This is a genomic window from Burkholderia sp. KL41, from assembly GCF_057005415.2.
In genome coordinates, this window is sequence record NZ_CM174447.1 from 1,199,440 (window position 1) to 1,257,110 (window position 57,671).

Here is a 57,671-nt window from a genome sequence, read left to right on the forward strand (position 1 = left end):
GCACCGGGTGACATCACGATCGAGCAGGGTGCGTCGATTGCAACGCATACGAACGGCACGGTCAGCGACGGGGGATTCGTGCTGGTCGCTGCGCCTAACGTGACGAACGGCGGGAGCATTACGGCGAACGACGGTCAGGTCGTGCTGGCGGCAGGCGTCGGCGTGAGCCTGCGGCCGAACAGCGGTTGGCCGAAAAGCAATCCGCAAGTGTTGCTGCCCGAGTTGAGCGGCCAGATCGTCACGACGCAGAACGGTACGACGGTTGACCTCACGCCGGTGGGGACGCTGACGAACACGGGTATCGTGCAGGCGTCGCGCGGCAACGTGAACCTGCTTGGTGGCCGTGTTGCGCAGAATGGCGTGGTGGGCGTCACGACGAGCGTGAACACGCCGGGCCGGATCACGATCTCGACCGTCGACGAATACAGTTCGAACGATCCGTTCGGCAATGCGTATCCGGGGGCGTCGTTGGCGACGGCCGGAAACGGCGGCGCCGACGACGCGCATCGTTCGGGTCTGCTCACGTTCGGCCCGGGCTCGGTGACAACGGTGCTCCCGGACACCACCGGTCAAACGGCGACATCGACGCCGGGTACGGCGTTCACACCCGGTGGCATCGCGATGACGGCCGGCGCCGTTTGGTTCCAGGGCGGCTCGCTGATCGAGGCGCCTGGCTCGAACGTATCGGTGACGGCGCTTTCGCCGTCGGTGACGGCCTATACGGCCGACGTCAAGCAGAACGCGGCACCCGGGCGCATCTATCAGGATGCCGGCTCGACGATCGACGTATCCGGGCTGGCGAACGTCGAACTGCCGATCGCGCAGACGCTCGTCGCGATCGACCGGATCGGCCAGAACGAACTCGCTGATTCGCCGCTGTTGCGGGACAGCTTTCTGGCCGGGTTGAAGGGCGTCGTCGTCGACAGTACGCTGACGGGCACGCGCAGTGACGGCGTGTCATGGGTCGGTAGCCCGATCCTGAACCTGTCGGGCTATGTGAACCTGATTCCGCGCACGGTCGATCAGTTGTTGACCAATGGCGGCACGATCACGCTGTCGGGCAACGAGGTGTTGACGGTGGCCGGCTCGTCGATGAACCTGAACGGCGGGTACTTGCATGTCGACGGCGGGATGGTGAACACGACGCGGCTCGTTGACGCCAATGGCGCGATCGTTCCGATCGGGCAGGCGAGCCCGTACGAGCGCTATGTCGGCATTGCCGGGCAGTTCGTCGAGAATCACCCGCGCTGGGGCGTAACGAAATCGTGGTACAACCCGCTGCAGACGGGGGGCGTGTACCAGGGCGACTATATCGTCGGCGGCAATGCCGGCACGCTCGACCTCTTTGCGACCTCGGCGCTAGTGCTCGATGGCGACATCAGTGCGCAGTCGTTCGGCGGCGCGAAGCAGATGCAGGGCAACAGCCTGCCTTCGGGTGGGACGTTCAATCTCGGTGCCGATCCGAAGCTTACCGGCGGCACGCTCGCCGGCCTCACCTGGAACAACGCCCCGTTTGCCACGCCGTCCGGCGTGCTGGGATTGACGATCCTGCAGGACCAGGCACCGCAGCTCGACGAGCTTGCGCCGGGTTTCTCGAGCAACACGCCGATCGACAAGACGGCGCTGCAGAATGTCGCCGCCACCGATCCGCGCAACGTGCTGACCACGATGGTGGTGCCGGTCGCTGCCCTGAACGCCGGCGGTTTCTCGAACGTAAACGTGACGCAGGACAAGGACGGCGGCAAGGGCATCGTCGTCGCGCAGGGTACGCGCCTTGGCGTGCAGCCGGGCGGCTCCATCGTGCTCAACAGTCTGACCGGCCTTGCCGACGTCACTGTGGCGGGTCGGTTGTCTGCGCCGGGCGGCACGATTTCGATCACCAGCGCAGGCAATATCGTCGTCGGTCCGCAGGCCGTGCTTAGCGCGGCCGGTCAATGGGTCAACAACGACGTGCAGGCGGCACCGGGCACGACACCCGGCAATACCCAGTTCATCAATGGCGGCAGCATTTCTCTGGCGAGCAGCGAGCAAGCCAGCCGCGTCGCGGACACGACGGGATCGATTCTGCTGCGTCCCGGCAGCGTGCTGGACGTATCGAGCGGCGGCGAGCTGCTGTCGAATGGCCAGTTGCTGACGCAGAACGGTGTTCCGGTCGGGCGGGGCGGTGATGTGACGCTGCGGACCTACGAGACGTCCCAAACAAAGCAGTATGGCCACGTCAGCGACGGTGGTGCAATCCTGCCGGCCGCGCAGCCCGCGAACGGCACGATCCAGCTTGGCGGCACGATCCTTGGCGACGGTTTCTCGGGTGGCGGCACGCTGACGCTGCAGGCACTCGGCTTCCGGATCGGTGGCGACCCGAAAGCTGCTGCGCCGTGGGACGTCTATTTGCCGGAGAGTTTCTTCGCGCAGCAGGGGTTTGGCAAGTACGTGCTGAATGCGTACTACGACGCGACCGTGGCGCCGGGCGCGACGGTTGCGCTCACGCAGCGCAATCTGATTCCCGACGCACTCGCGCTTCAGCAGGCAGCCACGGGCACGAACCTGTCAACCGCGGGGCTGACGACAGCGGGGCGTCTGGATGACTATCACCGGCAGCCGACGAGCCTGGTGGTGACGGGCGGCAATTACGTGTCCTGGCTGACGGGCGAGAACAAGGTGCCGTCGTATTCGGGCGTGACGGGGGCGGTCACATTGTCGTCCGACGCGTCGATTCATGCGGACGCCGGTGCGAACATCGGCTTCGGGTCGCCGACACAGGTGACGGTACTCGGATCGATCGTTGCGCCTGGCGGGGTGATTACGCTCAGTGCTGATTCGGGCGGGACGTTCGGGCAGAAGGGGCAATACAGCATATTCACGCCGAGCGACAGCAGGTCGGTCTGGCTCGGCGCGGATGCGACGCTCGACGTCGCCGGCACCGCGCTCGCGAATCCGCTCGCCACGCCGGTCAAGATGGGTGGGGCGGCGGTTGTGCCGAACACGGGCAAGGTCCTGGCAGGTGGGGCGGTCACGCTGTCGAGCGATGCGGGTTATGTGGTCGCGCAGCCGGGCTCGCGGATCGATGTGTCCGGCACGTCGGTGGACTTCGACCGATTGCAGCCGAACGGCACTTACGCATCGCAGCCGGTTTGGAGCGACGCCGGCGCGATTACGCTGTCCGCCGCATACGGCCTTTTTGCCGATGCGACGCTCGCCGCGCACGCGGGTGCACCCCAGGCGCGTGGCGGCACGCTGACGATTCTGCCGCATCAAAACAACCGGGCAGCCGGAGCAACCGCGCTGGTCGTCCGGCAAAGCGGCGAGCTGACACCGACGGGCCTTGAGGCCGGCCAAAGTTTCGCAACGGCGATTGACCGGACCACCGGTTTGCCGATCGGCCATCCGACCGGCGTGATTCAGTTCTCGGCAGACCGTCTTGATGGATCCGGGATCGCGAACCTCGTGCTTGGGGACGCCACCCCATCGACGGCCGGCATGGAGGTGCCTCCTATCGCCTTTGCCGGCGACGTCAGGCTGGCACTGCCTGAATCGGTCACTTTGAATACCGGGCGCATTGCGGCACTCGGCATGGACCAGTTTGCGACGTTGCTTTCGAGACCTGCCACGCAATCGGATGGCACCACGAATCCGACGTCCGTCTTGCAGACGCTCCTTGCGGGACCGCCGCAACATCCGTCCGGCACGACCGTCGAAATCGACGCTCCGTATGTCGCGCTGGTTGGGCCGACACTGACGACGCAGTCCCCGGCATTTGCACCGGTTGCGACGGTGTCCGACGCTACGCTGAACGTGAACGCGTCGTTTATCGATCTGCGCAATCAGTTCCAGCTGAACAACATCGGGCAGGCGCACTTCACGAGCCACGGCGATATCCGCCTCGTTCAATCCATGGTGTCCGGCCCGGTGCCGGGAATCCTTTACACGCCCGGCAACCTGATGTTCGAGGCGGCAAGCGTGTATCCGGCCACCGGCAGCACGTTCATCATCGATGCGGCCGGTCCGACCGATCCGGCGACCGGCAACGCGACGCCGACGACAGTCACGTTCGCGTCGAACGGCGCATCGGGCACACCGTTGTCGGCAGGCGGCACGCTGCTGATCGACGCGACCGACATTGTGCAGGGGGGCACGGTGCGGGCGCCGTCGGGTACGCTCGTGTTCGGTGTCGGCGATCCGTCGAACAGCGCCACGCAGGCGCAATTCGCAGGCCTGCCGCTCGTCGCGACGCATTCGGTCACATTCGCGAACGGCAGCTTGACGTCGGTTTCGAACGGCAATGCGACCATCCCTTACGGTACGACGATCGACGGTATCGAATGGCAGTTCAACCCGCTCGTACGCACTGCGTTGCCCGTCGACCTTAACGCGCCACCAGCGAAGTACGTCGGTGTCAACGGCGCTCGCATCGCGCTCGACAAGGGCGCGACGATCGATCTGTCGGGTGGTGGCGACCTGCAAGCGGCCGAATGGGTGCCAGGCACCGGCGGTACGCGCGACGTGCTGTCGCAATACAACGTCAGCTATGCGAACAACCCGGCCGGCACGACGGTGCCTGTCAATCCGGGCGCGGCGGCAGTCTATGCGATCGTGCCGGGCAAGCAGTCCCCCGTCGCAGCCTATGACCCGGTGTTCGCGCAATCTGCCCAGCCGTCGGCCGACGGTACGACGGGCAGCACGACGGCGACGCTCGGCGTCGGTCAGGCCGGCGTGACCGATGCGGTCGGCAAGGCCGTCTACCTGTCGAGCGTGCCTGGTTTGGCCGCCGGCTATTACACGTTGCTCCCGGGCAAATACGCGACGCTGCCGGGCGCGTATCGGGTGACGGTCGCGAGTGTGCCGGGCAATATCGTGCCGGGCGCGAGCCAGGTGCTGCCGGACGGCACGGTGACGACAGCCGGCTACTTCGCCGATGCGTTGACCGGCGGCCGCAGCGCGACGCCGACGCTATTCAATGTGCAGTCGGGCCCGGTGTGGCAGCAATACTCGCAGTACACGCTGACGGGGGCGAACAGCTTCTTTGCCGCACAGGCCGCGAAGAAGGGCAACGTGACGCCGCCGTCGCCGGTGGACGGCGGCCAGCTCGTACTGGCGGCGACCAGGGCACTGACGCTCGGCGCGACGCTGAACACGGCCGCCGGAACCGGCGGCGCGCCGGCCGAAGTCGACATTGCGTCGCAGGATATCCAGATCACCGGTAACGGGAGCGCCGCATTGCCTGGCTATCTGCAGATCGGCAGCGACGCGCTCGATTCGCTCAACGCGGGCAGCCTGCTGATCGGCGGCACACGTGCGGCGACGGCGAACGGTGTGACAATCACGCCGATTGCGAACAGCGTCGTCGTGTCGAACGACGGCAACACGGCGCTCAAAGGACCGGAAATCCTGCTCGTCACGAAGACGGACGCGAGCGGTACCGATTCGAACGCAGCGAACGGCCTCCGCGTCGATGCGGGCGCGTCGATCGCCACAGCCGGCGATTATCCCGCGGCGAAGGATCAGCCGATCGCGATCGCGGGCGACGGTGCATTGCTGCGGGTGTCGAACGGCGCGACGGCGCCGCTTAAGCGTACCGGCTCGACCGGCAGCGGTTTGCTGACCGTCGGTGCAGGCGCGACGCTCGTGGGCGGGCAGGCCCTGACGCTGGATTCGTCGGGGAACCTGAAAGTCGATCCGAGCGCGGTACTGTCGGCGAATGCGATCACGGCGGACGGCTCGGCGATCACGTTTACCGGGACGAATGGTGCAGCCGCGACGGCGTTGCCCGGCTTCGTCATCGATCCGGCCGGCCTCGCCCAATTCGGCAAAGCGCAGCAAGTGACGTTGCGCAGCTATGGCGCGATCGGCTTCGTTGGCGACGTGAACGCGACGTTCGGCAACAGCGTGAACCTGAGCGCGGGCGCGTTCACGAGCGATGGCGGTCACGTGACGTTGAGCGCGCAGCAGATTGCGTTTACGAACGAAACCGGTGCGTCGAGCGGCACGTCCGGGTCGGGGAACGGCACACTGACGGTCAATGCGAAGGAGATCGATTTCGGCTCGGGTACGAAGGCGGTGAGCGGCTTCGGCTCAGCGATCATGACGGCGACGGCCGGTATCGTCGGGCAGGGAACCGGCACGTTCGATTTCGGCGCGCTGCCGGTCACGCTGAATGCGCCCGTGTATCTCGCTGATACGAGTTCGGCGTCGACCGTGAAGACGGCAGGTGTGCTGACGCTGAACGGTGCGTCGGGCACCGCGCCGGCCAGGAAACCGGTCGGCGGCGCATGGCATTTCGTCGGCGGCGCGATTGCCGACAACGGTGCGACGATCGCTGCGCCGGCGGGCAATGTGAGTCTCGAGGCGACGACCGGCAATCTGACGATCGGCAGTGGCTCGACGGTGAGCGCGGCGGGTGTATCGAAGCAGTTCTTCGACGTCGTGCAGTATGCGCCGGCCGGTGCGATCACGTTGACGGCAGATAGCGGCACGGTTGACGTTCAGACGGGTTCGACGCTGGATTTCTCTGGTGCGAATGGTGGCGGTGCAGCCGGAAGCCTGGCACTGTCGGCGCCGAAGCAGGTCGTGAATCTGAACGGGACGATCAAGGGGGGCGCGGCGAGCGGCTATGCGGGCGGTTCGTTGTCGCTCGACACGGGCGGTGCGGCCGATCTCGACGCACTCGCGAAAACGCTCGCATCGAGCGGCGTGAACCAGGCGATCGCCATCCATACGCGGTCGGGCAATCTTGCACTGTCGGCCGGCAACGCGCTGACCGCGCACGCGGTGTCATTGACGGCGGACGGCGGCGCGGGCAACGCGTCGGATTCCGCGAACGGCAATGTCAACGTGCTGGGCACGATCGACGCATCGGGCAAGGCGGGCGGCGCGATCGCGCTGTATGGGCACAGTGGCGTGGACGTCGAAGGTACGCTGCTCGCGCGCGGTTCAGATCCGAAACAGCGTGGCGGCAGGGTAGACATCGGCACGAGCGGCATGTTTGATCCGGGCGCGGCCAATCCGTACAACGCGACTTACGGCTATGAGAACATTGATCCGTCGCGCGCGGGGCTGATCCGGGTCGGCGCGAATGCGCTGATCGATGTGTCGGGCGGAACGGCGGGCGGCCTGTCGGGCGGTACGGTGAATTTCCGTGCGCCGCTGCTGTCGGACGGTACCGTGAACGTGTCGTTGCCGTCGTCAGGGTTCGAGCCGGGCAAGGGAATTTCCGGCTCGCGTGCTACGACGCTCGAGGCGTATGCGACGTGGAGTACGACGGATGCGACGACGGGCGCGAAGCACTTCGATGGCATCGTCGATCCGGCAGGATGGTATGACGCAAGCGGCCACTTGCTGGCCGGCACCTTCACTGCGCAGAGTACGTCCAGCACGCCGACGACTTTCACGTTCACGCCGGACGGCAGCGGCGGTGGAACCGTGAAGAACAATGCGACTGGCGCAACCGAGACGGTGACGCAGGCGCAATTGCAAAGCGGCAACAGCGCGATCGGCTTTGGCGGCCTGCAAAGCATGTTCTTTGCACCGGTGTCAGGTGGTTCGAATGCCGATCACCAGACGTTCTACGGGTATCGGGACGGCGATGCGACGACGGCCGCGCCCGGCACGCTGATGGGCTTCGTGCAGCATGGGCTCGATGCGTTGAAGAATCCGTTCGATGGCTCGGGAATCGCGAATGCGCGCATCGTGCCAGGCATCGAGCTGGAAAATCCGAGCCAGGCGATCAATGGTGGCAACATCGAGGTGCTGACGAACTGGAACCTCGGGGCGGGGACGTCGCCGACGAATCAGGCATTCAGGTTCAACGGGCAGGCGCCGATCGTCACACTGCGAGCCGAGAACGACGTCGAGGTCAGGGCGAGTTTGTCGGATGGCTTCTTCCAGATCGACAACCCGATCGGGAGCAGCATTGTCGCGCCGCGACCGACGCCGTCGACGTATGCTGCAACGAACTACATGTGGTCGGAAATGCCGTTCGGCACGTTCAATTACGTGCTGGCGAACTATAGTTATATGGGCCTGACCGGCCCATATAACTGGACGACGGGAAATAGCGACGAGATTGCGCAGTATTACGGCATGTACCGGGGGTACACGCAGTACCTGCAATCGCAACTGTCCAACGGTACCTGGGCATTTGTCTTTGCCGATCCGATGCATCAGAACGCGCCGAACGCCGCAGGGCAGCCGGTCCTGTCGCTTCAGGCGCCGACGGCGGCTCAGGAACAGTCGGATCCGACGTGGTATCCGCGCTATCTCGCTCAGTACCAGTCGTACGTCAACGACTTGATCAAGTGGCAAGCCGCCAATCCGGGCATCACGCCGCATGTCGACCAGGTACAGGCTCCTCCGAATGTGCTGGTGCCGGTCATCGCCGGGGACATCGTGATCAAGCCGCCCCAAACGGACAATACGCCGGCACCGGTGGCTGTTGTCGCGAACGCGCTGCCGCTGCTTTCCGCCAGCCTGAACCCGGGCAGCAGTTCGTCTTACCGGCTCGTCGCGGGGGCCGATCTTTCTAGTACCGATCCGCTCGCATTGAAGCCGGCTGACGGATTTTCGTCGTCGACGGGTGGCAACGTGGTACTTGACGGGCACTTCGAATACAACAACGCGACCAATCCGAATCTCGGCAACCCGAACGGCCTGGTTGTGATTGCACCAACGCTGATTCGGACGGGCAACGGGTCTATCGACGTATCGGCCGCCGGAAACGTGTCGCTGTTCGATCCGTCGAGACCGGCGGATTCGAACACCACGATCATCCCCGGTGCAATCTATACGGCAGGCGTGCCGTCGTCGGGCGCACCGGTTGTCCCCAACAACGCCACGATTGTGCAGGGCGGCAGCCAGACACGCGGCAACATCCTGGTCACCGCACCCGTCAGCCCGGAGGCTGCCGGCGATATTTCGATTCATGCACAGGGCAATATCACCGGTATCGAAAACGTCGTTGATGCGAATGGCGCGATCACGGGGCAGGCCGGTACACCAGTCGGCCAGTTCTGGTGGCAATGGATGCAGGTGACGGCCAAGCCGACGTGGCAGGATAGTGGAAAGTTCGTGCCGCTCGACCGGACGTCCATCGATTTCGGCGCGTTCGATCAGGGTGTTATGAGTGTCGGCGGCAACGTCTCGATCAACGCCGGCGGCACTATCGCCGATCTGGGCGTGTCGTTGCCGACGACGTGGTACAAGGACGCTAGCGGCACGCCTGTTACGGTCGGCGGTGGCAATCTGACAGTTCGGGCAGGCGGGGACATCCTGAGCGGCGACTACTTCGTCGCGAAGGGGGCGGGGGCGATTACGGCGGGAGGTCGTATCGGTTCGGACATCGTCGTGCAGCCGTGGCTTGTCGCGCAATCGCCGATGTCGCTCTCGACCTTGCTGGCGACGCAGGACGGCGTGATCGACGTCGTTGCACGGCAAGGCGTGGATATCGGGGGCGTGTTCAACCCTTCCTACCTTCAGATAGGAGGCTATCTCCTTCAGAATCAGTATGGGCAGTATGCTGACGCACAAGCTTATTCACCGGATTCGGCGGTTGGCGTCCTGGCCACGACAGGCGATGTGACGCTGAATTCCCTGTCGTCGAAACTACTGCTCAGAGGCACAGCCAACTTTAGAAATGCGGCGGATCCATCGAGCATTTTGCCTGCAACCGTGAACGCGACGGCGTTTTCCGGGGGGATCGACGTGAGGGCGGAGGGCGCGCTTTTTCCGTCCGCAACAGGCAATCTGAGTCTCATTGCCGATCAGTCGATCAATTTCGCGAATCTAGGCCAGATTGCGGACTTGCACAATGTCACGTTCGGCATGGCGGACAGCGATCCGTCGGCCATGCCTTCCGCCACGAAGCCGTTTGCGGCAATAGCGCGGCTTACCGATCCGACGATTGCTGCTCACGCCGTCGATGCGCTGCATGCCGACGATCCGGTGCCTGTGCGGATCTATAGTTTGACGGGCGACCTGGTGAACGGTGTACAGACGGACGGAAGCACGGGAGTCTACACGGGGGCGATGTCGATCGTGATCGACAAGCCGGCATTGATCCAGGCCGGGCGGGATATCGTGAACCTGTCGTTCCAGGGGCAGAATCTTCGGAAGTCGGATGTGACACGCGTCGTGGCGGGGCGAGACATTTACGACGCATCCGCCGTTTCGGGGATGAGCTCAGACTTCAGTCCGGCATTGGTACTCGGCGGCCCGGGGACGTTCGATGTCGAAGCCGGACGGAATATCGGCCCGTTGACCCGGGCTAACGGGCTCCTGACGGGCATCGATGCAATCGGCAATGTCGCCAATCCGAACTTGCCGCACGATGGCGCGAACGTGAATGTATTGTTCGGCATCGGGCCCGGTGTCGATACAGACACGTTCGTTTCGAAATACATCGACCCGGCGAGCTCGGTACCGGGCGTGCCGGGCACGGCGTCTGCGCTGATCTCGTTCGTGCAACAGTATCAGGCGGGTCTGACGATCGACACGGGGCTTGTCAAGGACCGGCCCGCGCTTGCACCGCTCGACGCGGCCCAGGCGTGGGCGACGTTCAAGACATTGCCGGCGTATATTCGACAACTCTTCGCGGAACAGGTGCTGTTCAATGTGCTGACTCGCGTTGGCGAAGACTACAACAATGCCGGCAGTCCTTATTTCCAGAAGTACGCACGCGGTTATGAGGCGATCAACACGTTGTTTCCTGCATCGTTCGGCTATACGGCGAACAACCTCGGCGGTGGCGGGAATGGTGCGAACAAACCGGTGGACACCGGCGATCTCGATATCCGCAACACGACGATCCAGACGCAGCAAGGTGGCAATATCTCGATCCTCGGACCCGGCGGGCAGGCCCTGGTGGGCAGCGCGTCCGCACCGCCGCAGATCACGGATGCCGGGGGCAAGGTGATCGCCGGCCCCGGTTCGATGGGCATCCTGACGCTGGAGAAGGGCGACGTGAACATCTTCACGGATCGTAGCGTGCTGCTTGCGCAAAGCCGGATCTTCACGGAGCAGGGCGGCGACATGACGATCTGGAGTTCGAACGGCGATATCAATGCGGGAAAAGGTGCAAAGTCGTCGGCCGATACGCCGACGCCTCAGTACGTTTGCGATCCTAACCATTACTGTACGGTCGACGCACGCGGTCTGGTGACCGGGGCAGGTATCGCGACGCTGCAGAGCACGCCGGGCGTGCCGCCGGGCACGATCAACCTGATCGCACCACGCGGCACCGTGGATGCGGGCGACGCCGGCATTCGCGCGGGCAACCTCAACGTGGCGGCGCTGCGTGTAGTGAATGCGGACAACATCCAGGTGACAGGCAAAGCATCCGGCGTTCCGCTCGTGCAGGCGGTGAATACCGGCGCATTGACGGCTGCGAGTGCGGCTGCGTCGGCCGCGACCCAGGTGGCGCAGGACGTCGCGAAGAACAACGCAACAGGCGGGGCGTCGCGTCGCTGGACGATTTCGGTGCAGGTCGAGGGGTTCGGCACCGGTGATGACGACAATCCGAAGAAGCGCCGGCAGGTCGGATACGATCCGTCGAATGCCGTGTCGGTTGTCGGATTCGGACCAGCCGGGGCGGCGCAACGCGCGGTACTGACGGCGGAAGAGCGCGAGCGTCTGGGCAAGATCTGAGGTGAGTGCAGGGAAATTTCGGGGCGCCTGGTTACCTGTCGGCGTCCGTTTTTTTGTGATCTGATTCGGTTGGATGTTTGGATAACGAAGCAGGTATGTGTGGTTGAGGAAAGCGACGGGGGGCGATCGTTCGGAAAGCCGATCAGAATGGCTGTTGAGTGAGAAAGTGCTTCCCCGATTTCTTGCTGACCCGATCTCCGGGAGATTTTTATAGCGTGAGTGCGGGCCTGACCTCGAAGCGAGACGACCGGATTCGTCTCGGCAACGTTGTGACGGACGGGTGAAATGGGGCTGAAAAATTGACGCCCCGGATTTCTCAGGGGCGCAATTTCCGCAACGTTGGCGTGTGGTTTGCCGATCGTGTTGGCGGCCGACTACTGTACCTGTACAGACGCTCGAGTTGCCGATTTCGAGGTTGAAGCCGCTCGCGTTGCTCAGGAAGTCGTTCATGATCGGTGGTGCTGTCGCCGATCGTGCCGATGGTCGGAGCGACGAGCATCGAACTGCCGCCTTGCACGTTCGACGAGGCCATCGCGGCCGCAGCACTCATGCTGGACAATGCGAGTGCGAGGAGGTGACGGAGCTTGCGACGACGAAATTCCGTGGGAGATTCCTGCTCAGGATGATATGAGTCGTGAAGCGAACACCAGCGGCGAGTCCAATATTCCGACACACTCGTGTAGCGCGGATCCGAGGCATAACCTAAAACAGCTCCCTTGGATTCCCAAGGGAGCTGTTGTTCAACAGCGGGTAATTCGTCTGTCGATCGCTTAGCGACCGACCACCGTACCCGTGCAGACGCTCGTGTTGCCGATGTCGAGATTGAAGCCCGTCGCGTTGCTCAGGAAGTCGTTCGAGATGGCAGTCTGGTAGTTCGACGGAACCGTATCGAAGCCATTGCCGTGAACGATCGACGCGAAGCTGGCGTTCGTGAAGTGGGCGTTCAGGAAGTCATGAACGGCCGTTTTGACGGTCGAGTCGGCGTAGCACTGGCTCAGGATGATCTGGCTCGTGCCGGAAACCGGATAGCCGGAAGCCGGATTGCCGGCATTCGGAACCCAATTCACCTGGTTGGAGGCCTGAACCTTGGTGGCCGGCGGCGCAATCGAACCGAGCGCCGTCGTCGCGTTCGCATACGTCGGTGCGTAGTAGACACCGTTGGTCTTGTTCACGAGGCTGGCCACCGGCAGTTGCAGCGCGCCGGCCGGCGTCACGACCGTGCTCGACGGGGCGAGGAACGTGTTCGTGTAGTCCGGGCTCAGGTAGGCGAACGCTGACGTACCGGCCGACGAGAAGCTCGCAACCGCATTACGCACGCCACCGCTGCCCGATGCTGCAACGAAGTTTGCCGGCACGACGCCACCCGGGAACGACGACGTGAACGTCAGCGAGTCGACGAACGTGACACCGGCTTGCGTGTTGGCCGTTGTACAGACGGCGGCCAGGTGACGCGTCAGCAGTTCGGTCGTACCGCTGCCGTCAGCGCGATAAACCACCTTGATCGGCGTGCTGGTCGTCGTGTAAGCCGAGCCCGTTTGCGGGTTGATGACGGGATTGGCGCCGCTCACGCCAGCCCAGTTGGTGATACGACCCGAGAAGATGCCGCACAGATCGTCGTCGTTCAGCGCGATGCTGTGCGCTTGACCCGGCGTCGTTTGCGGCGTCGTCGTGCTCGTCACGGCCGGGCCGTTGACGACCGGCACCGTGATCGGCGTGACGATGTACGGGATCTGGATCAGCGGGCCGTTGGTCGTGCCAAGGCCAGCTTTGTACGACGAGATCTGCGTGGTCGACAGTGCCGCATCGCTGTTCGCGAAGTGGACCGTGCCCGTGAGGCCCGGGCTGAGATACGTCGGCTGGTTGTTCAGGAACGCGTTCTGACCGGCGCCCGAACCCACCGAGAAATACGTGAACGAGCCTTCGGACGTGCCGAACAGGCCGATTTCGGTCGCGGCGTTGCCGATCGCGCCGATGGTCGGGGCGACGAGCGACGAACCGCCGCCTTGAACGTTCGGCGAGGCCATCGCGGCCGTGGCGCCCAGACCGGAAACAACGAGAGCGAGGACTTGACAGATCTTGCGCTTGCTGGATTTCATGAGAAATGTCCTTGGACGAAGATAAACGGGAACCCCTGCTACTGCGGTTGGAGTGCTTATGGACCGCCGGGTAAATGTAGGGGGAAATCCGAATGACGCGTGTGAATTTTTCATAACGAATGGTGCGTAACATTTTTATCGATAAACTCATTGAATAATTCGAATTGATAAAGCGTCGATTGGAACGTTATTCGTCTCAGGCTGGAGCGTCAAAATGTTGGGATTCAGCCGGAACCCGTTCGGCGGATTATGCCGGCATCAAGCATGGTGGAACCCGTCGACGTCGCGCGAATCTGCGCAGTGCTATCTCAGTTTCAAGACGGTTTTGTGGCGGATGCTACGGAACATTCCGTGCGTCGATGAATATCCACTTCTTTGGTGTATTGCTTTGGTTGGCCGTGCGAATCCGTAAATTGAAGCGAGAGGCAAGGTGTGTGTATTTAATGTGCGATCGAATGATTGATTGGATAAAAATGAAATCGTTTTTACGTTATAAGAATGGATAAGCCGGGTAATAAACCCCGCCCAAAAAGGTAGCCCAACATCCGTCACAAATTTGCGCCGGTTCGCTCCGTAGTCTTCCCCGGCGACTCCGTCCGGCATGCTGCGCGACGTCATCGAAAGCAGTCGCGCACGTGACAGGAGAGCACTGGCATGTCGGCATTCCGCTACGAAGCGATCGATCCCACCGGCCGCACGCTGAAAGGCGTGCTCGAAGCCGACAGCGCGCGCGCGGGCCGCAGCCATCTGCGCACGCAAGGTCTCACGCCGCTCGTCGTCGAACTGGCGGCACAGCGCCTGTACGGCGAGCGCCACCAGCGTCTGTCGCTCGGCCGCAAGCTGTCGCAGCGCGAGCAGGCGATCATCACGCGCCAGCTCGCGAGCCTGCTGGTCGCAGGGCTGCCGCTCGACGAATCGCTGTCGGTGCTGAGCGAGCAGGCCGAGCGTGAATACGTGCGCGAGCTGATGGCCGCGATCCGCGCGGAAGTCGTCGGCGGCCATTCGTTCGCGAATGCGCTGACCCAGCATCCGCGCGATTTCCCGGAAATCTACCGCGCGCTCGTCGCGGCCGGCGAGCACACCGGCAAGCTCGGCATCGTGCTGTCGCGCCTGGCCGACTACATCGAACAAAGCAACGCGCTGAAACAGAAGATCCTGCTCGCGTTCACGTATCCGGGCATCGTCACGCTGATCGCGTTCGGCATCGTCACGTTCCTGCTGAGCTACGTGGTGCCGCAGGTCGCGAACGTGTTCACCAGCACCAAGCAGCAACTGCCGACGCTGACGGTCGTGATGCTCGCGCTGTCGGATTTCGTGCGGCACTGGTGGTGGGCGTCGCTCGCGGCGACGGTCGCGATCGTCTATGCGATCCGCAAGGTGCTGTCGCGCGATGCGCCGCGGCTCAGGTTCGACACGTGGCTGCTGACCACGCCGCTGGCAGGCAAGCTCGTGCGCGGCTACAACACGGTGCGCTTCGCGAGCACGCTCGGCATCCTCACCGCGGCCGGCGTGCCGATCCTGCGCGCGTTGCAGGCGGCCGGCGAGACGTTGTCGAACCGTGCGATGCGCGCGAACGTCGACGACGCGATCGTCCGCGTGCGCGAGGGCTCCGCGCTGTCGCGTGCGTTGGCCCATACGAAGACGTTCCCGCCGGTACTCGTGCACCTGATCCGCTCGGGCGAGGCGACGGGCGACGTGACCACGATGCTCGATCGCGCATCCGAAGGCGAATCGCGCGAGCTGGAGCGCCGCACGATGTTCCTGACGAGCCTGCTGGAGCCGCTGTTGATCCTCGCGATGGGTGGCGTGGTGCTCGTGATCGTGCTGGCGGTGATGATGCCGATCATCGAGCTGAACAACATGGTGCAGTGATGCGCGGTTCGGCTCAGCGCACGAACGCGTTGGCCTTTTCCGCGACGGGCAACGTGATCTCGCGTTGCAGGCCGTTGCGATCGACGACGATCGAGCGTGCGCGAACCTCGGCAAGCTTCGCGGCTTCGCCGATCGCCGCGCCGAGCGACACGACGCGCGATGCGTCGCCGCCGACGCTGACGATCGCGGCGGCGCGGCGCGCATCGATGGCGAGTACGCCGAGCAGCTGGATGGCATCGCGGCCGTCGTCGGGTTTCGCGCCGAACAGCCGCGCGCCGGCCGCGACGTCGATCGGTGCTGGCGGCGGTGCAAGCGACGCGACCGGCGCATCGGCGGCGCTCAATACGCGCACGGCCCAAAGCGATACGGCAATGAGTGCCGCGGCGGCGGCGAGCGTTGCCGCAAGCGGTACGAGATCGGTGCGGGAAGGCGCAATGCGAAGCAGGTCGAAGGGTTTCATGGCGACAGGCCGATGCAATGGACAGAAGACGTTTTCCATTCTTTGCTGCGAGGGTGAATGCATGATGACGGGCTTCAACGAAACGCGGGCGTCGTACGCCGGCCAGTCGTGTGGATACATGCGTCGCCGCACGCAACGCGGCTTCACGCTGATCGAGATCATGGTGGTGGTCGCGATCCTCGGGATTCTCGCGGCGCTGATCGTGCCGAAGATCATGAGCCGCCCGGACGAGGCGCGCCGCATCGCCGCGAAGCAGGACATCGGCACGATGATGCAGTCGCTGAACCTGTACCGCCTCGACAACGGTCGTTATCCGTCGCAGGAGCAGGGGCTGACCGCGCTGGTCCAGAAGCCGGCCACCGATCCGGTGCCGAACAACTGGAAGGACGGCGGCTATCTGGAGCGGTTGCCGAAGGACCCGTGGGGCAACGCGTATCAGTACCTGAACCCGGGCGCGCACGGCGCGATCGACGTGTTCAGCTACGGCGCGGACGGCAAACCGGGTGGCGAGGGGAACGATGGGGATATCGGCTCATGGCAGTAACGGCATACCCATGAAACGCACGAACATGCGGCTGCGATTGCGTGGATATCGTCAATCGGGCTTCACGCTGCTGGAGATGCTCGTCGTGCTCGTGATCGTCGGGCTGCTGGTCGCGGTCGTGACGCTCGCGCCGTCGCGCAATCGCCGCACCGATCTGGCGGAGGAGGCGCAACGCCTGGCGAACCTGCTCGAATCGGCCGGCGACGAAGCGCAGGTGCGCTCGATGCCGATCGCATGGCAGCCGGTCGGCGGCGGCTATCGCTTCGTGCAACGCACCGAAAGCGGCGGCTGGGCGCCGATGACGGACGACCTGTACCGCGCACGCCGCTGGGGCACCGCGGTGACGGGCGTGTCGGTGCGCTACACCGGCGGCGGCGAAGTGCCGTCGCGCGTGGTGCTCGGCAGCGAAAGCATCGACGTGCCGGTGACGATCACGCTGTGGTCCGGCGACGTGCGCATGGCCGTCGTCGGCACGGGCATCGGCAACTTCGTCGTGCGCCGGCCTTGAGCGACGCGTGGCACCGGGTGCGGATACGACGCGCGAACGCGTCGCGATTGAATCATGCCCCTGCACGCTTCACCTGACTGTCACAGTGCCCGCGCACAATCTGTCGTTCGCTTGCGACGGAACCGCTCACGGGGGAGCGCGTTTCGCCGGCAGCGTGCAACTCCACTTCCGTCCAGGAATTCATGACTCGTTCACGGGCGCCGACCGGTGTCCTGGCGCTCGTCGCGGGGCTCGCGTTCGTCGTGCTGTGCATGCGCGGCGTACAGGCACAGGAGGCCGGCTCCATCGGCCGCCAGCCGGGCAGCGCGGTGCATTTCGATCTGCCCGCGCAGCCGCTCGCGAAGACCTTGCAGGACTTCGCGCGGCTCACCGAGCTGATCGTGCTGGCGCCGGCGCCGCTGCTCGACGGGCGCACGAGTGCGCCGGTGCAGGGCGACTTCGCGCCGCGCGATGCGCTCGCGCGGATGCTGGCGGGAACGGGGTTGCGTGCGGAATTCTCGCGTCCGGACGAAGCGATCATCGTCGCGCAGCCGGCCGCCGAGACGCCGCCCGCGACGGCCGACACGCCGGCGGACGCGGCGCTGCCGATCGACGGGATCGGCGATTCCGGCGAGCGGCGCACGTTCGCGGGCCTGCTGCAGGCGCATCTGATCGATGCACTGTGTGCGCAGCCGGCGGCCGTGCCGGGCAGCTATCGACTCGTCGCGCAGGTGCGCATCGACAACAGGGGGGCGGTGGTGGCGGTCAACATGGTGGCATCGAGCGGCTCGGCCGCCCGCGACGCGGCGGTGATGCGCGCGCTGCGCGCACTGAAGCTGGACGACGCGCCGCCTGCGGACCTGCCGCAGCCGGTCACGATCCTGTTGCGGCCGGCCGGCAACGGCGTGCATTTCCGTTGCCCGGCGCCGCAGCCGGCCGTGCGGGGCTAGGCCGCCATGTCCGACAGCAACCGCTCCGGGCTCCGGAATCTGCTGGCGACGCGCTACGCGTACCTGGTCAGGCGGCTCGAACGCGTGACGGGGTCGAAGGACGGCGCCGCCGATGCGCTGCACGAAACCTGGCTGCGCCTCGAGAACGCGAACGTCTCCACGCAGGTGACGAACGCGGACGCCTATATACTCGGGATGGCGAACAATGTCGCGATCGACCAGCATCGCCGCGAACGGCGGCATCTGCACGACGACGATGTCGAGACGCTGCTCGAGATGCCCGACGAGCTGGCCGATCCCGAGCGGATCGTGGCGGCGCGCCGCAAGGTCGAGACCCTGAAGGACGTGCTGCGCGGCCTGCCGCCGCGGCGCCGCGCGATCCTGCTGGCCGCCCGCGTGGACGGCCTGCTGAACCGCGAGATCGCCGAGCATTTCGGCATTTCGCTGCGGCTCGTCGAAAGCGAGCTGAGCGCGGCGATGAAGTACTGCCTGCAGCGCATGCAGGAAGACGGTGATCCGTACACGGGCACGCGAGGCGGCCCGCGTAAATTTTGAGCATCAGGACGATGACGAAAGCCCAGGCCCAACCTGCCCACGACGAACTCGACGAAGCGAGTGCGTGGCTGCTGCGTCTGCGCTCGGGAGAAGCGAGCCAGGCCGAAGCCGACGCGTTCGAGCGCTGGTGTGCCGATCGTCCGCAGGCCGCCGATCTGCTGCGCGACACCTGGAGTTCGCTGCGCACGGCGGCGACCGAGCTTGCGCACGAGGAGCGGGCGGCCGCTGCCTGGGCAAACGTTGCAAGGCGCGAGCGCACGATGCGCACCGGGCGGCGCGCATTCATCGGTTTCGCGGTCGCGGCCGGCGCGTCGTGGCTCGCGGTACGCCCGCCGATGCAGCTGTGGCCGTCGCTCGGCGATATCGCCGCCGATTACCACACGGGCACCGGCGAACAGCGCAGCGTCGCGCTGTCGTCGCGCGTGACGGTCGAGCTGAATACGCAGACGCGTCTCGACGTGCTGGCCGCGAGCGACGCCGCGCACGGCGTCGAAGTCGTCGCCGGCGAAGCGGAGATCGACGCGGTCGCACCGCCGGCCGGCCGCGCGACGCCGATCCAGCCCGTCACGGTGGTGGCGGGCGGCGGCCGCATGCAGGCGACCGTCGCGCGCTTCAACGTGCGGCGCACGGGCACGCAGGTCTGCGTGACCTGCCTGTCCGGTACGGTCGCGCTCCAGCATCCGCGCGGCGCGCGCATGTTGAACGCCGACGATCAGGTCGTCTACGACGATCGCGGCGTGCAGCCCGTGTCGCGGATCGATCCGGGCGCCGTCAGCGCATGGCGGCGCGGCATGCTGGTGTTCAACGGCGTGCCGCTGTCGGACGTCGTCGACGAGATCAACCGCTACCGGCGCGGCAAGGTCATCCTGCGCCGCGCGTCGCTCGGCGCGAACCGGATGCAGGCGCAGTTCCCGATCACGCGGCTCGACGACGTGATCGACATGGTCGGCCGCCTGTACGGCGCGCACATCACGCGCCTGCCCGGCAACATCGTGCTGTTGAGCTGAGCGGCTTCCCGCGTTTCGTTTCCTCCGTCTTCCCCCTGCGCGCGACGCGTTCGCGTCGCTTGCGGCCGTCCGCGCACTGCGGGTTACGGCCGTCCGATACGACTTGATCAATGAGGGCCGGCAAACGCCGGGCTGTCCTTGATGGCGGCCCGGTGTGACGTCGTCGGACCCGAGGCGTGGGTGGCAAGCGCCCCGGCCGCGCAGCGATGCGCGGTGCGGGGGATGTGTGTCGATGGAGCTTCGGGCGGTGGCGTGATCATGAACGAATCGCAACGGGACACGGATCCCGGCGACGCGAATACGCGCGCCGATGCGATCCGCGAGGGCGCGGTGCGCTGGCTGCTGTGGCTGCGCGCCGGCGATACGACGGAGCAGGAACACGACGCTTTCGCGCGCTGGCGCGCGCAGAGCGACGAGCATGCGCGCACGGTCCGCGAGCTGATCTGGATGTGGGCGCTGCTGGAGGCGGTCGGCCGTCAGGAGCCCGGCGGGTCGACGCGCACGCATTGACATGGCGGCGGTTCGCGCACGCACCGGTGTGGTGCGCGATCGCGTTCGCGCGATGACCCACGGGCGCCGGAAGAAAGTCTGCGGGTTATGCAGGCCCGCTTCGACCTTGTATATGAGAGAGCGAGGGGGCCGTGTAGCAGGACCGTGAGGAGGGGCGGTAAAGCGGAGACCGGGGAACGGGGGCCGGAGACGGCTCCCGGATCACCGTTCACGCATGGCGGCGGCGCGCGTGGCGAGTACGTGCCGGCCGCGTCACGACAACACGGATTCCCGATTCAGGATGGCGACCCGGGCTGCAGGCCCGCGCGTGCGCCGTTCCATGCGGCGTCGAGCGGATCGCCGGCATCGCGCAGCGGCTCGCGCAGAAAGGGAAAGCGTTCGACGAACGATGCGGATTCTTGCAGGGCCACGATATGGTTGACCATCCATTGCAGCAGTTCGCCGCCGTGCCGGACCTGTTCCGGGCGCCAGTCCGGCATTGCCGCGAAGACGGCCGAGAAGCCGCTCCAGCGCGACGGCCGGTCGTTGTCGCCGGGCCGGAAATACGTGTTCATCGCGACGTCGTCCGCATCGGTCAGCGTGCCGACGAACAACCCGTGCGGCGTCGGCACGCCGATCTGCCGCCAGCCTTCCGCGAGCGCGAGCGAGCGCATCACGCGTGCCGCGACGAATGCGATGCGCGTTTCATGTTCGACTTCCGCCAGCGACATCACGCCGTTGCGCTGCATGCAGCGCGCGACCGCGTGCGGCCGGATCACGTTCGACGCGAAGCTGCGCAGCACGAGGTCGGGCACCGTCAGCTGAAGCTGGAATTCGCGCAGCCCGTGCTCGGCGCTCATCGTCGAGAAATTGACGAACAGCCCTTCGGCCCGGCCGAGCGCACCGACGTACGGTTCGAGCCCGAGGCGCGCGAGTTTCGGCGCGATCTGGCGTTCGAGCAGCCGCAGCAGGTTGCGGCGGTTGCGCACGCCCTTGAAATCGTCGATGCCGCGCGTGACGACGTCGCTGATTTCCCAGCGGCGCTCGTCGGCGACGAGCCGCGGGGAGCCGCTCAGGTCGAACCGGGCGCGGCCGTGCGCCACGCGGGGATCTACGTACATGCCGGTGCCTCGTGCATCGATTGCGGGCGGACCGTCGCGACGGCGCGTCGTCGCGCGGATCGGGTCGCCCACGATGCTGCGGTGTCGACCGCGCGCCGTCAAGTGCGAACGCATCGCGACGCACGCGTGCGCGTGCCGTTGCGGCGGCCCGCGCGATCAACCGGACAATGTGGGGTAACCCGATGATGCGCACGATCGTGGAACGCTTTGTCGAGCAGAGCCCGATGACGATCATGGCGCGGCTCGTGCTGCAATGCGCGCTGCACGACGACTGGTTCGGCGCCGCGGCGGACGCCGGCGACGAACCCGACGGCGAGTCGATCCGCGAGGCGCTGTTTGCCCTGGCCGTCGACGCGATCGCGTCGATTGCCGCGCGCCGGCGGATGTCCGATGGCGCGGCGGCTGCTGCGCCGGGGTTGGGTACGGCCGTGACTGCGCTGCACGATTGCATGAGCCGGTGGCGGTCCGGCTGGGGGCGCGCGCTGGTAAAGGACAGCGTCGACCTGCTGCTGCCGGTCGCGTCGGTGCGCGGCGTCGACGGTGCGCGTGCAGTCGACGGGATGCGGCTGCGCGTGCTGGACGGGGCCGGCGAGGCCTGCGCGCCGCGGGCCGGCGGTTGCGACTGCGGGCGCGCGTGCGACGACCCCGCGCGCGATGCGGCGGCGGGCGGTGTGCGCGTCCTGCCGGTCTACGATCCGGATCTCGGGATGATCGTCGACCTGCTGCCGTGCGAGCGGGGTCGGTCGCACGAGCGTGCATTCGTCGGCGCGCTGCTGGAAACGGTTCGACCGGGCGAGCTGTGGATCGTCGACGGGCGCTTCGATACGGATGCGATCCTGTCCGGCTGGCCGCGTCGCGGCGGTGCGCTCGTGCTGCGCGAATACGCCTGCCCGGCGGCGTGCCGGCCGCTTGGCGACTGGCGGGAAGCGGGCGTGTTCGGCGCCGGGCGCGTGCGCGAACAATCCGTCGGGATGGCCGGCGAAGGCGGGGTGTCGGGCGCGTTTCGGCGGATCGAATGGCACGGCGCGGCGGCACCCGGCGACATCGTCACGCTGTTGACCGATCTGCCGGCCGGGCGGTTCGACGCGCCGCAGGTCGTTGCACTGTCGTGCCGGCGCTGGCGTGACGCGTTGCCGCTGGCGCTCGAGCCCGTCGCGGGCGGCGCGCCGTTCGGCGCCGTGCCCGCGCGGGCGGCGCTGCTGGCGAGCGGGATCGCCGCGATTGCCTACAACGCGTTCAGCGTGATGACGCGCGTCGTCGGCGGCACGCTCGATCTCGACGCGCGTGACGTCGAGCGCCTGCCGTCGTTGATCGCCGACGGCGTGGCGGCCACCTACGCGGGCATGATGATCGCGCTGCCGCCGGACTGGTGGCAGCGTTACGACCAGTTGCCCGCGACGGCGCTCGGCCAGATCGTGCGGATGCTTGCCGCGCACGTCGACCCGCGCAGCGAGCGGCGGCGGCGCCGTGACAACCGGCTGTCCGCGAAGTCGCAGGCGATGCTGCGGGCGGCGACGCTCGAGCGCCTGATGCACGACGACGGCGACGATCCGGCCGCGAACGTGTTCAGCCTGCGCACGATCGCAATGGCGACGCGCGACTTCAGCAGCAATCCGTCGAAGGCGCTGCGGCACGCGGGCGAGGCGCTCGTGATGGTCACCAAGTACAACCGGCCGATCGCGCTGCTCGTGTCGATCGACGACTGGAACCGGCTGCTCGGCGAAGTGCGCGAGACGAGCTTCACGCGGCTGTCGTTCGATGCGGCCGCGTCGCCGGGCCTGCGCCCGGTGACGCTGAGCGAATCGCCGTTGAATTAGCGGGCGCCGGCCGCACGTTGCCGGCCCGGCTTGCCGTTCATCGCGCCGGCGCGTGCCGCCCCCGGCTTCAGCTCGTCAGCCGCCGCACCCAGATGACCGACGTCCACGCGAAATTGCCGCTGCCGTAGCGCGCGATCAGCGTGTCGATGCGTGCGTTGATCCGCGCCGAATGCACGCGGCAGTGCACGATGAAATAGCCGCTGTTCACGCCCACGGCGGAGCCGTCCGGCAGCGTCGGGTTGCCGCCCTGCGCGGGCAACAGGTATTCGGCGATGTCGCCGGTGCTGACGAAGTAGGCGGTGGCGCGCCGGTCGACGAGCCGCCTGGCCTGGCTCGCCGACAGCGTCGGAATCGCGGCGACGAGCACGGGTTCGGCCGCGGTGTTCGCGTTGACGACGGTCAGGTCGGGCAGGATCGTGACGAACGGCGCGAGCGCTGCGACCGCATGCGCGTCGTAGCCGGGAATGCGTGCGAGATCGTCGACGGACACGAGCTGCAGCGGCCAGCCGCCCGGGCCGTTCGTGTCGCGCAGCGAGCGCAGCATGTAGTCGGCCGTCGGTTGCGCGAGCGCCGGGTCGAGCGACAGCTGCCCGAGCAGGCGCCGGTACGCCAGCACGCCTTCGCCGTTGGACTGCCACGGCTTGCCGGGCGCGGCGCGCGACACGAGGTTCGTCAGGTTGAAGCGCGCCTGCGCATCCTCGACGCTGCCCGAGATCCACGCGCGCGACAGCTCGGCGTTGACCGTTAGCGCGTCGGACGGCAACAGGTCCGAGAGCGGCACGTCGGCAACCGGTGCCGACCACGTCTGGCCGGCGAACGTGACGTTCGACGTCGCGCTTTGTGCGCGCAGCGTCGCGCGTGCCCATTCGACCGCGGCGCGCTCGATCCACATCGTCTGCGTCGCGAGCCGCTGGTTCTCGACGTCGCGCGTCGCGACCTGCTGGCGCCACAGCACGCTCGCCGCGAGCGTGGCCGCCAGCGCGACGACGAGCAGCACCGTCACGATCGCGATGCCGCGTTCGCGTCGCGCGTGCGCCGTTCTGTCTTTTCCGTATCGATGCATCCGCGTGCCCCCGCAGTGTCGGCGCGGCGCGCTCACACCTCGAACGCCAGCCATGCATGCGCGATGCTCGCATGCGCGGATGACGCGACGCCGAACAGCGCGGCCAGCCCCGCGACCCAGCATGCGAGCGTCGCGGGACGCATGCCGTCGTCGGCAAGCGGGCCGACGAGGCCGGCGATCGCGTGCGACCGCCACAGCAGCAGCACGAACAGCGCGCAGCCGACGGCCATCGAGACCGCGAACATGTGCGCCGCGACCGCCGGGCGCCGCGTGAACGGCGTGCGGTGATGGCGCTGGTTCGTCGCGACGATCGCGACCCCGTTCGCGACGGGCACGATCGCCATCGCGAGCGCCCAGAACAGCGGCTGGTCGCTCGACGGATTGATCAGCAGCAGCGTGCCGATCGTCCAGATCGGCGGCGCGAGCAGCGTGAGCGCGGACCACGACAGCAACTGCCACGCGAGCCACGGCGTGCGCCAGCGCAGCGGCGGATGCGGCGCGACATGAGCGGCGGGCGGCAGCGGCCGGCCGGGCATTCCGGCGGCGCCGGACAACCGCCCGGCGAGCCACCGTACGAGCATCGTGGCGAATGACATGGAGTGTCCTGTCGTTGACGTGTTTCGTTCTCAATAGCTAGGACGAAGCGGGCGCGCGCAAGCCGCAGGATTTCGTGCGTGCCGTTGCGTGCGTCGCGATGCGGCGATGCGCCGTAAACGGTCCCGGCGATCCCGTGCCGTGTTTCACGAGCGTTTCGTGAATATCTTCAGCGGAATGTCACAAAAACTTCCCGGTTGAAACCCGAGGATTGTCGGGCCGCACGCCGGCAAGTCGCGTTTTCGCGCGGGCCGGCCAGACGGCGACACGTTTTCCGGTCGTCCGCGCGCAATGGTGGCACGCTGACGCGCCGCAGGAGACCGGACGACGACACGTACACGAAACGGGGGCCACGCAAGGTCATGCGCTGCGTCTCGCGAGTCTTGCGCGAGGGCGCGGCTGCGCGCGCATTGCAGGCCGCTTGCGTCGACCGCCTGCCCGTGCCGGCGGACCGGTCGACGTCACGCAAAAAAACATTGCGGCAATGCGCGCTTTGTTCCGTCTAGGTAGGTGGGAGCTGCGACTCGGTGTGCCGTATGCGGCCCCGTCCGCGACCGGCGCGCGGGAACACGCGGACGCGCGCATTTTTTCTCATCAGGCGGCGTGAAGCCGACAGGTGCATGACAGTGGAACAGTTCGAGGAAACCCGGCCGGCCGGCGAGAGCGGCGCGCCGACGGACGACGTATCGGCGCGGCAGGCGGAAGCGCTGTCGCCGGTCATCAACCTGCGCGACACGGGGCGCTTCCTGCAGGTGCTCGAGGCGCTCGGGTGCTCGCTGGCCGTGAGCCGCCGCCCGTCCGGCGTGGCCGTGATCGGCGTCGACGACGGTGTGCCCACGCTGTCCGCGTGCCTGTTGCCGCGCTCGATGGGGATGGCCGTGTCGGGCAACCGGCTCGCGGTCGCGACGATGCACGAGCTGATGGTGTTCGCCAACGTGTCGACACTCGCGCCGCGCTATCCGCTCCGCCCGGATCATTACGACGCGATGTTCGTGCCGCGCATGTCGTACTACACCGGCGATCTCGACCTGCACGACATGGCGTTCGACAAGCACGTGCTGCTCGCGGTCAACACGCGCTACTCGTGCATCAGCGTGATCGACGGTTATTTCAATTTCACGCCGATCTGGCAGCCGCCGTTCGTGACGGAGACCATGCCCGACGATCGTTGCCACCTGAACGGCATGGCGTTCGCCGACGGCAAGGTGCGGTTCGTGACCGCGCTCGGCATGAGCAACGAGCCGTTCGGCTGGCGGAGCGGCATGGCCGGCAGCGGCATCGTGATGGAGGTGCCGTCCGGCCGGGTCGTCGCGTCGGGACTGTCGATGCCGCATTCGCCGCGTGTGATCGGCGGGCGGCTGCATGTGCTCGAAGGCGGTCGCGGCCACGTGCTGCAGATCGATCCGCAGTCCGGCGCGCGGCGCGTGCTCGCGAAGCTGCCGGGCTTCACGCACGGTCTCGCCGAGTACGGCGGCGTGCTGTTCGTCGGGCTGTCGAAGCTGCGCGACAAACGCGGTCCGCAGGGGTTGCCGATCGAAAGCGAACCGGATGTGCTGGTCGCGGGTGTCGCCGCGCTCGACGCGCGCACCGGCGACGTGCTCGGCATCCTGCAGTTCTTCAACGGCGTCGACGAGATCTTCGACGTGCAGGTGATCCCGAACGTGCGACGTGCCGAAATCCTCAGCCCGCATCAATGGGCCGAGACGCCGTCGATCGTGACGATGCAGGGCGGCTTCTGGCAGACGCGTCCGCGCGAGGACGATGAACCCGCGAACGCGGTGGAGTAGGCGTGATGACGATCGATCGTTGCGGGTTTCCCGGCGTCGTTTCGTCCTTATCGGTAGACGGAGCGTGCGCAGGGGGGAGAGCGTCGCCGCGGGCCGGCGGGGTGTTGTGGCTCACGGGGCTGTCGGGCGCGGGCAAGACGACGCTGGCCGATGCGGTGGCGGCGCAACTGCGCGACCGATCCGTGCATCCGGTGGTGCTCGACGGCGACCGGCTGCGGACGGGGCTGAATCGGGATCTCGGCTTTACGGTGCAGGACCGTTTCGAGAACGTGCGGCGCATCGCCGAAGTCGCGGCACTGACGAGCGAATCGGGCGCGCTTGCGATCGTCGCGGTCATTTCGCCGCTCGCGGCGATGCGCGATGCCGCGAGAGCGATCGTCGGGCCGGCATTCCGTGAAGTGTATGTGAGCACGCCGCTCGCCTGCTGCGAGGCGCGGGATCCGAAAGGGCTGTATGCGAAGGCGCGGCGCGGCGTGCTGCCGGAATTCACCGGTGTTTCGGCGCCGTACGAGCCACCGGTCGAAGCCGATCTCACGATCGACACCGGCCGCGCGTCGCTTGCGATGTGCGTCGACACGCTGATGCGGTTCGCCATCGCGCAGTTCGGTGGTGCGGCCGATGCGCAGGCGTCGCCGATGCGGCACGGCTGAGACTGGATCGATAGCCGGAAATAGTATTTCGCGATTCATGCTAAGGATGACGAATAAATCGTCATCAAAGTGAAACAGGCAACTGATAGCGGAGCGGGCGGCAGTTCGCGACGGCTTCGCTTCGATCCGGAACAACAAAGGGGAATGGCGCATGCCGCCGAGAGTAGACCGCAAGTCACGCGAACGATGGCGGCTGAACTGCCGATGCCTGGCGGGCGTCGTGCTGGCCGGAGGGGTGGGCCTCGCACCGGGCGTTCATGCGCAGGAAGCCGTGCCGGCCGCGAAGGCGGCACCGGCCGCGCCGCAGTCGTTCGACGTGAATGCCTTCGTGGTGCGTGGCAACACGACGTTGCCGACGCTCGAGATCGAGAAGGCCGTGTATCCGTTCGAAGGGCCGGGCCGCACGCTCGCCGACGTGAACGCGGCACGTGACGCGTTGCAGAAGGCATACCAGGATCGCGGCTACCAGTCGGTCGTCGTCGAGCTGCCGCAGCAGCAGGTGAAGAACGGCGTGATCCTGCTGCAGGTGACCGAGGCGAAGGTCGGGCGCCTGCGCGTGGACGGCGCGAAATACAACTCGCCGCAGAACATCCGCGACGCGGTGCCCGCGCTCGCCGAAGGCCGGGTGCCCGATTTCAACCAGGCCCAGCAGCAGCTCACCGACCTGAACCGCTCGGCGGACCGCCAGGTGATTCCGGTCCTCAAGCCGGGCGCGTTGCCGCAGACGGTCGACGTCGACCTGAAGGTCGACGATCACAGCCCGCTGCACGGCTCGCTCGAACTGAACAACGACAACAGCCCGGGCACGTCGACGCTGCGCACGACCGCGAGCCTCAGCTATTCGAATCTGTGGCAGCTCGGCCACGTGATTTCCGGCACCTACGTGATCGCGCCGCAGCATCCGAACGATGCGCGTGTCTACGCGTTCTCGTATCTCGCGCCGATCAAGGATTCGCGCTGGAGCTTCCTCGCGACCGTCGTGCATTCGGACAGCAACGTCGCGTCGGTCGGCAACACCAACGTGCTGGGCAAGGGCACCACCTACGGCTTCACCGCGATCTATTCGCTGCCGGCGACGGAGACCTACGCGCATTCGGTCAGCATCGAGATCGATCGCAAGCATTACGACGAGGACGTGTCGCTGCCGGGGCAGGGCGGCTCGACGGCGCCGCTCACCTACGTGCCGGTGACGCTGTCGTACAACGGCCAGTTGAGCCTGAAGAACTCGCAGACGTCGTTCTCCGCGTCGCTGACGACGAACATCCGCGGCCTCGGCAGCGACTGGGGCGCATGGGACAACAAGCGCTACAACGCGACGCCCGATTTCGTGTACGGCAAGTTCGACGTGAACCACACGCAGCGCTTCGCGAACGACATGCAGGCCAACGCGCACGTGAACGCCCAGATCTCGAACTCGCCGCTCGTGTCGAGCGAGCAGTTCGCCGCGGGCGGGATGAACAGCGTGCGCGGCTACATGCAGGCCGAGGACACGGCCGACAGCGGCGTGATCGCGTCGCTCGAGCTGCGCAGCCCGTCGCTCGCGAAATGGCTCGGCGGCGCGGTCGGCAGCCGCGTGAACGAGTGGCGCTTCCACGCGTTCTTCGACGCGGCGCACCTGTGGCTGCTGAGCCCGCTGCCGGAGCAGACGGCGCGCTTCAACCTGATGAGTGTCGGCGTCGGCACGCGGGTGCAGATCATGAAGTATGCGAGCGCGGATTTCGAGGCCGGCTGGCCATTGAAGGCGGGCGTCTATACGCGGCAGTACAGCCCGCGGTTCGATTTCTTCGTAAGGCTGGGGTTCTGACGGTTTTTTTGATCGTGCCGGGGCGATGCGACGAGCGCGGCGCCCGCACATTCGGGGAGTGGATCGTGAAGCGAGTCTTGGTTTTCCTGTTGGCAGTGATGCTCGGCGTGCTGCCCGGCATCGCGAACGCATGGTGGCAGAACGACTGGTCGTACCGGAAGGCGATCACGATCGACGCGAGCGCGAAAGGCGCGAACCTCGCGGAGTCGGCCGGCCGCGTGCCGCTGCTGATCCGCCTGCACTCGGGCAATTTCCAGTTCGACGGGCTGGCCGACAACGGCGCCGACATCCGCTTCGTCGCCGGTGACGACAAGACGCCGCTGAACTACCACGTCGAGCAATACGATCCGGTGCTCGGTGTCGCGCTGATCTGGGTCGACGTGCCGAAGATGCCGGCCGGCGCCGCGGAGTCGATCTGGATGTACTACGGCAACAAGAAGGCGCCCGACGGCAGCAAGCCGGCCGAGACGTTCGATGCCGACTACACGCTCGTCTACCACTTCAACGGTGCGGCGGGTACGCCGCCGAAGGACCTGACCGCATACGGCAACCACGCGCCGAACGCGTCGTTCCGCACGGTCGAGGACGGCATCGTCGGCAAGGGTGCGCGCTTCGACGGTACGGGGTCGCTGACGTTGCCGGCAAGCGCATCGCTGAATGTGGCGGCCGGCGGCAGCTTCACGTTCAGTGCGTGGGTGAAGCCGTCGGCGCTGGCGCCGAACACGCTGCTCTACAGCCGCCGCGATGGCGCGAATGCGCTGCTGGTCGGCCTCGACAACGGCGTGCCGTTCGCGGAAGTCCAGGGCGCAGCCGGCAATCCGGCACCGGTGCGCACGCCGGCCGCCTCGCCGGTCGCCGCGAACCAGTGGACCTATCTCGCGGTCACGGCCGACGGCAAGAACCTCACCGTCTACGTGAACGGCAAGCAGGCCGCGCAAGTCGCGGCGACGCTGCCCGCGTTGACCGGCGCGGCGACGGTCGCGGCGGACGCGCCGGGCGCGCCGGCCGGGTTCGCCGCGTATGCGGGCGCGCTCGACGAGCTGCGCCTGTCGAAGATCGCGCGCTCGCCGGCCGCGATCGCGGTCGACGCGCTCGCGCAGGGCTCGGAATCGAAGCTCGTCGCGTATGGCGCGGACGAGAAGCAGTCGGGCTTCGGCTTCGGCTATTTCGGCGTGATCGTGCAGTCGGTGACCGTCGACGCGTGGGTCGTCATCACGATCCTGCTCGGCATGGCGCTCGTGTCGTGGATCGTGATGTGGACCAAGGCGCGCTACGTCGGCACCGTCGACAAGGCGAACCAGTATTTCGTGCAGCGTTTCCGCGAAGTGGCGGGCCGCCACCTGGTCGGTCTCGCGCATGTCGACGAAGCGAGCGCCGACGGCCGCCGGCTGTACCAGTCGTCGCTGTACCGGCTGTACAAGGCCGGCGTGCATGAAATCCACAGCCGCGTGGACGGCAACGGCCGCACGGTGATCACGTCCGAATCGATCGAGGCGATCCGCGCGTCGATGGATGCGACGCTCGTGCGCGAAAACCAGCGGCTGTCGAAGTCGATGGTGCTGCTGACGATCGCGATCTCGGGCGGCCCGTTCCTCGGGCTGCTGGGCACGGTGGTCGGCGTGATGATCACGTTCGCGGCGATCGCGGCGGCCGGCGACGTCAACGTGAACGCGATCGCGCCGGGTATCGCGGCCGCGCTGCTCGCCACCGTCACGGGGCTGTTCGTCGCGATCCCCGCGCTGTTCGGCTACAACTACCTGCTGATCCGCAACAAGAACGTGACCGCGAACATGCAGGTGTTCGTCGACGAATTCGTCACGCGCCTCGCCGAAGCGCACCGCGCGCCCGACCACGCGGTGCTGGCCGACTGACCGCATCGCACGCAGGAGACCACCATGCAGGTTCAGGACGACGACAAGCCGTACGACGACATCAACATCACGCCGATGCTCGACCTCGCGTACGTGCTGCTGATCATCTTCATCATCATGACGACCGCGTCGGTGCAGGGCATCAAGGTCGATCTGCCGAAGGCGAGCTCGTCCGCGAGTCTCGCGAAGCCGAAGACGAAGGCGATCACGGTCGCCGATTCGGGGCAGGTGTTCCTCGACGCGTACCCGGTGACGATGGACGAGCTCGAAAGCCGGCTGCGCACCGAGAAGGCGACCAATCCGGATTTCCCGATCGTGCTGAAGGGCGACGCGGCCGTGCAGTACCAGAAGGTGATGGACGTGCTCGACCTGCTGCGCCGCCTCGACCTGTCGCAGGTCGGCCTGGTGACCGGCAAGGCGAAGCAGGGCGGCTGACGCGATGGAGATGACCTACAACGGCGGCCCGCCGGACAAGGGCCCCGGCCGCTACGTGAAGCCCGTTGCGATCGCGCTGGTGCTCGCGGGCGTGGCCGCGCTGATCTGGCATTTCGCGGGCGATACCGCGGGCGTGAAGCGCGTGAGCGCGCCGCAGGTGACGACGGTGATCCCGCTGCCGCCGCCCCCGCCGCCGCCGAAACAGAAGCCGCCGCCCGAGAAGGTGAAGGAAGAGGTCAAGACGCCGGTCGAGCGGCCGACGATCGCGCCGAAGCCGTCCGAGGCGCCGAAGCCGTCGGACAACCAGCCGAAGCAGATGACGATGAATGCCGATGCGCAGGCGGGCACCGACAACTTCGGCATCGGCGCGGGCGATGGCTCGGGGATGGTCGGCAGCGGCGGGGGCGGCGGGGCGTTTGGCAGTGACGGTTACTCGCAGTATCTCAGCAATGTTTTCCAGCGCGCGGTTCAGCAGGACAAGCGCGTGCAAGAGGCCGGCGGAAGTCGATATACGGTCCGCCTGAATCTGTGGCTGGACCCAGCCGGGCACATCACGAAGGTCGACATTACGCAATCGACCGGCGATCCGAGGCTGGATGCAGCGATCGTTGCGTCGATCGAGTCGATCGGCAAGATCGACGAACCACCGCCTCCCGGCGTGCGCTATCCGAAGTGGGTGACTCTGACCGGACGGAGCTAGATGAGGGCGGTACGGGAATCACGGGGCGGGTCCGGCGAGAGGGCTGTGCCAAGGAAAATACAGTAGATACGCGGAGAGCTGGAATGATTCGGAAGAAGAGAAGTTGTGGTGAGCGTGACGGCAACGAAGGACTGCAGACGAGGCGCTCGCGTGTCAGTGCCACCGTGGTCATGCTCGGGCTGACGTGCGCGTCCGCCGCGCACGGGCAATCGCTCGAGGCGCAGGCGGCATCGGGGAAAGCCGCGCCGACCGAGAGCGTGGTGATCAACCTGATCAACCTGCTCGTGAAGCGCGGCGTGCTCACGCAGCAGAACGCGAACCAGCTGATCAGCGAGGCACGCACGGAGGCCATGCAGGCGCGGTCGGCACGCGCGTCGGGTGCGCCGGTCGTGGCGGGCGGCGTGGTCAACCCGCCGACGCAGCCGGGCGACGTCGCGGTGCCGTACGTGCCGCAGCTCGTGCGCGACCAGATCCGCGACCAGGTGAAACAGGAAGTCGTCGCGCAGGCGAAGGCCGAGAACTGGGCGCAGCCGAACACGTTCCCCGATTGGGTGTCGCGCATCAAGCTCGACGGCGACTTGCGCGTGCGTGACGAGTATCACTTCTACGGCAGCCGCAACGCGAACAACGTGACGAACTTCGCGGCGATCAACCAGGGCAACGGGTTCGACATCAACTCGAACACCAACACGACGCAGCTGCCGACCCAGAACACCACGCAGAACCGCAACAACCTGCTGCGCTACCGCGCGCGGCTCGGCGTGACGGCAACGCTGTCCGACGAGATGATCGCCGGCCTCCAGCTCGCGAGCGGCAACGACAACGGCCCGGTTTCGACGACGGGAACGGCCGGGGGCGGCTGGGGGAAGAAGAACATCTGGCTGAACAAGGCGTTCTTCGCGTACAGGCCGACGTCGTGGCTGAACCTGACGGCCGGCCGTTTCGACAACCCGTTCTTCAAGTCGGACCTGGTGTTCTCGGACGACCTGATGATGGACGGGCTCGCCGCGAACCTGCGCCATGCGCTGCCGTGGAATCCGGACGTCACGCTGTTCGGCACGCTCGGCGTGTTCCCGATCCAGTACACGAGCGAGAACTTCCCGTCGAACAGCACCGACAAGGCCGGCAGCGACACGAAGTGGATGATCGGCGCGCAATTCGGCGCCGACTGGAAGATCGATGCGAAGAACCGGCTGCGTGGCGCCGTCGCGTATTACGACTTCCAGAACATGCGCGGCACGCTGTCGTCGCCGTGCGCGCTGTATCTCGGCGCGACGAGCTGCAGCACCGACAACGAGGCGCCGGCATTCATGCAGGGCGGCAACACGCTGATCGCGCTGCGCAACATCGTGCAGAACCCGAACCTCGCGCCGGGGATGACGCCGCAGCCGCAGCTTTTCGGTCTCGCGTACAACTACCGGCTACTCGACCTGAAGGCGCAGTGGGATACGGTCGTCGCCGACCGCTTCAAGCTGCGCCTCGACGGCGAATACGTGCGCAACCTCGCGTACAACGACAACAAGGCGTTCGCGGGGGCGTCGCTGCCGGTCAACAACTACGAGTCGACGTCGGTCAACGCGACGCGTGCCGACTACCGCAGCGGCCCGAACGGCTTCCTCGCGAAGGCGACATTCGGCGAGCCGGAGCCGCGCGAGAAGGGCCAGTGGAACTTCTCGATCGCATACAAGTACCTGCAGCCGGACGCCGTGCTCGACGCGTTCAACGATCCCGACTTCCACCTGGGCGGCACCAACGCGCGCGGTTACGTGCTCGGCGCCGCCTACGCGGTTGCACGGGACACGTGGGTGTCGGCCCGTTACCTGAGCTCGAAGGAAGTGTACGGGCCGCCGGTATCGATCGACGTGCTGCAGATCGAGCTGAATGCTCGCTTCTGACCGGAGCCGGGGATGAATACGACCACTCGCACGATGCTCGCGGCCGCCCTGGCCGGCACGCTGCTGTCCGCGGCCGGCGGCGCGCATGCGCAGAGCATCGAGGACAAGCTGCGCAGCCAGTTGCGCTCGACCGTGCAGGAGCTGCGCCAGTTGCAGGACAGCCAGGCGCAGTTGCAGAGCGACAAGGCGGCGGCCGAGAAGCAGCGCGACGACGCACTTGCGCAACTGAAGGCGATGCAGGGGCAACTGGCGGCCGCGCGCGGCGACTCGGGCGCCGAGGCCGCGGCGAAGCGCGCGCTTGCGCAGGAACGGGCGGGCCGCGAGCAGGACGCGAAGTCGCTGGCGAAATACAAATCGTCCTACGAGGACCTGCTGACCGTGTCGCGAGCCCGCGATGCGCAGCACACGCAACTGCAGAAGGACGTCGCCGCGCGTGACACGCAGCTGAAAACCTGCCAGGCACACAATGCCGAGCTGTATCGCGTGGGGCACGAGATTCTCGACGCGTACGAGCACGTCGGCATCGGCACGCTGTTCTCGTCGCGTCAGCCGTTCGCGCAGTCGGCGCGTGTGAAGTACGACGACCTCGCGCAACGCTACGGCGATGCGCTGTACGCGGGCAAGTACGATCCGGCCGCGCGGCCGGTTGCCGCCGCGCCGGCACCGGCGTCGGCGTCGGCCGCTTCGGCCGCTTCGGCGAACGCGCAGTGAGCGCGCGGCCCGCAACCGGGATTGAACCGATCGATTCGTTGAACATGGGGAAGACAGACATGCAAGACAAGCAACCGAACGCCGGCGACGAACGCGCGGCACACGACGCGCCGATCGAAGCGATCAGCGCCGACCGTCTCGCCGACGTGCTGCGCCGTGCGGGCTATCGCGTGACGGCGGCCGAGCAGAACGGCGCGGTGCAGCTGATGAGCGCGAGCCAGGGCATCGGCTTCGCGGTGCGCTTCGGCAACCCGGCTGCCGCGCTCGCGCCGCAGGGTGCCGATGCAACGCCCGCCGCGCTGCCGTACATCGATTACACGCTGTCGTGCGTGCTGCAGGTGCAGGGTGAATTGCCGGCCGAGCTCGTCGCGGACTGGAACCGGACCAAGCGCTTCGCGCGTCTCGCGAGCCACGGGCAGTTTCTCGCGCTGGAAATGGACGTGATCGTCGCGGGCGGCGTGTCCGAGCGCTACCTGCGCTCGACGATCGAGCTGTGGGACCGGCTGATCCAGGAATTCCTGCTGCACCTGCGCAACCGTCCCGCGATGGCCGGGCAGGAAGCGGCGGCGCGTGCGGCGGCCGGCGACCAGGCACGCGCATCGACCGCCGGAGCGGCCACGGCAGCAGTCGAGGCTGCCGCGCAGTGACGCGCGCCGGCAGCCGGATCGGCGCCATGCTGCGTGCGTGGTTGCCGGGCCGCGCGCGGCACCACGCGAAAGCCTCGGCCGCGGGCGATGTACCCGCCGCGTGGGGCGCGTATGCACAGCGCATCGCGCAGTGGCTGCAGGCGACGCTCGACGACGAAAGCGACGACGCGGCGGTTTGCAGCCTGCGCGCCGGCATCGAGCGCTGGGCCGGCGAACGGGCCGATGCGGGCGACGACCGTCCCGTGCTGCCGGTGCGCGCGTGGCTCGACCGGTACGGGCACGTGACGCGCATCGACAGCGGTGCGGCCGGGCAAGCGGCGCTCGACGCGGCGCTGCACGCCGCACTCGTCGGCCGGGCGGTCGGCGCGGCGCCGCCACGCGGGATGGCGCAGCCGCTCGTCCTGCGCATGACGCTGACGGACGCGCGCTGACGCGGCGTCCGCAATTCAGGAACGATCGAGAGGGCAGTCGAACGATGATGACGAAGATGAAGATGCTGGCGACGGTGGCAGGCAGTCTCGTGCTGGGCGCGCCGTTCATTGCGCACGCACAGGACGACGTGATCGCGAATGCCGCTCAGGCATCGGTCACGCAGGCCGATATCGCGGGGCTGCTGAAGTCGGTGAGCCCGGAAGGGCGCGAGCGTCTCGCGGCCGATCCCGCGGCGCTCGACCAGGTCGTGCGTTCGACGCTCGCGCAGAAGGCCGTGCTGGCCGAGGCGAAATCGAAGGGCTGGGACAAGCAGGCGCAGGTGCAGGCGGCCGTCGAACAGGCGCAGCGCGACATCGTCGTGCGCAGCTACCTGGCGTCGGCGAATGCGCCGCCGGCCGACTATCCGTCGGACGCGGAGCTGCAGTCCGCGTATGACAAGAATCGCGCCGCGTTCACCGCGCCGCGCGCGCTGCACGTCGCGCAGATCTATATCGCGGTGCCGCCGAACGCGGATGCCGCGACGCTCGACAAGGCGCGCAAGCAGGCGGCCGATCTCGCGAGCCGCGCGCGCGGCGGCGATTTCGCGGCGCTCGCGAAGGCGAATTCGCAGGACAAGGCGAGCGCCGCGAACGGCGGCGATCTCGGGTTCGTGCCCGATCAGCTGATGGTGCCGGCGCTCCGTCAGGCGGCCGACGCGTTGAAGCCGGGCCAGGTCTCCGCGCCGATCCAGACGCCGGCCGGCTTTCATGTCGTGAAGCTGATCGACGTTCGCGCGGCCGCGCCGCGCCCGCTGGCCGACGTGAAGGAGCAACTGCGCGCGATGCTGCGCGCGCAGCGCACGCAGCAGAATGCGCAGGCGTATCTCGCGAAGCTCGCCGCGAACGCACCGATCAACGAAGACGCGCTGAAGAAAGCGCTCACGTCCGCCCGGTAGGCGCGCGCATGGGAACCGTCCGTTCGACACCGCGCGTCGGCGCACCCGACGCGCGCACGCCGGGCCGCCGCCGCCCGGCCGCGGCCGCCGACCGCCCGCGCATGCCGAAAGCGAACCCGTGGCCGGGCCGGCCCGGCGAGTGGCCCACGCATTGCCCGCTGTGCTTCGGCGCGCTGGAGCCGTTGCCCGGTGCGGGCGGTTACGCGCGGCACCGGAGCGCGCGATGCTCCGCGCAGTGCGTGCTCACCACGCGCCAGTACCAGCCGGAGGACCTGACGATTCGCGGCTCGCGCGACGTGCAGGTGGCCGCCCGGCATCGCGAGCGCTTCGTGGCGCACTGGGCGCGTCATTACGCACTGATGCGGCGCGCGTGGCCCGCGCTCACGATCGGGCGCTTCATCGCGGTGATCGCCTGTGTCGACGTCGCGGATCTCTGGTCGTACCGGATGTTGCGCGACGACGATCTGGCGGCCGTGCTGCTCGTGCTGGCCGGTTTCATGCGCGTGCCGGACGCGTCGGGCGCCGATGTTTCGGGAACCGATGCGTCGGGCGCCGATGCGCCGGGCGCCGATGCGCCGGGCGTCGACGTGCGCGCGCCGACCGTGCGGTGGGTGCGATTCTGGTTCGACGCGAGCGTGCGCGACGTCGGCGATCTGTGGGCGGCCGGCAACGGCGCGCCGTCGCTGTTTCGCGTCGACTATCGCGAGCCGCTCGTCACGCCGTATCCGACCGGCGCGCAGGTGCAGGCGTGGCAGCCGGTCGACGGCATGCGCGACGCCTGGGCGCAGCGGGTCGATGCGCAAGAGCCGGCCGTCGACGACGCCGATCGCGCGGCGTTCGCGCGTTTCCTGGCGCGCGCGTCGGCGCCGGGCACGAACGTGTGACCGCCGCAGCGCGGGTGCCATGGAGTCCTTTCTGAAGGAGCGCGCATGAAGATGCGACGAAGCGCAAGCGCGACGATCGTCTGCCTGCTAGTGGCAACCGGCATGCACGCACAGGGCGGCCGCGCGGCGGCGAGCGCGGGGGCGGCCACGAAGCCGGTGTGCGTCGATGCGGAAGTCGACGGCAAGCGTGCGCTGTCCTACGACTGCCTGAGCCAGCAACTGAAGCCGAAGGCCGATCCGCAGGCGGGCGCATCGCAGACGGATGCGGAGCGACTGTCGAAGCAGCCGTCGAACCGTCTCGGCACGTTCAACCTGTCGACCGAGCGGAACCGGTTCGGCTCGAACTGGGGCCGGTCGGTAACGCCGCAGCGGCCGGATGCGCCGGTCGCGGTGCCGCCGAAGTAATGCGTGCGGCCGGGCGTGCCGCGCGCGTATCGATGAGCCGGCGGCGTTCCGGCGCGAACCGACGAGGAGCAGCGACATGAAGGCGGGCAGGCACACGAACCGGGCGGTTGTGCTGCGAGCGATGGCGGGCGGGCTGGCGCTGACCTGCGCGTGCGCCGGTGCAACGACACCGGCACCGGCCGCCGAGCGGCCGGCGCAGCCGGTTGCCGCATCGCCTGCGCCGGCCGTTACGCTGCCGAACTTCGCCGTGCTGGTGCGGCGCGTCGGCCCGGCCGTCGTCAACATCAGCGTCACGCGCGAAGTCACGCAGATGGGCATCCAGCTGCCGCCGGGCATCGCGCCCGATCATCCGCTCGCGCCGTTTCTCGCGCGGCGAGTGATCGGCAATCGCGAGGAAGTGAGCCTCGGCTCCGGCTTCATCGTCAGTGCGGACGGCGTGATCCTGACCAACCGGCACGTGGTCGGCGACGCCGTCGCGATCGACGTGAAGCTGACCGACAAGCGGCAGTTCAAGGGGCGCGTGATCGGCAGCGACCCCGTCTCCGACGTTGCCGTGATCCGCATCGACGCGCACGACCTGCCGGTCGTCGCGACCGGCGACCCGGCACGCACCGAGGTGGGCGACTGGGTGATGGCGATCGGTTCGCCGTACGGGTTCGCGAACACGGTCACGCAGGGCATCGTCAGCGCGAAATCGCGCGCGTTGCCCGGCGAGCGCGCGATTCCGTTCATCCAGACCGACGTGCCGATCAACCCCGGCAATTCGGGCGGCCCGCTGTTCGATCTCGGCGGCCGCGTGATCGCGATCAACTCGATGATTTTCTCGAAGACGGGCGGCTACCAGGGGCTCGCGTTCGCGATCCCGATCGACATCGCGCTCGACGTGAAGGACCAGCTGCTGCGCACCGGCAAGGTCACGCGCGGCCGGCTCGGCGTGGCCGTGCAGGAGGTGAGCCAGGCACTCGCGCGTTCGTTCGGCCTCGCGAGCCCGGACGGCGCGCTGATCACGATGGTCGAACCGGACGGCCCGGCCGCGCACGCGGGCCTGCAACCGGGCGACGTCGTGCTCGCCGTCGACGGCAAGCCGGTCGCCGAATCGGCGGATTTGCTCGGCACGGTCGCGCTCATGCGGGCCGGGCGGCAAGCCGACCTGCTGGTGTGGCGCGCGGGCAGGGCGAGGCACGTGATCGCGACCGTCGCCGCATTCGACAGCGGGTCGGCACCGGCAAGCGGCGAGCAAGGGCCCGCGCGGTTCGGGCTCGCGTTGCGCGCGGCGACCGAGCAGGAGCGCCAGCGGCTCGGCGTCGGCCAGGCGCTCGTCGTCGAGCAGGCGAGCGGCCAGGCCGCGCGCGCGGGATTGCAGGCCGGCGATATCGTGCTGTCGGTCAACGGCACGCCGGTCGCGAACATCGGCGCGCTGATGACCGAGATCGATGCCGCGCACGGCAATGTCGCGCTGCTCGTCCAGCGCGGCGGCACGCGTCTGTATGTGCCGATCGAGATCGGTTGAGCGGTTGAGCGGGCGATGTCACGCGGCACGACGGCTCATCGTCGAAACGGGAGGCGGGATGAAACGAAGGCAGGAATGGCGCGTATCCGGCGGGTGGCGGGCGATCGTCGTCGCGTGGGCGCTCGTGCCGGGTATCGCGCCGGCTGTTGCACCGGCCGTCGCGCAGACGGCCGACGTGCCGCAGGCATGGATGCGCTACGGACAGCTCGCCGGGCAGCAGTTCCAGACCTGGCTCGAAGCCGATGGCGATGCGGCCGATCGGCTGCACCGCTATCTCGAGGCGCGCGTGCTGAACGCGAGCGCCGCCGCGCCGCCGCCCGCGATCGTCGTGCGCGCGTGGATCGGCCCGAACGGCGCCGTCACGCGTGTCGAATTCGCGTCGCTCGGCGATCCCGATGCAGACGCGACACTGCGGCAACTGCTCACGGCCGGCCCGCTGGTGGAACCACCGCCGCCCGACATGCTGCAGCCGTTGCGCGTGCGCCTGCGGCTCGCGCCGAATCCCGATGCGGCCGCTGCCGCGCCGGCATCGGCCGCCCGCATGCCGTGACGCCCGGGCCGGAATGCGGGCGTGGCCGGATATCGTAATAACATATGACGTTATTGCGTCGGCAGGACGATGACGTCCTGCTTCTTCACGAGGAGCCACCCATGCAACTGAGCCAGTTAGGCGGGCATGTCGCCCAATCCGGTTTCGCCGAACGGCAGAAGCACGCGCAGGCGCTGATGTTCGGCATGGCCGACATCAACGAGTACGTGTCCGGCGGCGTCTGTTACGACGCCGCGGCCTATGTCCGGTATCTGCTGCGTAGCGACGCGATGATCGCGCCCGGTGCGCTGCTCGACACGATCGGCCAGCACTGGCGGACCCGCTTCAACTTCGAGACCGGCGGCGAATGGGACGGGCGCGCGAGCATTCCGGCCGGAACCGCGGTCGGCTTCTCGCGGGGCGGCACCGTTTTTCATGCCGCGATCGCCGTCGGCGGCAGCCGGATCCGGGCGATCAACGGGGGCCGTCTCGGCAGCGGCTGGATGTACGCGGTCGACCTTGCGCGGGTGCTCGAGCCGGACGCGGCCGGCGGATTCACGTATGACCGCGCGAACATCCGGGTACACCTGTCGCGCCTGTAGGCGGCGCGGCTTCGGCTGCCACGCCGGCCGCCGCGCGCCGCGCCCACGGCCGGCATCGCGTCGTTCGGCGATTTCCGCATGGCGCCGCGCTGTCCATCGCTGCTATCCTCTCGACCGTGAATGACTATTCGTGGGGCCGTGGAAGCGCATGCTGCGCCGCGGCGATTCACGCGGGTGCGAGCCCGCGTGCACGCCGGGGTCGCATGGCCGCCTGCCCACGACGATCCATGACCCGTTTCGTGATTGATTTCCTTCCGTCCATGTCCACATGGCCAAGACAACGATGAGCGACGCGCCTGAATCCGCGGCGCCCGGCGACGACGAATCGTCCGGCGGCGCATCGTCCTACCTGGTGCCGGGGCTCGAACGCGGGCTGCGGATCCTCGCAGAATTCTCCGCGCGCGAGCCCGTGCTCGGCGCGCCCGAGTTGTCGAAGCGCATCGGCATTCCGCGCACGACCACGTTCCGCCTGCTGCAGACGCTCGAAGCGCTCGGTTTCCTCGAGCGCGTGAACGGCGACCGTTATTTCCGGCTCGGCGTCGGTGTGCTGCGGCTCGGCTTCGAATACCTGAATTCGCTCGAACTGACCGATCTCGGCACGCCCGTGCTCGAGCGGCTGCGCGATACGACGGGCCTGTCGACGCATCTGCTGATCCGCGACCAGCGCGACGTCGTGTTCGTCGCGAAGGCGCAGAGCAACGCGTCGATGTTCGGTTCGGTGAAGGTGCACGTCGGCACGCGCCTGCCCGCGCATGCGACCGTGCATGGCCACGTGTTGATGGGCGACCTGACGCGCGACGCACTGCGCCAGCTCTATCCGGAGAAAAAACTCGAACAGTTCACCGAGCGCACGCCGGGCACCGTCGACGAACTGTACGAGCGTGTGCGCCATTACGCACGGCTCGGTTATGCGGTCAGCGAGGCGGCGTTCGAGAGCGGCATTTCGGCGGTCACGGCGCCCGTGCGCGATCATTCGGGCTCGATCGTCGCGGCGATCACCGCGACGGTGCCGCGCTCGGAGATCGGCGAGGCCGGCGAGAAGGAACGGCTCGTCGAAGCCGTGTGCGGCGCGGCGGTCGACCTGTCCCAGCGCCTGAACTATCGTCCGCTCGAAAGCGACCCGACGTTCGCGCACGCGCGCCACAAGGTCGCGATGTTCTGACGCCGACTTGTCGGGCGGGCCGCCGCACGCGGCACCGCAATCAAGAAAATGAGGGGCCCGCGGGCCCCTCATTTCATTTCAGGCACCGACTGCCCGGCGCCGTTCAGAACGAGTGGTGGATCCCGGTGAGCACGACCACCTGGTTCGCGGTGCTCGACACGCCGGCCGTGAAGAACGCGGCCTTTGCGCCGCCCGAACCATGCTCGTACAGCACGTTCGCATAAAGCTGCGTGCGCTTCGACAGCGAATAGATGTCGCCGAGTTCGACCTGCGTCCAGCGGCGGCCGGCCAGCGTCGTGGTTGCCGCGCCGCCCGCGATCGTGTTGAACGCGCTGCTGCGATAGTTCACACCCGCGTCGTAGCTCTGGAACGTGTCCGAATAGCCGTTCGACTGCATTTTCGTGCGCGTGTACAGGCCATGCACGAGGAAGTCGCCGAACTGGTAGGACGCGCCCGCGCCGATGTTCTCGACCTTGTTCGCGATATAGCCGTTCGCGGTGTTCTGCCCCTGGAAGGACGTGATGCCGGTCGTGCTGATCAGGATCGAGCGGTCGTGCTCGTTCGAGTACACGGCCGACGCCTTGAACGGCCCGTTCGCATAGTTCAGCGCGACGCCGACCGACTTGCCGGTCGAGAAGTTCGTCGTGTTGCCGAGCGCCATCGTCGCCGCGGCCGAGAAGCCCGCGAAGGTCGGCGAACGATACTTGACCGCGTTGTTGTACGGCACGTTGCCGGTCGCGGCGAGCCCGTCGATGTTGCCGGGGTGGAACGCATACCAGCTCATCGCGAGGTAGGCCGTGCTGAGCGGATCGAGATAGTCGAACGACAGCGGCGTCTGGCGGCCGAGCGTCAGCGTGCCGTAGCGTTCCGAGCTGAGGCCGACGAAGGCCGCGCGGTTCCAGATCGTGTTCGCGGTCGCGAACTGGCCGTTGTTCGTATAGAAGCCGTTTTCGAGCTGGAAGATCGCCGACAGGCCGTCGCCGAGGTCTTCCTTGCCCTTCAGGCCCCACCGGTCGGGCTGCGTATTGCCCTGGATCATCGCCCATTTCGCATGGCCGCCGACGTTGTTCACGTACGCGACCCCCGCATCCATGCTGCCGTACAGCACCACGCTGCTCTGCGCCCACGCGCCCGACACGGCGCCCAATCCGATCACTGTTGCTGCTACCGCATGCTTGACCATTTGATCTCCTGAATCTCCAACCTGATGAAAACGTGCCGTGGCGGCCTGCGCGGGAACGGCCTGCCGTTGCGCGTCTTCGCCATCGAGCGGGCATTTTTTATGTTCCATACAAGGAACAACGTGCCTCTGATGGAATGGAGTATAGGGGCGTCGAGCGCCGTATCAAAAATAATTTTTTCGGGACGGATGGAATTCGTGACGGTGCCCGGTTGCGGTGCACGACGCCCGAAAAAAGGCCGTAAATGCCCGCTACACAACAAAAAATTACATTTGGCAAGGCAGGCGGAAGTAACTGCCGACCCGATGGTCGGTGTTTTCCCTAGGGCGTGCAGCTTTTTGTTTTACTCGTGAAAAGTCGCTCCTATAATCACCATCCATAAACTGCTGTTCCGGATATGGAACAAATCTGAACAAACCGAGAGTCGATCAGAAGGAAGGGTGTGAGATGTCTGAACAATGGGTTTGCGCCGGGCACGCCGGCGCGCTGTCGGAAGACACGCCGATCGAGTTCAAGCGGACCGACGGCGTCGAAATCGGGATCTACCGCGTCGGCGACGACGTGTATGCGCTCGAGAACGTGTGCCCGCATGCGTACGCGCTGCTGACGCAGGGGTTCGTCGACGAAGGCACGGTCGAATGCCCGCTGCACGAGGCCGTGTTCGACATCAGGACGGGCGAATGCCTGAAGGGTCCGGGCGGGCGCGCGCTGAAGCAGTACGCGGTGCGCCTTGCCGGCGAGGAAATCCAGATCAAGGTGGAATGACATGAAAGAAGCGACCGTCAACTTCAATCCCTTCCTGAAGCCGTGGGTGGCGCCGCAGCCGAACAACGTCGCGGGCAAGGGGCAGATCGAGATCCCCGGCCAGGTCGAGAACCAGGTCTGGCAGAACCGCAAGGCCGCCCCGACCCAGTACGAAAACGACCTCGGCGATGCGCTCGAGCGCGTGTTCGAAGCCGGCGCGATCGAGCTGGACGATGTCGTCGCGGGCCTGAACCGCATCGGCTTCCGCGCACCGGACGGCACCGCGTGGACCGCCGAGCGCTTCCGCGCCGAAATGGCCTCGCTCGCGGAATGACCGCGCCGAGCGCGTGACCGCCGACCCGACGACAACCGCATCCGGAGCACACTGATGACGTCCCCCGTACAACACGCAGTCCAACACGACCCGGTCCGTGACTATCTCGACCGCGGCATCAAGAACTACTGGTATCCCGTCGCGCCGAGCTGGCAGGTGTCGAACGCACCCGTCGGCCTCACGCGCCTGTCCGAGCAGATCGTGCTGTGGCGCGATCACGAGGGCAAGGTTCACGCACTCGAAGATCGCTGCCCGCACCGCGGCGCACGCCTGTCGCTCGGCTGGAACCTCGGCGGCAACATCGCGTGCTGGTATCACGGCATCGAAGTCGACGGCGGCGGCACGGTCAACCGCGTGCCGGCCGTGTCGAACTGTCCGCTCGAAGGCACGAAGTGCGTGAAGTCGTATCCGGTCGAGGAGAAGGCCGGCGCGATCTTCCTGTGGTTCGGCGATGAAGCGCACGGCGAGCCGGCGCCGCTGAACCTGCCCGAGGAACTGGTTGCCGACGAATACGGCCACTTCCTGTGCGTATCGAACTGGAAGTGCAATTACCAGTACGCGATCGACAACGTGATGGACCCGATGCACGGCGCGTACCTGCACGCGACGTCGCACTCGATGGCCGAAGGCGACAAGCAGGCCGACATGCGCGTGCGCAAGACGGAAACGGGCCTGATGTTCGAGAAGATCGGCCAGCGCGACGTGAACTTCGACTGGGTCGAGCTCGGCGAAACCGGCTGCCTGTGGATGCGCCTCGCGATTCCGTACAAGCAGAAATTCGGCCCCGGCGGCAACTTCGGGATCATCGGCTTCGCGACGCCGGTCGACGGCGACAACTGCCAGGTCTATTTCTGGCGCACGCGCAAGGTCAGCGGCTGGCAGCGCGACGTGTGGCGCTTCATGTACCGCAACCGCCTCGAAGGGCTGCACTGGGATGTGCTCGAGCAGGACCGCTACGTCCTCGAAAGCCTCGCGCCGCACGCGCGCGATCACGAATACCTGTACCAGCACGACGTCGGCATCACGCGCGTGCGCCGGATGCTGCGCCAGCGTGCGCAGGAGCATCTTTCCGCGCTCGACGCGCATCGCGCGGCGCAGGCCGCGGCGGAGCCCTCGAATGGCTGAGCTTGCTCCGGTCGTGTCGCTGCCGGGGCGCCGCGTGCTCGTCACGGGCGGCGCGCGCGGGCTGGGCGCGGCGTTCGTGAAGGCGCTGGTCGCGGCGGGTGCGCAGGTCGCGTTCGGCGACGTGCTCGCCGAAGAAGGCCGCGCGCTGGCCGCGCAGCTCACGCAAGCCGGCCACACCGCGTTTTTCTTCACGCTCGACCTGGCCGATCCGGCGAGCGTCGACGCATTCGTCGCGCAGGGCGCGGCGGCGCTCGGCGGCATCGACGCGCTGATCAACAACGCGGCGATCACGAACTCGGGCGGCAAATTGTCGACGGAGCTCGACGTGTCGACCTGGGACGCGGTGATGAACGTGAACGTGCGCGGCGTGTGGCTCGTCAGCAATGCGGCGTTGCCGCACCTCGCGCAGTCGGGGCGCGGCGCGATCGTGAACCTCGCATCGGACACCGCGCTGTGGGGCGCGCCGAAGCTGCTCGCATACGTCGCGAGCAAGGGCGCGGTGATCGCGATGACGCACGCGCAGGCACGCGAATTCGGCGCGCACGGCGTGACGGTCAATGCAATCGCGCCGGGGCTGACGGAAGTCGAGGCGACCGCCTACGTGCCGGCCGAGCGCCACGCGTTCTACATGCAGGGCCGTGCGCTGACGCGCGCGCAGGTGCCCGACGACGTGACGGGCCCCGTGCTGTTCCTGCTGTCGGACGGCGCGCGCTTCGTGACGGGTCAACTGCTGCCGGTGAACGGCGGCTTCGTAATGAATTGAATTGAAGTTTTCACTCTGATGAAGGAGAGGACGATGGCGGACGCCGATCTCGAACGCAAGTCGTGGGACCAGCCGGAAGGCGCAAGCTTCAACGACTGGATGGAAGGGCGCGTTGCTCGCTACGCGACGCGGCGCTACGACTGGGACGCACTGAAGTTCCAGGCCGACTACGACCCGAAGTACCGCCGCGCGCAGATGCGCTACGTCGGCACGGGCGGCACGGGCGTCGCGAAGGACGTCAACACGGTGCCGGCCGGCAACTTCACGTTCTCGACGATGGTCATCCCGGCCGGCAACATCGGCCCGAGCCACATCCACATCGACGTGGAAGAGATCTTCTTCGTGCTGCGCGGCAAGATGAAGGTGATCTGCGAGCGCGACGGCGAGACGTGGGAAGCGATCCTCGGCGAGCGCGACCTGATCTCGGTGCCGCCGGGCGTGTATCGCACGGAAATCAACATCGGCGAGGAAGATGCGCTGATGTGCGTGATGCTCGGTTCGCCGAAGCCGGTCACGCCGACGTATCCGCCCGATTCGCCGCTCGCGAAGATCAAGCGCTGAGACGGGACGGGTGAAGCAATGAGTGTCATCGACAAACGTGAGCGCGACCGCACCGCGGTGTTCGCCGCGCTGCTCGGGCAGTTTCCCGAGCAGCGTTGCGCGGCCGGCGCGGCGGGCACGATCGGTTACCGTGATGCCGGCGCGCAGCATGCGGGCCGTGCGCTGCCCGTCGTGCTGCTGCACGGCATCGGCTCGGGCGCCGCATCGTGGGTCAGCCAGCTCGACACGCTCGGCGCGTCGCGGCGCGTGCTCGCGTGGGACGCGCCCGGTTACGGCGTGTCGACGCCCGTGCACGGCGCGTCGCCGGCCGCCGCCGATTACGCGGCATCGCTGAATGCGTGGCTCGAGGCACTCGGCATCGAACGCTGTGTGCTGGTCGGCCATTCGCTCGGCGCGATCGTCGCGGGCGGCCTCGCCCGCGTGATGCCCGCGCGGATCGCCGGCCTGCTGCTGGTGTCGCCCGCGGGCGGCTACGGCAGCGCACCGGCCGAAACGCGCGAATCGCGCCGCGACGCGCGGCTCGCGATGCTCGCCGAACTCGGCCCGGCCGGGCTCGCCGAGCAGCGCAGCGGCAACATGCTGTCCGGTTTCGCGAACGAGGAGGCACGTGCGTGGGTGCGCTGGAACATGGCGCGTATCGTGCCGGCCGGCTATGCGCAGGCCACGCATCTGCTCGCGAACGCCGATCTCGCGGCCGATCTCGCCGGTTTTCGCGGTCGCACGGCCGTGGCCGTCGGCGCGAACGACGCGATCACGCCGCCCGCCGCGTGCGAGCGGATCGCCGCGGCCGCGCACGTCGGGCTGCAGGTGATTCCGCAAGCCGGGCATGCCGGTTATGTCGAGGCTCCGGCCGTCTATTCCGCACTGATCGACTCGTTCTGCCGTCAGTGCGACCAACAGCGGGGGCTGGCATGAACGAACCGCTGCAACGACCCGAACCCGAAAACGACAAGGCCGAAGCCAGCTATGTGGTGCCCGGCCTCGAACGCGGGCTGCGGCTCCTCGCCGAATTCTCGCCGCGCGAGCCCGTGCTCGGTGCGCCCGAGCTGTCGAAGCGGCTCGGCATTCCGCGCACGACGGTGTTCCGCCTGCTGCAGACGCTCGAATCGCTCGGCTTCCTCGAGCGCGCGGACAAGGATCGCAACTACAAGCTCGGCATCGCCGTGCTGCGGCTCGGCTTCGAATACCTGAGCTCGCTGGAGCTGACCGATCTCGGCCTGCCCGTGATCGAGAGCCTGCGCGACGCCACCGGCTTCACGACGCACATCGTGATCCGTGACGGCCGCGACGTGGTGTTCGTCGCGAAGGCGCAGAGCCAGTCGCCGGTGTTCAGCTCGATCCGCGTCAACGTCGGCACGCGCTTGCCCGCGCATGCGACGACGCACGGCCACGTGCTGATGGGCGACCTGTCGCTGAAGGAGCTGCGCTCGCTGTATCCGGAAGGCGCGCTGAACCGGATGACGAACGCGACACCGGAAACGGTCGACGCACTGTACGAAGTGATCCGCGAGGATGCGCTGCGCGGCTACGGCGTCAGCAATTCGTCGTTCGAGCGCGGCATCTCGGTGGTCACGGCGCCGGTGCGCAACGAGACGCAGAAGATCGTCGCGTGCATCACGGTGACGGTGCCGCGGCCGGAAATCGACGCGGCGCTGATCGCGGACGGGCTGATCGACAAGGTGCAGCGCGCGGCGGCGGAACTGTCGCGGCGGCTCAATTACCGCTCGGATGACGAGCACACGTTTATGAAAGCATTAGGACTCCGATGATCCAGATCGATCTGACCGGGCAGGTGGCGGTGGTGACGGGCGGTTCGTCCGGCATCGGCCTCGCGACCGCCGAACGGTTCCTGCAGGCAGGCGCATCGGTCGCGATTTGCGGCCGCGACGGCGAGCGCCTGGCGCGCGCCGAGGCGATGCTCGACGAAAAATATCAGGGCGCGCAACTGCTCGCCGCGCGCTGCAACGTGCTCGACGAGCATGACGTCGCCGCGTTCGCGCAAGCGGTGTCCGCACGCTTCGGCCGCGCCGACATGCTGGTCAACAACGCCGGCCAGGGCCGCGTGTCGACCTTCGCGGACACGACCGACGACGCGTGGCGCGACGAGCTCGAACTGAAGTATTTCAGCATCATCCGCCCGACGCGCGCGTTCCTGCCGCTGCTGCGCGATGCGCAGGCGCCGACGATCACCTGCGTGAACTCGCTGCTCGCACTGCAGCCGGAGCCGCACATGGTCGCGACGTCGTCGGCGCGCGCGGGCGTGCTGAGCCTCGTGAAGTCGCTCGCGAACGAACTCGCGCCGCAGCGCATCCGCGTGAACTCGATCCTGATCGGCATCGTCGAGTCGGGCCAGTGGCGCCGCCGTTACGAAGCGCAGGCGCAGGCCGGCGAAAGCTGGGAGGACTGGACGGGCGCGATCGCCCGCACGAAGCACATTCCGCTGAACCGCTTCGGCAAGCCCGACGAGGCAGCCTGGGCACTTTTTTATCTCGCAACGCATCTGTCGTCCTACACGACGGGCAGCCATATCGACGTTTCTGGAGGCTTTGCACGCCATGTCTGAAAAAACCACGGTTGGCGAGCTGATTGCCGCCTTTCTCGAGCAGTGCGGCGTGAAGACCGCATTCGGTGTCATCTCGATCCACAACATGCCGATCCTCGACGCGATCAACTCACGCGGCAACATCCGGTACGTCGGCGCACGCGGCGAAGCCGGTGCACTGAACATGGCCGACGGCCTGGCCCGCGTGTCGGGCGGCCTCGGCGTCGCGTTCACGAGCACGGGCACGGCGGCAGGCAACGCGGCGGGCGCGATGGTCGAGGCGCTGACGGCAGGCACCGCGCTGCTGCACGTCACGGGGCAGATCGAGACGCCGTATCTCGACCAGGATCTCGCGTATATCCACGAAGCGCCGGATCAACTGTCGATGCTGGACTCGATCTCGAAGGCCGCCTTCCGCGTGCGCACCGTCGAAACCGTGCTGCCGACGATTCGCGAAGCCGTGCGCATCGCGCAGACGGCGCCGACGGGCCCGGTGTCGGTCGAGATTCCGATCGACATCCAGGCAGCTGAAATCGAATGGCCGGAAGACCTCGCACCGGCGCACGTCACGGTGCGCGAGCACGATTCCGCACGCGTCGCGAAGCTCGCCGATGCCCTCGCGGCGAAGCGCCGTCCGCTGCTGTGGCTCGGCGGCGGCGCGCGCCATGCACGTGCGGAAGTCGAGCGCCTCGTGAAGCTCGGCTTCGGCGTCGTGACGAGCGTGCAGGGCCGTGGCGTGCTGCCCGAGGATCACCCGGCGACGCTCGGCGCGTTCAACGTGCACGCGTCCGTCGAAGCGTTCTACAAGACCTGCGATGCGCTCGTCGTCGTCGGTTCGCGCCTGCGCGGCAACGAAACGCTGAAGTACAAGCTCGCGCTGCCGCAGCCGCTGTTCCGCGTCGATGCCGAGGCACTCGCCGACAACCGTGGCTATCGCAACGAGCTGTTCGTGCATGGCGATTCGAAGCGCGTGCTGGCCGAGCTGGCCGACCGGCTCGAAGGCCGCCTGTCGGTCGATCCGCAGTTCGCCGCCGATCTCGCGGCGGCCCGCGAGCAGGCGGTGGCCGATGTGTCGAAGGGCCTCGGGCCGTACAAGAAGCTGGTCGACACGCTGCAGGGTGCGGTCGGCCGCGACTACAACTGGGTGCGCGACGTGACGATCTCGAACAGCACGTGGGGCAACCGCCTGCTGAAGATCTTCGAGCCGCGCTCGGGCGTGCATGCGCTTGGCGGCGGCATCGGCCAGGGCATCCAGATGGGCATCGGCGCGGCGCTCGCGGGCGCGGCGGCGAAGACGGTCTGCCTGGTCGGCGACGGCGGCCTGATGGTCAACGTCGGCGAGCTCGTGACGGCCGTGCAGGAAAACGCGAACGTGATGATCGTGCTGATGAACGACCAGTGCTACGGCGTGATCCGCAACATCCAGGACGCGCACTACGGCGGCCGCCGCTGCTTCGTGCAGCTGCACCAGCCCGATTTCGCGCAGTTCTGCGCGAGCTTCGGCCTCACGCATTACCGGATCACGTCGCTCGACGACGCCGAGGCGATCGTGCGCGAAGGGATGGCCAAGGAAGGGCCGGTGATGGTCGAGGTCGACATGCTGTCGGTCGGCTCGTTCGCATCGCAGTTCGCGGGCCCGCCGGTGAAGAAGGAAGCGCCGACGGAGCGCCAGTATGCTTAACGGGCAAAAGCGGGCCCACGCCCCCGTCGACGTCGTGATGATCGGCTTCGGTGCGATCGGTGCGGCCGTGTACCACGCGGTCGAGCACGATGCGTCGCTGCGCGTCGCGCACGTGATCGTGCCGGAACACCAGCGCGCGGCGGTGCAGGGCGTGCTGGGCGGCGCGGTGGAGGTCGTGTCGTCGGTCGACGCACTGGCCCGCCGCCCCGAGTTCGCGCTCGAATGCGCGGGCCACAGCGCGCTCGTCGATCACGTCGTGCCGCTGCTGAAGGCAGGCACCGATTGCGCGGTCGCGTCGATCGGCGCGCTGTCCGACCTCGCGCTGCTCGACGTGCTCGCGCAGGCGGCCAACGAAGGCGACGCGACGGTCACGCTGCTGTCCGGCGCGATCGGCGGCATCGACGCGCTGGCCTCCGCGAAGCAGGGCGGCCTCGACGAAGTGCTGTACGTGGGCCGCAAGCCGCTGCTCGGCTGGCTCGGCACGCCCGCCGAGGGGATGTGCGACCTGCGCGCGATGAGCGAGGCGAAGGTGATCTTCGAAGGCACCGCGCGCGACGCCGCGCGCCTGTATCCGAAGAACGCGAACGTCGCGGCCACCGTGGCGCTCGCGGGCCTCGGCCTCGACGCGACGCACGTGCGCCTGATCGCCGATCCGGCGGTCGAGCGCAACGTGCACCGCATCACCGCGCGCGGCGCATTCGGCGAGATGTCGCTGGAAATGAGCGGCAAGCCGCTGCCCGACAACCCGAAGACGTCCGCGCTGACGGCGTACAGCGCGATCCGCGCGCTGCGCAACCGCGCGGCCCGCTGCGTGATCTGACCGGGCCATTGAATGTCTGCCCGCGCCACCGCGAGGGCGGACGTGCAGAGACAGATTTGTGGGACTTGTGACATGACTCCTTTCGATACGAGCCTCGTGCCCGACGGCAACATCCTGATCGGCGGCGAGTGGCGGCGCGGCCGTGGCGCGCCTTACGCGAGCATTTATCCGGCCGACCAGTCGCTGAACATGGAAGTGTCGACGGCGAACGCGGAAGACGCGGCCGAAGCCGTCGTGGCCGCCGACGCCGCGTGGCGCCGCGCCGACTGGGCCGGGCTGAAGCCGCACCTGCGCGCGCAGGTGCTGTACCGCATCGCCGACCTGATCATGCAGCGCCACGAGGCGCTTGCGAACCTGCAGCGTCGCGACAACGGCAAGCCGATCGGCGAGACGCGCGTGCTGGTGGCGAGCGCGGCGAACACGTTCCGCTATTTCGCGGCGTGCCTCGAAACGCTCGACGAGGAACTGACGCCGTCGCGCGGCGACTACCTGACGATGAGCGTGCACGAGCCGATCGGCGTGATCGCGGCGATCACGCCGTGGAATTCGCCGATCGCGTCCGACGCGCAGAAGCTCGCGCCGGCGCTCGCCGGCGGCAACGCGGTGGTGCTCAAGCCGGCCGAGGTCACGCCGCTCGTGTCGCTCGCGCTGGCCCGCATCTGCGAGGAGGCCGGCGTGCCGAAGGGCGTGCTGAGCGTGCTGCCGGGCAAGGGCTCGGTGATCGGCGACGTGCTGGTGCGTCATCCGCTCGTGAAGAAGGTGTCGTTCACGGGCGGCACCGAGGTGGGCCGCAGCATCGCGCGCATCGCTGCGGAAAAGCTGATGCCCGTGTCGCTCGAGCTCGGCGGCAAGTCGCCGACGATCGTGTGCGACGACGCCGATCTCGATCATGCAGTGAACGGCGTGCTGTACGGCATCTTCAGCTCGTCGGGCGAAGCGTGCATCGCGGGTTCGCGGCTGTTCGTGCAGCGCGCGGTGTACGACGAATTCATGCAGCGCCTGGTCGCGGGCGCACGCAAGCTGCGCGTGGGCGACCCGACGCGCCCCGACACGCAGATGGGGCCGCTGATCACCGCGAAGCATCGCGAGTCGGTGGAGCGCTATGTGGCGCTCGGCCTCGAGGAAGGCGGCCGCCTGCTGTGCGGCGGCGAGCGGCCGTCGGGCGACGGTCGCGAGAACGGCTTCTTCTATCAGCCGACGATTCTCGAAGGCCTGCCGAACAGCGCGCGCATCTGCCAGGAGGAAATCTTCGGCCCCGTGCTCGTCGCGATGCCGTTCGACGACGAAGCGTCGCTGATCGCGCAGGCGAACGACAGCGTGTTCGGCCTGGCCGCCGGCATCTGGACGCGCGACTACAAGCGCGCGTGGCGCATCGCGCGCGCGCTGGAGACGGGCACCGTCTGGATCAATACGTACAAGCTGTTCTCGATCTCCACGCCGTTCTCGGGCTGGAAGGAGAGCGGGATGGGCCGCGAGAAGGGGCGTCTCGGCATCCGCGAGTACATGCAGCAGAAGAGCCTCTACTGGGGCTTGAACGACGCGCCGCTGCCGTGGGCGAACTGAGCGAAGGGGAAAAACGCAATGAGCATTCTGGGAATCGAGCAGATCACGTACGGGGTCGACGATCTCGCCACCTGCCGGCGCTTCTTCGCCGACTGGGGGCTGAAGGAAGTCGAGCACGACGACACGCAGGCGCGCTTCGAGACGCTGAACGGCTGCACCGTGCTGGTCGTCAAGGCCGACGACCCGGCGCTGCCGCCCGCGTTCGAAGCGGGCCCGACGCTGCGTGAAGTCACGTGGGGCGTCGCGACGCAGCAGGAACTCGACGCGCTGCGCGGCAAGCTTGCAGGCCAGCCCGGCTTTTATGCGCGGAAGGATGCGCTCGGTTGCATCGACCCGAACGGGATGGCGATCCGCATCGAAGTCACGCGCAAGCGCGCACTCGACATCACGGGCTCGCCGTCGAACGTGTGGGGCCGGACGCTGCGCGTCGACCAGCCGAGCCCGATCTATGCGCGTGCGGAGCCGGTCGAGGTCGGGCATGTCGTGTTCTTCACGAACTGCCTCGACGCGCAGGAAAAGTTCTATCACGAGCTGCTGGGCTTCGAGACGTCCGACCGCTACCCGGGCCGCGGCGCGTTCATGCGCTGCGCGCCGCACGGCGGCCACCACGACCTGTTCCTGCTCGCGCTGCCTACGGCCAAACGCGGCCTGAACCACGTCGCGTTCACCGTGCGCGACATCCACGAAGTGTTCGGCGGCGGCCTGCACATCGACCGCTGCGGCTGGGAAACGCAACTCGGCCCGGGTCGTCATCCGGTGTCGTCCGCGTACTTCTGGTACTTCCAGAACCCGGCAGGCGGCCTGATCGAGTACTACGCGGACGAAGACATGCTGACGCCCGAGTGGCAGCCGCGCGAATTCGAACCGGGCCCGACCGTGTTCGCCGAATGGGCCGTCGACGGCGGCCTCGACGGCAACACGCGCCGGCAGAAGCACGCAAAGGCGCCGGAAGGCAAGTTCATGACGGAGCGCAAATCGTGAGCGAAGAGAACGCACAGGCGCACGCCGCGCCGGGCACGGTCGTCGTGATCGGCGGCGGCCAGGCCGCCGGCTGGGTGCTGAAGACGCTGCGCGCGGAAGGTTTTGCGGGCCGTCTCGTGATGATCGCCGACGAGCCGCATCTGCCGTACGAGCGGCCGCCGCTGTCGAAGGCCGTGCTGGCCGGCGACGCCGACATCGAAACCGTGCGCGTCGTGCGTCCCGACGAATTCGACGCGCTGAACGTCGAGGCGTGGCAGCCGGAACGCGCCGCGTCGATCGACCGTGCGCGCCGCGTGGTGCGCACCGAAAGCGGCCGCGAGATCGAATACGACCGCCTCGTGATCGCGACCGGCGGCACGTCGCGCCGCCTGCCGGATGCGCTCGTGAAGACGCCGAACCTGCATTACCTGCGCACGCTCGACGAAGCGGCCGCACTCGGCGAGAAGCTGCGCGCGAGCCGGCGCGTGCTCGTGATCGGCGGCGGCTGGATCGGCCTCGAAGTCGCGGCGACCGCGCGCAAGCTCGGCGTCGAGGCGGTCGTGGTCGAAGGCGCGCCGCGGCTGTGCGGCCGCTCGGTGCCGCAGATCGTGTCGGATTTCCTGCTCGACCTGCATCGCGCGAACGGCGTCGACGTGCGGCTCGGCGCGGCGCTCGCGTCGCTCGACGCACAGCCGGACGACGCGTCGAAGGTACGCGCGACGCTCGCCGACGGCACGACGATCGACGCCGATTTCGCGGTGGCCGGCATCGGCCTCGCGCTGAACGCGTCGCTCGCGAGCGACGCGGGGCTGGCGATCGACGACGGCATCGTCGTCGACGAATTCGGCGCGACGAGCGACCCGGCGATCTTCGCGTGCGGCGACGTCGCGAACCATCACAACGGCTGGCTGAAGCGGCGCGTGCGGCTCGAATCGTGGGCCAATGCGCAGAACCAGGCGATCGCGGCCGCGAAGGCCGTGCTGGGCGTGCGCGCACCGTACGTGGAGATTCCGTGGTTCTGGTCGGATCAGTACGACGTGAACCTGCAGATCCTCGGCGATCTGCCGGCCGATGCGCAGCTCGTCGTGCGCGGCGAGCTTGCCGCGCGACGCGCGACGCTGTTTTTCGTGGGCGAAGGGCATGTGAGAGGTGTCATCGCCGTGAACAACGCGCGTGAGCTGAAGCTCGCGCGCAAGTGGATGAACCAGGGCCGGGCAGTGGATACGGAAGCGCTGGCAGACACGAGCAAGACACTGGCCTGACCGGGCGACGAAACCCAGGAGATCCTCCGCATGAGCACTTTCGACAATGTCGTGGCCGGTCGCGCCACGATGGAAGCTGCCGCCTCCACGCCCGGCGCGATCATCGCGCGGCTCGAGCGGCTTCCGGCCAACGCAATGCAGATCCGCGCCCGCGTGCTGATCGGCACCGCGACGTTCTTCGACGGCTTCGACGTGATCACGATCGCGGCCACGCTGCCGCTGCTGATTCACAAATGGGGGCTGTCGCCGACCCAGATCGGCCTGCTGATCGCGTCCGGCGCGATCGGCCAGCTGATCGGCGCATTCCTGTTTCCCGCGCTGGCGGAGAAGCACGGCCGCGTGAAGGCGATCGCGTGGAGCTCGGCCGTGATCGGCATCACGAGCATCGCGTGCGGCTTCGCGCCGACGTTCGAGATCTTCGTGCTGCTGCGGATCCTGCAGGGCCTGGGGCTGGGCGGCGAGTTGCCGGTCGCCGCGACGTACATCAACGAGATCACGCGCGCACATGGCCGCGGCCGCTTCGTGCTGCTGTACGAGATCGTGTTCCCGATCGGCCTGCTCGTGTCGATGGCACTCGGCGCGTGGCTCGTGCCGCGCTTCGGCTGGGAGATCATGTACTTCGTCGGCGGGCTGCCGCTGATCCTGTCGCTCGTGCTGACGCGCCTCGTGCCGGAATCGCCGCGCTGGCTCGCGTCGCGCGGGCGGCTCGCGGAAGCCGGGCGGGCGACGAGCGCGTTCGAAGCGTCGGTGCGCGGCGAGCTGCCGCCCGTCACGCAGGTGGCCGCGTTCGACGAGATGGTGCGCCAGCACCCGAAGCGCCGGATGAGCGACCTGTTCAGCGCCGCGTATCGCAAGCGCACGCTCGCGGTGGCGACGTTGTGGGCGACCTGCGGGTTCATCCAGTACGGGCTGTCGACGTGGCTGCCGACGATCTACAAGAACTTCTATCACGCGCCGCTACAGCTCGCGCTGAACCTCGCGGTGATCGGCTCGGTGATGGGTGTGCTCGGGTCGCTGGCGTCGGCGCTGCTCGTCGACAAGCTCGGCCGCAAGCCGGTGATCGTGTGGTCGTTCGTGCTGTGCGCGCTGTCGCTGGCGTTCGCGGGTGTCTATCACGCGTCGTCGGTGTATGTCGTCTCGATCTTCTGCTCGCTGTCGCTCGGGTTGATGGCGTCGGGGTTCATCACCGCGTACGTCTATACGCCGGAGCAGTATCCGACGAGCATCCGCGCGTCGGGCTGCGGGCTCGGCAGCGCGTGGCTGAAGATCGCGTCGTTCGTCGCGCCGATGGTGGTGCCGCACGCGATCATCGGCGGGAATCTCGCGCCGGCGTTCTACCTGATCGGCATCGTGCCGCTGATCGCGGCGGTGACCGTGCACTTCGTCGGGATCGAGACGAAGGGGAAGGTGCTCGAAGCGCTTGAAGCGTAAGCGCGGCCGGCGGTAACGGATGACGTGCGGAGGCCCGGGCGATGCCCGGGCTTTTTGTTTTTCGCGGTGATGTTGGCGTGGCCGACTCGAGGCTTGCGTGTTCTAATTCACGCTCCCGTTTTTCGATCGAGTGTTGTCATGCCCCTGTTCGAACCCGTCACGCTGGAAACATCCCGCCTCGTCCTGCGGCCGCTGCGCGAAGCCGACGCGCACGCCTTCTTCGAGATCTGGTCGGATGCGGAAGCGATGCGCTATTTCTCGTTCTCGCCGATGACGCACATCGAACAGGCCGTCGAGCGCGTCACGCGCAACCTGAACACGTCCGCGAGCGGGCAGGACCTGATCTGCGTGCTCGAACTGCGGGAAACCGGCGAAGCACTCGGCGAATGCGTGCTGTTCCATGCGAACGAGCAATGCCGGCGTGCGGAGATCGGCTTCAGCCTGCGGCGCCGGTACTGGCGCGGCGGCTACATGCGCGAGGCGGCGTCGGCCGTGATCGATCACGCGTTCGGCACGTTGCGGCTGAACCGGATCGAAGCCGATATCGATCCGCGCAACGTCGCGTCGGCGCGGCTGCTCGAACGGCTCGGCTTCGCGCGGGAAGGGGTGCTGCGCGAACGCTGGATCGTCGGTGACGAAGTGTCGGACAGCGCGCTGTACGGATTGCTGGCGAGCGACCGGCGCGCGTGAGGCGGCCGGGCCGGCGATGGCCCGGTCAGGTCAATCCCGGCGGCTGTCTTTCATGTCGGCCACGCGCCGGTTGTACCCGTTCGCGTCTGCGTACTCTCCCGTCCGGTCTCTCTGTCGCCGGCCGCGCATGCTCGTCGAACGCTCACGATTTCGCGAGCAGGCCCTCGACCTGTTCTTTCCCGCGCAGTGCCGCGACCCACCGGTCGGGTAACGCGTGCTCGCCGTACAACGCGCCGGCGAGGCTGCCGGCGATGGCCGCCGTCGTGTCCGTGTCGTTGCCGAGCGCGATCGCGCGCTTCACGCAGTCTTCGTAGCTGCGCGTCGACAACAGGCAATGGATCGACGACCAGAAGCTGTCGACCACGTA

The 57,671-nt window shown here is 67.4% G+C and carries 48 protein-coding genes (2 of these 48 only partly in view); 41 read left to right on the forward strand and 7 right to left on the reverse strand.

Features of this window, described 5'->3' with window-relative positions; all coding sequences use genetic code 11:
• Positions 1-11,634, forward strand: the 3' portion of a protein-coding gene (locus PQB87_RS22965; RefSeq protein ID WP_489243932.1) for a filamentous hemagglutinin family protein. It extends 975 nt beyond the left edge of the window; 11,634 of the gene's 12,609 nt are visible here — the last part of the coding sequence; its start codon lies off the left edge, out of view; its stop codon occupies positions 11,632-11,634.
• A 770-nt stretch (positions 11,635-12,404) separates the two neighbouring features.
• Here the strand turns inward: PQB87_RS22965 and PQB87_RS22970 are convergent.
• A complete protein-coding gene (locus PQB87_RS22970; RefSeq protein ID WP_059686040.1) occupies positions 12,405-13,730 on the reverse strand; it encodes a substrate-binding domain-containing protein in 1,326 nt (441 codons plus the stop codon).
• A 654-nt stretch (positions 13,731-14,384) separates the two neighbouring features.
• Here PQB87_RS22970 and gspF point away from each other — a divergent pair.
• Positions 14,385-15,602 (forward strand): type II secretion system inner membrane protein GspF, encoded by a 1,218-nt coding sequence (gene gspF / locus PQB87_RS22975; protein WP_489243934.1) that lies wholly within the window; start codon positions 14,385-14,387, stop codon positions 15,600-15,602.
• A gap of 13 nt (positions 15,603-15,615) precedes the next feature.
• Here gspF and PQB87_RS22980 read toward each other — a convergent pair whose 3' ends face one another.
• Positions 15,616-16,062: a general secretion pathway protein GspC gene (locus PQB87_RS22980; RefSeq protein ID WP_059686044.1), complete on the reverse strand. Its 447-nt coding sequence runs from the start codon at positions 16,060-16,062 to the stop codon at positions 15,616-15,618.
• Between the two features lie 118 nt (positions 16,063-16,180).
• Between PQB87_RS22980 and gspG the strand changes: the two genes are divergently transcribed.
• The 6 genes from gspG (at position 16,181) to PQB87_RS23010 (ending at position 20,115) form a co-directional block, all read left to right on the forward strand.
• A complete protein-coding gene (gene gspG / locus PQB87_RS22985) occupies positions 16,181-16,606 on the forward strand; it encodes a type II secretion system major pseudopilin GspG (RefSeq protein WP_111942971.1) in 426 nt (141 codons plus the stop codon).
• Positions 16,607-16,616: 10 nt separating this feature from the next.
• A complete protein-coding gene (locus PQB87_RS22990; protein ID WP_226127150.1) occupies positions 16,617-17,114 on the forward strand; it encodes a GspH/FimT family pseudopilin in 498 nt (165 codons plus the stop codon).
• A 182-nt stretch (positions 17,115-17,296) separates the two neighbouring features.
• Positions 17,297-18,043, forward strand: a complete 747-nt coding sequence (locus PQB87_RS22995; protein WP_059686046.1) for a secretin and TonB N-terminal domain-containing protein — start codon at positions 17,297-17,299, stop codon at positions 18,041-18,043.
• Positions 18,044-18,049: 6 nt separating this feature from the next.
• Positions 18,050-18,598, forward strand: coding sequence for an RNA polymerase sigma factor (locus PQB87_RS23000; protein ID WP_011354683.1), 549 nt, complete (start codon positions 18,050-18,052; stop codon positions 18,596-18,598).
• Positions 18,599-18,609: 11 nt separating this feature from the next.
• Positions 18,610-19,605: a FecR family protein gene (locus tag PQB87_RS23005; protein WP_048022651.1), complete on the forward strand. Its 996-nt coding sequence runs from the start codon at positions 18,610-18,612 to the stop codon at positions 19,603-19,605.
• Between the two features lie 258 nt (positions 19,606-19,863).
• Positions 19,864-20,115, forward strand: coding sequence for a FecR/PupR family sigma factor regulator (locus tag PQB87_RS23010; RefSeq protein WP_226127149.1), 252 nt, complete (start codon positions 19,864-19,866; stop codon positions 20,113-20,115).
• Positions 20,116-20,390: 275 nt separating this feature from the next.
• On the opposite strand, the gene PQB87_RS23015 is transcribed toward PQB87_RS23010, so the two are convergent.
• Complete coding sequence (locus tag PQB87_RS23015; protein WP_489243937.1) at positions 20,391-21,215, reverse strand: hypothetical protein; 825 nt, start codon at positions 21,213-21,215, stop codon at positions 20,391-20,393.
• A 182-nt stretch (positions 21,216-21,397) separates the two neighbouring features.
• On the opposite strand from PQB87_RS23015, the gene PQB87_RS23020 reads away from it, so the two are divergent.
• The gene (locus PQB87_RS23020) at positions 21,398-23,032 is read left to right on the forward strand and encodes a type II toxin-antitoxin system Phd/YefM family antitoxin (protein ID WP_489243938.1); all 1,635 of its coding nucleotides are present in this window, start codon (positions 21,398-21,400) and stop codon (positions 23,030-23,032) included.
• 67 nt (positions 23,033-23,099) lie between these two features.
• Here the strand turns inward: PQB87_RS23020 and gspK are convergent, their stop codons facing one another.
• Positions 23,100-24,095, reverse strand: a complete 996-nt coding sequence (gspK, locus tag PQB87_RS23025) for a type II secretion system minor pseudopilin GspK (RefSeq protein ID WP_489243940.1) — start codon at positions 24,093-24,095, stop codon at positions 23,100-23,102.
• 32 nt (positions 24,096-24,127) lie between these two features.
• Positions 24,128-24,691 (reverse strand): hypothetical protein, encoded by a 564-nt coding sequence (locus PQB87_RS23030; RefSeq protein WP_060061444.1) that lies wholly within the window; start codon positions 24,689-24,691, stop codon positions 24,128-24,130.
• A 618-nt stretch (positions 24,692-25,309) separates the two neighbouring features.
• Here PQB87_RS23030 and PQB87_RS23035 point away from each other — a divergent pair.
• The 17 genes from PQB87_RS23035 (at position 25,310) to PQB87_RS23115 (ending at position 41,647) form a co-directional block, all read left to right on the forward strand.
• On the forward strand, positions 25,310-26,476 hold the full coding sequence (locus tag PQB87_RS23035; protein WP_489243942.1) for a TIGR03032 family protein: 1,167 nt from the start codon (positions 25,310-25,312) through the stop codon (positions 26,474-26,476).
• A gap of 101 nt (positions 26,477-26,577) precedes the next feature.
• Entirely contained in the window at positions 26,578-27,126 is a 549-nt protein-coding gene (cysC, locus tag PQB87_RS23040; protein WP_489243943.1) for an adenylyl-sulfate kinase, read from the forward strand.
• A 151-nt stretch (positions 27,127-27,277) separates the two neighbouring features.
• Complete coding sequence (locus PQB87_RS23045; RefSeq protein ID WP_226144168.1) at positions 27,278-28,930, forward strand: ShlB/FhaC/HecB family hemolysin secretion/activation protein; 1,653 nt, start codon at positions 27,278-27,280, stop codon at positions 28,928-28,930.
• 65 nt (positions 28,931-28,995) lie between these two features.
• Complete coding sequence (locus tag PQB87_RS23050) at positions 28,996-30,801, forward strand: DUF2341 domain-containing protein (RefSeq protein ID WP_489243944.1); 1,806 nt, start codon at positions 28,996-28,998, stop codon at positions 30,799-30,801.
• A 24-nt stretch (positions 30,802-30,825) separates the two neighbouring features.
• Entirely contained in the window at positions 30,826-31,236 is a 411-nt protein-coding gene (locus tag PQB87_RS23055; protein ID WP_175829867.1) for an ExbD/TolR family protein, read from the forward strand.
• Between the two features lie 10 nt (positions 31,237-31,246).
• Complete coding sequence (locus tag PQB87_RS23060) at positions 31,247-31,936, forward strand: cell envelope integrity protein TolA (RefSeq protein ID WP_244111493.1); 690 nt, start codon at positions 31,247-31,249, stop codon at positions 31,934-31,936.
• A gap of 83 nt (positions 31,937-32,019) precedes the next feature.
• Positions 32,020-33,831, forward strand: a complete 1,812-nt coding sequence (locus PQB87_RS23065; RefSeq protein ID WP_175829869.1) for a putative porin — start codon at positions 32,020-32,022, stop codon at positions 33,829-33,831.
• A 12-nt stretch (positions 33,832-33,843) separates the two neighbouring features.
• Positions 33,844-34,542, forward strand: a complete 699-nt coding sequence (locus tag PQB87_RS23070; protein WP_489243946.1) for a hypothetical protein — start codon at positions 33,844-33,846, stop codon at positions 34,540-34,542.
• A gap of 59 nt (positions 34,543-34,601) precedes the next feature.
• Positions 34,602-35,189: a YbjN domain-containing protein gene (locus tag PQB87_RS23075; RefSeq protein WP_059588530.1), complete on the forward strand. Its 588-nt coding sequence runs from the start codon at positions 34,602-34,604 to the stop codon at positions 35,187-35,189.
• A 26-nt stretch (positions 35,190-35,215) separates the two neighbouring features.
• Entirely contained in the window at positions 35,216-35,620 is a 405-nt protein-coding gene (locus PQB87_RS23080; protein WP_489243948.1) for a hypothetical protein, read from the forward strand.
• 44 nt (positions 35,621-35,664) lie between these two features.
• Complete coding sequence (locus PQB87_RS23085; protein ID WP_489243950.1) at positions 35,665-36,555, forward strand: peptidylprolyl isomerase; 891 nt, start codon at positions 35,665-35,667, stop codon at positions 36,553-36,555.
• An 8-nt stretch (positions 36,556-36,563) separates the two neighbouring features.
• Entirely contained in the window at positions 36,564-37,439 is an 876-nt protein-coding gene (locus PQB87_RS23090) for a hypothetical protein (RefSeq protein WP_489243951.1), read from the forward strand.
• A 45-nt stretch (positions 37,440-37,484) separates the two neighbouring features.
• Positions 37,485-37,844 carry a hypothetical protein gene (locus tag PQB87_RS23095; RefSeq protein ID WP_489243952.1) on the forward strand — a complete coding sequence of 120 codons (360 nt, stop codon included), beginning with the start codon at positions 37,485-37,487 and terminating at the stop codon, positions 37,842-37,844.
• Between the two features lie 76 nt (positions 37,845-37,920).
• Complete coding sequence (locus PQB87_RS23100) at positions 37,921-39,354, forward strand: Do family serine endopeptidase (RefSeq protein WP_489243954.1); 1,434 nt, start codon at positions 37,921-37,923, stop codon at positions 39,352-39,354.
• Positions 39,355-39,412: 58 nt separating this feature from the next.
• A complete protein-coding gene (locus PQB87_RS23105) occupies positions 39,413-39,904 on the forward strand; it encodes a YbaB/EbfC family DNA-binding protein (RefSeq protein WP_111942957.1) in 492 nt (163 codons plus the stop codon).
• 101 nt (positions 39,905-40,005) lie between these two features.
• Positions 40,006-40,485: a type 6 secretion system effector deamidase TecA gene (gene tecA, locus PQB87_RS23110; RefSeq protein WP_021161519.1), complete on the forward strand. Its 480-nt coding sequence runs from the start codon at positions 40,006-40,008 to the stop codon at positions 40,483-40,485.
• A 268-nt stretch (positions 40,486-40,753) separates the two neighbouring features.
• Complete coding sequence (locus PQB87_RS23115; protein WP_042976374.1) at positions 40,754-41,647, forward strand: IclR family transcriptional regulator; 894 nt, start codon at positions 40,754-40,756, stop codon at positions 41,645-41,647.
• Positions 41,648-41,750: 103 nt separating this feature from the next.
• Here PQB87_RS23115 and PQB87_RS23120 read toward each other — a convergent pair whose 3' ends face one another.
• Positions 41,751-42,830 (reverse strand): porin, encoded by a 1,080-nt coding sequence (locus PQB87_RS23120; protein ID WP_042976372.1) that lies wholly within the window; start codon positions 42,828-42,830, stop codon positions 41,751-41,753.
• 445 nt (positions 42,831-43,275) lie between these two features.
• Between PQB87_RS23120 and PQB87_RS23125 the strand changes: the two genes are divergently transcribed.
• From PQB87_RS23125 to PQB87_RS23195, 15 genes are all read left to right on the forward strand, one after another.
• Positions 43,276-43,593 (forward strand): non-heme iron oxygenase ferredoxin subunit, encoded by a 318-nt coding sequence (locus tag PQB87_RS23125; RefSeq protein ID WP_021161517.1) that lies wholly within the window; start codon positions 43,276-43,278, stop codon positions 43,591-43,593.
• A 1-nt stretch (position 43,594) separates the two neighbouring features.
• Positions 43,595-43,906 (forward strand): recombinase-like helix-turn-helix domain-containing protein, encoded by a 312-nt coding sequence (locus tag PQB87_RS23130; RefSeq protein ID WP_059686077.1) that lies wholly within the window; start codon positions 43,595-43,597, stop codon positions 43,904-43,906.
• 54 nt (positions 43,907-43,960) lie between these two features.
• Positions 43,961-45,031 carry an aromatic ring-hydroxylating dioxygenase subunit alpha gene (locus tag PQB87_RS23135; RefSeq protein ID WP_059697603.1) on the forward strand — a complete coding sequence of 357 codons (1,071 nt, stop codon included), beginning with the start codon at positions 43,961-43,963 and terminating at the stop codon, positions 45,029-45,031.
• Positions 45,024-45,794, forward strand: coding sequence for an SDR family oxidoreductase (locus tag PQB87_RS23140; RefSeq protein WP_027789381.1), 771 nt, complete (start codon positions 45,024-45,026; stop codon positions 45,792-45,794). Before PQB87_RS23135 ends, PQB87_RS23140 begins: the two co-directional genes overlap by 8 nt.
• 33 nt (positions 45,795-45,827) lie before the next feature.
• On the forward strand, positions 45,828-46,355 hold the full coding sequence (locus PQB87_RS23145) for a cupin domain-containing protein (protein WP_021161513.1): 528 nt from the start codon (positions 45,828-45,830) through the stop codon (positions 46,353-46,355).
• A gap of 18 nt (positions 46,356-46,373) precedes the next feature.
• A complete protein-coding gene (locus PQB87_RS23150) occupies positions 46,374-47,270 on the forward strand; it encodes an alpha/beta fold hydrolase (protein WP_489243957.1) in 897 nt (298 codons plus the stop codon).
• Positions 47,267-48,124 carry an IclR family transcriptional regulator gene (locus PQB87_RS23155; protein ID WP_489243959.1) on the forward strand — a complete coding sequence of 286 codons (858 nt, stop codon included), beginning with the start codon at positions 47,267-47,269 and terminating at the stop codon, positions 48,122-48,124. Before PQB87_RS23150 ends, PQB87_RS23155 begins: the two co-directional genes overlap by 4 nt.
• Positions 48,121-48,918 carry an SDR family oxidoreductase gene (locus PQB87_RS23160; RefSeq protein WP_489243960.1) on the forward strand — a complete coding sequence of 266 codons (798 nt, stop codon included), beginning with the start codon at positions 48,121-48,123 and terminating at the stop codon, positions 48,916-48,918. The genes PQB87_RS23155 and PQB87_RS23160 overlap by 4 nt, the downstream gene beginning before the upstream one ends.
• Positions 48,911-50,578, forward strand: coding sequence for a thiamine pyrophosphate-binding protein (locus PQB87_RS23165; RefSeq protein WP_027789377.1), 1,668 nt, complete (start codon positions 48,911-48,913; stop codon positions 50,576-50,578). The genes PQB87_RS23160 and PQB87_RS23165 overlap by 8 nt, the downstream gene beginning before the upstream one ends.
• Positions 50,571-51,398 carry an aspartate dehydrogenase gene (locus PQB87_RS23170; protein WP_489243962.1) on the forward strand — a complete coding sequence of 276 codons (828 nt, stop codon included), beginning with the start codon at positions 50,571-50,573 and terminating at the stop codon, positions 51,396-51,398. The genes PQB87_RS23165 and PQB87_RS23170 overlap by 8 nt, the downstream gene beginning before the upstream one ends.
• Before the next feature lie 72 nt (positions 51,399-51,470).
• Positions 51,471-52,961, forward strand: coding sequence for an aldehyde dehydrogenase (locus tag PQB87_RS23175; protein WP_489243964.1), 1,491 nt, complete (start codon positions 51,471-51,473; stop codon positions 52,959-52,961).
• 18 nt (positions 52,962-52,979) lie between these two features.
• Complete coding sequence (locus PQB87_RS23180) at positions 52,980-53,942, forward strand: VOC family protein (RefSeq protein WP_489243965.1); 963 nt, start codon at positions 52,980-52,982, stop codon at positions 53,940-53,942.
• Positions 53,939-55,183 (forward strand): NAD(P)/FAD-dependent oxidoreductase, encoded by a 1,245-nt coding sequence (locus PQB87_RS23185; RefSeq protein ID WP_489243966.1) that lies wholly within the window; start codon positions 53,939-53,941, stop codon positions 55,181-55,183. Before PQB87_RS23180 ends, PQB87_RS23185 begins: the two co-directional genes overlap by 4 nt.
• 30 nt (positions 55,184-55,213) lie before the next feature.
• On the forward strand, positions 55,214-56,614 hold the full coding sequence (locus PQB87_RS23190; protein WP_048022629.1) for an MFS transporter: 1,401 nt from the start codon (positions 55,214-55,216) through the stop codon (positions 56,612-56,614).
• Between the two features lie 138 nt (positions 56,615-56,752).
• Positions 56,753-57,304 (forward strand): GNAT family N-acetyltransferase, encoded by a 552-nt coding sequence (locus PQB87_RS23195; RefSeq protein ID WP_060061460.1) that lies wholly within the window; start codon positions 56,753-56,755, stop codon positions 57,302-57,304.
• A gap of 142 nt (positions 57,305-57,446) precedes the next feature.
• Here the strand turns inward: PQB87_RS23195 and PQB87_RS23200 are convergent, their stop codons facing one another.
• Positions 57,447-57,671 carry the 3' portion of an ADP-ribosylglycohydrolase family protein gene (locus tag PQB87_RS23200; RefSeq protein ID WP_060173490.1) on the reverse strand. It continues 702 nt past the right edge of the window, so 225 of the gene's 927 nt are visible here — the last part of the coding sequence; the start codon falls outside the window, past its right edge — the gene reads right to left on this strand; the stop codon is at positions 57,447-57,449.

Excerpts from the sequence above, each read along its gene's own strand:
- PQB87_RS22970 (WP_059686040.1), bottom strand. The coding sequence starts at position 13,730 with ATGAAATCCAGCAAGCGCAAGATCTGTCAAGTCCTCGCTCTCGTTGTT.
- gspF (WP_489243934.1), top strand. The coding sequence starts at position 14,385 with ATGTCGGCATTCCGCTACGAAGCGATCGATCCCACCGGCCGCACGCTG.
- PQB87_RS22980 (WP_059686044.1), bottom strand. The coding sequence starts at position 16,062 with ATGAAACCCTTCGACCTGCTTCGCATTGCGCCTTCCCGCACCGATCTC.
- gspG (WP_111942971.1), top strand. The coding sequence starts at position 16,181 with ATGCGTCGCCGCACGCAACGCGGCTTCACGCTGATCGAGATCATGGTG.
- PQB87_RS22990 (WP_226127150.1), top strand. The coding sequence starts at position 16,617 with ATGAAACGCACGAACATGCGGCTGCGATTGCGTGGATATCGTCAATCG.
- PQB87_RS22995 (WP_059686046.1), top strand. The coding sequence starts at position 17,297 with ATGACTCGTTCACGGGCGCCGACCGGTGTCCTGGCGCTCGTCGCGGGG.
- PQB87_RS23000 (WP_011354683.1), top strand. The coding sequence starts at position 18,050 with ATGTCCGACAGCAACCGCTCCGGGCTCCGGAATCTGCTGGCGACGCGC.
- PQB87_RS23005 (WP_048022651.1), top strand. The coding sequence starts at position 18,610 with ATGACGAAAGCCCAGGCCCAACCTGCCCACGACGAACTCGACGAAGCG.
- PQB87_RS23010 (WP_226127149.1), top strand. The coding sequence starts at position 19,864 with ATGAACGAATCGCAACGGGACACGGATCCCGGCGACGCGAATACGCGC.
- PQB87_RS23015 (WP_489243937.1), bottom strand. The coding sequence starts at position 21,215 with ATGTACGTAGATCCCCGCGTGGCGCACGGCCGCGCCCGGTTCGACCTG.
- PQB87_RS23020 (WP_489243938.1), top strand. The coding sequence starts at position 21,398 with ATGATGCGCACGATCGTGGAACGCTTTGTCGAGCAGAGCCCGATGACG.
- gspK (WP_489243940.1), bottom strand. The coding sequence starts at position 24,095 with ATGCATCGATACGGAAAAGACAGAACGGCGCACGCGCGACGCGAACGC.
- PQB87_RS23030 (WP_060061444.1), bottom strand. The coding sequence starts at position 24,691 with ATGTCATTCGCCACGATGCTCGTACGGTGGCTCGCCGGGCGGTTGTCC.
- PQB87_RS23035 (WP_489243942.1), top strand. The coding sequence starts at position 25,310 with ATGACAGTGGAACAGTTCGAGGAAACCCGGCCGGCCGGCGAGAGCGGC.
- PQB87_RS23045 (WP_226144168.1), top strand. The coding sequence starts at position 27,278 with ATGCCGCCGAGAGTAGACCGCAAGTCACGCGAACGATGGCGGCTGAAC.
- PQB87_RS23055 (WP_175829867.1), top strand. The coding sequence starts at position 30,826 with ATGCAGGTTCAGGACGACGACAAGCCGTACGACGACATCAACATCACG.
- PQB87_RS23060 (WP_244111493.1), top strand. The coding sequence starts at position 31,247 with ATGACCTACAACGGCGGCCCGCCGGACAAGGGCCCCGGCCGCTACGTG.
- PQB87_RS23065 (WP_175829869.1), top strand. The coding sequence starts at position 32,020 with ATGATTCGGAAGAAGAGAAGTTGTGGTGAGCGTGACGGCAACGAAGGA.
- PQB87_RS23070 (WP_489243946.1), top strand. The coding sequence starts at position 33,844 with ATGAATACGACCACTCGCACGATGCTCGCGGCCGCCCTGGCCGGCACG.
- PQB87_RS23075 (WP_059588530.1), top strand. The coding sequence starts at position 34,602 with ATGCAAGACAAGCAACCGAACGCCGGCGACGAACGCGCGGCACACGAC.
- PQB87_RS23080 (WP_489243948.1), top strand. The coding sequence starts at position 35,216 with ATGCTGCGTGCGTGGTTGCCGGGCCGCGCGCGGCACCACGCGAAAGCC.
- PQB87_RS23085 (WP_489243950.1), top strand. The coding sequence starts at position 35,665 with ATGATGACGAAGATGAAGATGCTGGCGACGGTGGCAGGCAGTCTCGTG.
- PQB87_RS23090 (WP_489243951.1), top strand. The coding sequence starts at position 36,564 with ATGGGAACCGTCCGTTCGACACCGCGCGTCGGCGCACCCGACGCGCGC.
- PQB87_RS23095 (WP_489243952.1), top strand. The coding sequence starts at position 37,485 with ATGAAGATGCGACGAAGCGCAAGCGCGACGATCGTCTGCCTGCTAGTG.
- PQB87_RS23100 (WP_489243954.1), top strand. The coding sequence starts at position 37,921 with ATGAAGGCGGGCAGGCACACGAACCGGGCGGTTGTGCTGCGAGCGATG.
- PQB87_RS23105 (WP_111942957.1), top strand. The coding sequence starts at position 39,413 with ATGAAACGAAGGCAGGAATGGCGCGTATCCGGCGGGTGGCGGGCGATC.
- tecA (WP_021161519.1), top strand. The coding sequence starts at position 40,006 with ATGCAACTGAGCCAGTTAGGCGGGCATGTCGCCCAATCCGGTTTCGCC.
- PQB87_RS23115 (WP_042976374.1), top strand. The coding sequence starts at position 40,754 with ATGGCCAAGACAACGATGAGCGACGCGCCTGAATCCGCGGCGCCCGGC.
- PQB87_RS23120 (WP_042976372.1), bottom strand. The coding sequence starts at position 42,830 with ATGGTCAAGCATGCGGTAGCAGCAACAGTGATCGGATTGGGCGCCGTG.
- PQB87_RS23125 (WP_021161517.1), top strand. The coding sequence starts at position 43,276 with ATGTCTGAACAATGGGTTTGCGCCGGGCACGCCGGCGCGCTGTCGGAA.
- PQB87_RS23130 (WP_059686077.1), top strand. The coding sequence starts at position 43,595 with ATGAAAGAAGCGACCGTCAACTTCAATCCCTTCCTGAAGCCGTGGGTG.
- PQB87_RS23135 (WP_059697603.1), top strand. The coding sequence starts at position 43,961 with ATGACGTCCCCCGTACAACACGCAGTCCAACACGACCCGGTCCGTGAC.
- PQB87_RS23140 (WP_027789381.1), top strand. The coding sequence starts at position 45,024 with ATGGCTGAGCTTGCTCCGGTCGTGTCGCTGCCGGGGCGCCGCGTGCTC.
- PQB87_RS23145 (WP_021161513.1), top strand. The coding sequence starts at position 45,828 with ATGGCGGACGCCGATCTCGAACGCAAGTCGTGGGACCAGCCGGAAGGC.
- PQB87_RS23150 (WP_489243957.1), top strand. The coding sequence starts at position 46,374 with ATGAGTGTCATCGACAAACGTGAGCGCGACCGCACCGCGGTGTTCGCC.
- PQB87_RS23155 (WP_489243959.1), top strand. The coding sequence starts at position 47,267 with ATGAACGAACCGCTGCAACGACCCGAACCCGAAAACGACAAGGCCGAA.
- PQB87_RS23160 (WP_489243960.1), top strand. The coding sequence starts at position 48,121 with ATGATCCAGATCGATCTGACCGGGCAGGTGGCGGTGGTGACGGGCGGT.
- PQB87_RS23165 (WP_027789377.1), top strand. The coding sequence starts at position 48,911 with ATGTCTGAAAAAACCACGGTTGGCGAGCTGATTGCCGCCTTTCTCGAG.
- PQB87_RS23170 (WP_489243962.1), top strand. The coding sequence starts at position 50,571 with ATGCTTAACGGGCAAAAGCGGGCCCACGCCCCCGTCGACGTCGTGATG.
- PQB87_RS23175 (WP_489243964.1), top strand. The coding sequence starts at position 51,471 with ATGACTCCTTTCGATACGAGCCTCGTGCCCGACGGCAACATCCTGATC.
- PQB87_RS23180 (WP_489243965.1), top strand. The coding sequence starts at position 52,980 with ATGAGCATTCTGGGAATCGAGCAGATCACGTACGGGGTCGACGATCTC.
- PQB87_RS23190 (WP_048022629.1), top strand. The coding sequence starts at position 55,214 with ATGAGCACTTTCGACAATGTCGTGGCCGGTCGCGCCACGATGGAAGCT.
- PQB87_RS23195 (WP_060061460.1), top strand. The coding sequence starts at position 56,753 with ATGCCCCTGTTCGAACCCGTCACGCTGGAAACATCCCGCCTCGTCCTG.